31 protein-coding genes and 2 tRNA genes (1 of these 33 running past the window's edge) are annotated in these 57,671 nt (G+C 69.4%); 25 read left to right on the forward strand and 8 right to left on the reverse strand.

The genetic code is table 11. The annotated features are described in order from the left end of the window. From INN71_RS08660 to INN71_RS08685, 6 genes are all read left to right on the forward strand, one after another. Positions 1–499, forward strand: a 499-nt coding sequence (locus tag INN71_RS08660; protein WP_301800074.1) for a DUF721 domain-containing protein, incomplete at its 5' end; no start/stop codon positions are given. A 368-nt stretch (positions 500–867) separates the two neighbouring features. Further along, entirely contained in the window at positions 868–2,937 is a 2,070-nt protein-coding gene (gene gyrB / locus INN71_RS08665) for a DNA topoisomerase (ATP-hydrolyzing) subunit B (protein WP_301800125.1), read from the forward strand. A gap of 109 nt (positions 2,938–3,046) precedes the next feature. Further along, on the forward strand, positions 3,047–5,812 hold the full coding sequence (gyrA, locus tag INN71_RS08670; protein WP_301800075.1) for a DNA gyrase subunit A: 2,766 nt from the start codon (positions 3,047–3,049) through the stop codon (positions 5,810–5,812). After that, positions 5,812–6,300: a DUF3566 domain-containing protein gene (locus INN71_RS08675; protein ID WP_301800076.1), complete on the forward strand. Its 489-nt coding sequence runs from the start codon at positions 5,812–5,814 to the stop codon at positions 6,298–6,300. The genes gyrA and INN71_RS08675 overlap by 1 nt, the downstream gene beginning before the upstream one ends. 255 nt (positions 6,301–6,555) lie before the next feature. After that, positions 6,556–6,632 (forward strand) — tRNA-Ile (locus INN71_RS08680). Positions 6,633–6,693: 61 nt separating this feature from the next. Continuing rightward, positions 6,694–7,032 carry a hypothetical protein gene (locus tag INN71_RS08685; protein ID WP_301800077.1) on the forward strand — a complete coding sequence of 113 codons (339 nt, stop codon included), beginning with the start codon at positions 6,694–6,696 and terminating at the stop codon, positions 7,030–7,032. A gap of 471 nt (positions 7,033–7,503) precedes the next feature. On the opposite strand, the gene INN71_RS08690 is transcribed toward INN71_RS08685, so the two are convergent. Next, positions 7,504–8,433: a triacylglycerol lipase gene (locus INN71_RS08690; RefSeq protein ID WP_301800078.1), complete on the reverse strand. Its 930-nt coding sequence runs from the start codon at positions 8,431–8,433 to the stop codon at positions 7,504–7,506. Between the two features lie 164 nt (positions 8,434–8,597). On the opposite strand from INN71_RS08690, the gene INN71_RS08695 reads away from it, so the two are divergent. The 9 genes from INN71_RS08695 to INN71_RS08735 all read left to right on the forward strand — a co-directional run bounded on the left by INN71_RS08695 (position 8,598) and on the right by INN71_RS08735 (position 23,534). Beyond that, complete coding sequence (locus INN71_RS08695) at positions 8,598–8,720, forward strand: DLW-39 family protein (RefSeq protein ID WP_301800079.1); 123 nt, start codon at positions 8,598–8,600, stop codon at positions 8,718–8,720. Positions 8,721–8,766: 46 nt separating this feature from the next. Further along, positions 8,767–8,842: transfer RNA gene (locus INN71_RS08700), tRNA-Ala, on the forward strand. 497 nt (positions 8,843–9,339) lie between these two features. After that, positions 9,340–9,657, forward strand: a complete 318-nt coding sequence (locus INN71_RS08705) for a hypothetical protein (RefSeq protein ID WP_301800080.1) — start codon at positions 9,340–9,342, stop codon at positions 9,655–9,657. Between the two features lie 116 nt (positions 9,658–9,773). Further along, complete coding sequence (locus tag INN71_RS08710; RefSeq protein WP_301800081.1) at positions 9,774–12,515, forward strand: DUF1156 domain-containing protein; 2,742 nt, start codon at positions 9,774–9,776, stop codon at positions 12,513–12,515. Positions 12,516–12,529: 14 nt separating this feature from the next. Beyond that, entirely contained in the window at positions 12,530–15,931 is a 3,402-nt protein-coding gene (locus tag INN71_RS08715; protein ID WP_301800082.1) for a Swt1 family HEPN domain-containing protein, read from the forward strand. After that, positions 15,925–17,433 (forward strand): ATP-binding protein, encoded by a 1,509-nt coding sequence (locus tag INN71_RS08720; RefSeq protein ID WP_301800083.1) that lies wholly within the window; start codon positions 15,925–15,927, stop codon positions 17,431–17,433. Before INN71_RS08715 ends, INN71_RS08720 begins: the two co-directional genes overlap by 7 nt. Further along, positions 17,426–18,415 (forward strand): PD-(D/E)XK motif protein, encoded by a 990-nt coding sequence (locus tag INN71_RS08725; RefSeq protein ID WP_301800084.1) that lies wholly within the window; start codon positions 17,426–17,428, stop codon positions 18,413–18,415. Before INN71_RS08720 ends, INN71_RS08725 begins: the two co-directional genes overlap by 8 nt. Beyond that, a complete protein-coding gene (locus tag INN71_RS08730) occupies positions 18,412–21,408 on the forward strand; it encodes a Z1 domain-containing protein (RefSeq protein ID WP_301800085.1) in 2,997 nt (998 codons plus the stop codon). The genes INN71_RS08725 and INN71_RS08730 overlap by 4 nt, the downstream gene beginning before the upstream one ends. Next, a complete protein-coding gene (locus INN71_RS08735) occupies positions 21,405–23,534 on the forward strand; it encodes a sigma factor-like helix-turn-helix DNA-binding protein (protein WP_301800086.1) in 2,130 nt (709 codons plus the stop codon). Before INN71_RS08730 ends, INN71_RS08735 begins: the two co-directional genes overlap by 4 nt. Positions 23,535–23,810: 276 nt before the next feature. Here INN71_RS08735 and INN71_RS08740 read toward each other — a convergent pair whose 3' ends face one another. Together INN71_RS08740 and INN71_RS08745 are read right to left on the reverse strand one after the other, a co-directional pair. Then, positions 23,811–27,059, reverse strand: a complete 3,249-nt coding sequence (locus INN71_RS08740) for an exodeoxyribonuclease V subunit beta (protein WP_301800087.1) — start codon at positions 27,057–27,059, stop codon at positions 23,811–23,813. Next, positions 27,052–29,946 carry a PD-(D/E)XK nuclease family protein gene (locus tag INN71_RS08745; protein WP_301800088.1) on the reverse strand — a complete coding sequence of 965 codons (2,895 nt, stop codon included), beginning with the start codon at positions 29,944–29,946 and terminating at the stop codon, positions 27,052–27,054. The genes INN71_RS08740 and INN71_RS08745 overlap by 8 nt, the downstream gene beginning before the upstream one ends. Positions 29,947–30,025: 79 nt before the next feature. On the opposite strand from INN71_RS08745, the gene INN71_RS08750 reads away from it, so the two are divergent. The 6 genes from INN71_RS08750 to INN71_RS08775 all read left to right on the forward strand — a co-directional run bounded on the left by INN71_RS08750 (position 30,026) and on the right by INN71_RS08775 (position 42,551). Next, on the forward strand, positions 30,026–31,357 hold the full coding sequence (locus INN71_RS08750; protein WP_301800089.1) for a hypothetical protein: 1,332 nt from the start codon (positions 30,026–30,028) through the stop codon (positions 31,355–31,357). Positions 31,358–31,594: 237 nt separating this feature from the next. Beyond that, positions 31,595–31,852 carry a hypothetical protein gene (locus tag INN71_RS08755; RefSeq protein WP_301800090.1) on the forward strand — a complete coding sequence of 86 codons (258 nt, stop codon included), beginning with the start codon at positions 31,595–31,597 and terminating at the stop codon, positions 31,850–31,852. A gap of 81 nt (positions 31,853–31,933) precedes the next feature. Beyond that, a complete protein-coding gene (locus tag INN71_RS08760; protein WP_301800091.1) occupies positions 31,934–32,785 on the forward strand; it encodes a DUF6569 family protein in 852 nt (283 codons plus the stop codon). Positions 32,786–32,832: 47 nt separating this feature from the next. Beyond that, a complete protein-coding gene (locus tag INN71_RS08765; protein WP_301800092.1) occupies positions 32,833–33,708 on the forward strand; it encodes an HD domain-containing protein in 876 nt (291 codons plus the stop codon). Between the two features lie 115 nt (positions 33,709–33,823). Further along, on the forward strand, positions 33,824–40,513 hold the full coding sequence (locus INN71_RS08770; RefSeq protein WP_301800093.1) for a DUF4011 domain-containing protein: 6,690 nt from the start codon (positions 33,824–33,826) through the stop codon (positions 40,511–40,513). A 106-nt stretch (positions 40,514–40,619) separates the two neighbouring features. After that, positions 40,620–42,551: a sigma factor-like helix-turn-helix DNA-binding protein gene (locus tag INN71_RS08775; RefSeq protein ID WP_301800094.1), complete on the forward strand. Its 1,932-nt coding sequence runs from the start codon at positions 40,620–40,622 to the stop codon at positions 42,549–42,551. Positions 42,552–42,572: 21 nt separating this feature from the next. Here INN71_RS08775 and INN71_RS08780 read toward each other — a convergent pair whose 3' ends face one another. Beyond that, a complete protein-coding gene (locus tag INN71_RS08780; protein WP_301800095.1) occupies positions 42,573–42,947 on the reverse strand; it encodes a hypothetical protein in 375 nt (124 codons plus the stop codon). Continuing rightward, positions 42,944–45,433 (reverse strand): AAA family ATPase, encoded by a 2,490-nt coding sequence (locus tag INN71_RS08785; protein WP_301800096.1) that lies wholly within the window; start codon positions 45,431–45,433, stop codon positions 42,944–42,946. The genes INN71_RS08780 and INN71_RS08785 overlap by 4 nt, the downstream gene beginning before the upstream one ends. A 157-nt stretch (positions 45,434–45,590) precedes the next feature. On the opposite strand from INN71_RS08785, the gene INN71_RS08790 reads away from it, so the two are divergent. After that, a complete protein-coding gene (locus INN71_RS08790) occupies positions 45,591–46,025 on the forward strand; it encodes a helix-turn-helix domain-containing protein (protein WP_301800097.1) in 435 nt (144 codons plus the stop codon). On the opposite strand, the gene INN71_RS08795 is transcribed toward INN71_RS08790, so the two are convergent. The 3 genes from INN71_RS08795 to INN71_RS08805 are packed head-to-tail and all read right to left on the reverse strand — an operon-like array spanning position 46,026 to position 49,760. Then, positions 46,026–47,537 (reverse strand): SIR2 family protein, encoded by a 1,512-nt coding sequence (locus INN71_RS08795; RefSeq protein ID WP_301800098.1) that lies wholly within the window; start codon positions 47,535–47,537, stop codon positions 46,026–46,028. A gap of 32 nt (positions 47,538–47,569) precedes the next feature. Then, positions 47,570–48,445, reverse strand: coding sequence for a hypothetical protein (locus INN71_RS08800; RefSeq protein WP_301800099.1), 876 nt, complete (start codon positions 48,443–48,445; stop codon positions 47,570–47,572). Between the two features lie 31 nt (positions 48,446–48,476). Next, positions 48,477–49,760, reverse strand: coding sequence for a VWA domain-containing protein (locus INN71_RS08805; RefSeq protein WP_301800100.1), 1,284 nt, complete (start codon positions 49,758–49,760; stop codon positions 48,477–48,479). A gap of 647 nt (positions 49,761–50,407) precedes the next feature. On the opposite strand from INN71_RS08805, the gene INN71_RS08810 reads away from it, so the two are divergent. The 3 genes from INN71_RS08810 to INN71_RS08820 all read left to right on the forward strand — a co-directional run. Next, on the forward strand, positions 50,408–50,956 hold the full coding sequence (locus INN71_RS08810) for a DUF4268 domain-containing protein (RefSeq protein WP_301800126.1): 549 nt from the start codon (positions 50,408–50,410) through the stop codon (positions 50,954–50,956). A gap of 563 nt (positions 50,957–51,519) precedes the next feature. Beyond that, positions 51,520–54,531 carry a hypothetical protein gene (locus INN71_RS08815; RefSeq protein ID WP_301800101.1) on the forward strand — a complete coding sequence of 1,004 codons (3,012 nt, stop codon included), beginning with the start codon at positions 51,520–51,522 and terminating at the stop codon, positions 54,529–54,531. Between the two features lie 36 nt (positions 54,532–54,567). Next, positions 54,568–57,671: the 5' portion of a DEAD/DEAH box helicase gene (locus INN71_RS08820; protein ID WP_301800102.1), read on the forward strand. 2,068 nt of this gene lie beyond the right edge of the window; the window shows 3,104 of its 5,172 coding nt (coding positions 1–3,104); its start codon is at positions 54,568–54,570; the stop codon falls past the right edge of the window.

Here is a 57,671-nt window from a genome sequence, read left to right on the forward strand (position 1 = left end):
CGCGGCCGCCGCGGGCGGGCCCCCCGGGCTGCCGGGCGGTGCGCGCCGCCGTACGACGGGGGGCTCCGGCTGGGTGGGCGCCCCCGACCGACGCCGCGGGCGGAGCGGGGGGCCGACGTTCTCGGGCTCGCGGCCCGACGACCGCGACCCGCAGGGGGTGGAGGGGGAGGTGAGACGCCTCGTCGCCCAGCGCGGGTGGGAGCTCGACCTGCGGGTGCACGGGGTGTTCGGGCGCTGGGCCGAGCTGGTGGGGCCGGACGTGGCGGAGCACTCGACGCCGGAGTCGTTCGTCGACGGCCGCCTCGTGGTGCGCGCCCGGGCGACGGCCTGGGCCACGCAGCTGCGGCTGCTGGCGCCGACGCTGCTGCAGCGGATCAACACCGAGCTCGGCTCCGGCACGGTCACGGCCATCGAGGTGCTCGGGCCCCAGGGGCCGTCGTGGAAGAAGGGCCCGCGCAGCGTGCGCGACGGCCGGGGGCCGCGCGACACCTACGGGTGAGCCGGGCGCGGCCGAGCCCTCCGAGCGGCCGGACCGCCTGGGTGCGCAGGAGACGATCTGCGGGCCTCGCGGTGGTGGGGGGACCCACCCGGCACCCTGTGCGCGCCTCCACGGTGGGTTCCCGAGCCGCCTGAGGCGGTCCGAGCCCGCGACTCGCCCCCCACCCTGGGGACGCCTGCGTGTCTCCGGGCCTCCACGGCGGTAGGATGGGCGTTGGTGACCGTCCTCGGGCGGTCATCGCGTGTGTCGCGGCTCCCGGTCGCGACCCGGGTCGAGGAGAAGAGGGAACGCGCGTGAGCGACGACGAGCAGATCGAGACGCCGGGAGTGCCGGAGACGCCCGAGATGCCCGGGAGCGCCGAGGAGGCGATGGCCCAGCCGGTGTCGGCGTCCATCGTCGACGACGGGGCCTACGACGCGTCCGCGATCCAGGTGCTCGAGGGCCTCGAGGCCGTGCGCAAGCGCCCGGGCATGTACATCGGCTCGACCGGCGCCCGCGGCCTGCACCACCTCATCTGGGAGATCGTCGACAACGCGGTCGACGAGGCGCTCGCCGGCCACTGCGACCGCATCGTCGTGACGCTGACCGACGACGGCGCGATCCGCGTCGAGGACAACGGCCGCGGCATCCCGACCGACACCGCCCCCGGCCAGGAGCTGCCGGCCGTGACGCTGGCGCTCACCGTGCTGCACGCGGGCGGCAAGTTCGGCGGCGGCGGCTACAAGGTCTCCGGTGGTCTGCACGGCGTGGGCGTCTCCGTCGTCAACGCGCTGTCGAGCCGCCTCGTGGTCGAGGTGAAGAACCGCGGCCACCTGTGGCGCCAGACGTTCCAGCTCGGCGCGCCCGACGGGCCGCTCGAGAAGGTCCGCCCGATGGAGGAGGGCGAGTCCACCGGCACGACGGTCTCGTTCTGGGCGAGCGAGGACATCTTCGAGACGACGGAGTACTCGCTCGAGACCATCACCTCGCGCATCCGCGAGATGGCCTTCCTCAACAAGGGCCTCGAGATCGTCGTGCGCGACGACCGCCCGGCGGCCTCCGGCATCGCCGACGCGGTCGAGGACGACACGATCGACGAGACGGTCGACGGCGGGCACGACGCGCTCGGTCGCGGCGCCGGCGGCGGCCTCGAGCAGGTCTTCCGCTACGACCGCGGCCTGGTCGACTACGTCGAGCACCTCAACCGCAGCAAGGCGGTCGCGAACCCGACCGTCATCTCCTTCGAGGCCCAGACGCCCGACAGCGTCGAGAACCACATGAGCCTCGAGGTCGCGATGCAGTGGAACACCTCCTACAACGAGTCGGTCCACACCTTCGCGAACACGATCAACACCCACGAGGGCGGCACGCACGAGGAGGGCTTCCGCGCGGCGCTCACCTCGCTCGTCAACAACTGGGGCGAGACGTGGGGCCTGGTGAAGAAGAAGGAGGACCGGGTCTCGGGCGAGGACATCCGCGAGGGCCTCACCGCGATCATCTCCATCAAGCTGGGCGAGCCGCAGTTCGAGGGCCAGACGAAGACCAAGCTCGGCAACACCGAGGCGAAGGGCTTCACCCAGCGCATCGTCAACGAGCAGCTGGGTGACTGGTTCGAGCGCAACCCGGCCGAGGGCAAGGACATCGTGCGCAAGGCGCAGTCGGCGGCCCACGCGCGCATCGCGGCGCGCAAGGCCCGCGACCTGGCCCGCGACCGCAAGGGCCTGCTGGGCCGCAGCGGCCTGCCGGGCAAGCTGAGCGACTGCCAGTCGACGAACCCCGCCGAGTGCGAGGTGTTCATCGTCGAGGGCGACTCCGCCGGCGGCTCCGCGCGCCAGGGCCGCGACCCGCGCGTGCAGGCGATCCTCCCGATCCGCGGCAAGATCCTCAACGTCGAGAAGGCGCGCATCGACAAGGTCCTGGGCAACCAGGAGGTGCAGTCGATCATCTCCGCGCTGGGCACCGGCATCACCGAGGAGTTCGACCTCGCCAAGCTGCGCTACCACAAGGTCGTGCTGATGGCCGACGCCGACGTCGACGGCCACCACATCAACACGCTGCTCCTGACGCTGCTCTTCCGCTTCATGCGCCCGCTCATCGAGAACGGCCACGTCTACATGGCGCAGCCGCCGCTCTACCGCCTGCGCTGGAACAAGCCGGCCGAGCACGAGTTCGTCTACTCCGACGCCGAGCGCGACGCGCTGCTGAAGGCCGGCCACGACGCCGGCAAGAAGCTGCCGAAGGAGAACCCGGTGCAGCGCTACAAGGGCCTGGGCGAGATGAACGCCAAGGAGCTGTGGGAGACCACGATGGACCCCGACCAGCGCCTGCTCCTCCAGGTGACCCTGGACGACGCCGCCCACGCCGACGAGATCTTCTCGATCCTCATGGGCGAGGACGTCGAGCAGCGCCGCTCGTTCATCCAGCGCAACGCCAAGGACGTCCGCTTCCTCGACATCTAGGGCCTGCCGGTGCGGGTACGGCGGCGCGCGCCGCCGTACTCGTCAGGAGAGTCTGAACCGATCTACAGCTGTTCCTAGATTCATCTAGAACTCCGGAGAGAGAGCAATCGTGACCGAGACCCCCACCGACGGCGGCCTGCCGCTGGGGCCTGGCGGCCGCATCGAGCACGTCGAGCTGCAGACGTCGATGCAGCGCGCCTACATCGACTACGCGATGGCGGTCATCGTCGGGCGCGCGCTGCCCGACGTGCGGGACGGCCTCAAGCCGGTGCACCGCCGCGTGCTCTACGCGATGTACGACGGCGGGTACCGCCCCGACCGCGGCTTCAGCAAGTGCAGCCGCGTCGTCGGTGACGTGATGGGTCAGTACCACCCGCACGGCGACTCGGCGATCTACGACACCCTCGTGCGCCTCGCGCAGCCGTGGGTGATGCGCGCGCCGCTCATCCAGGGCCAGGGCAACTTCGGCTCGCCGGGCAACGACGCGGCGGCCGCGATGCGGTACACCGAGTGCCGCATGGCGCCGCTCGCGCTCGAGATGGTGCGGGACATCGACGAGGACACCGTCGACTTCCAGCCCAACTACGACGGCCGGTCGCAGGAGCCGACGGTGCTGCCGTCGCGCTACCCCAACCTGCTGGTCAACGGGTCGGCCGGCATCGCGGTCGGCATGGCGACCAACATCCCGCCGCACAACCTGCGCGAGGTGGCCGCCGGCGTGCAGTGGGCGATCGAGCACCCGGACGCGTCGCGCGAGGAGCTGCAGGACGCGCTCATCGAGCGGATCAAGGGCCCCGACTTCCCCAACGGCGCGCTCATCGTGGGCACGCAGGGCATCGAGCAGACCTACCGCACCGGCCGCGGCTCGGTCACGCAGCGCGCGGTCATCGACGTGGACGAGGACAGCCGCGGGCGCACGGTGCTCGTCATCACCGAGCTGCCCTACATGGTCAACCCGGACAACCTGGCGCTGAAGATCGCCGAGCTCGCCGACTCCGGCAAGGTGCAGGGCATCGCGGACGTCCGCGACGACACCTCGGACCGCACGGGCCAGCGGCTCGTCGTCGTGCTCAAGCGCGACGCCGTCGCCCGCGTGGTGCTCAACAACCTGCTCAAGCACACCGAGCTGCAGACCAACTTCAGCGCGAACATGCTGGCCCTGGTCGACGGCGTGCCCCGCACGCTGTCGATCGACCAGTTCATCAGCAACTGGCTGACGCACCAGATCGAGGTCATCCAGCGCCGGACGCGCTACCGGCTCCGCAAGGCGGAGGAGGACGCGCACGTGTGGCGCGGGCTCGTGAAGGCGCTCGACGCGCTCGACGAGGTCATCGCCCTCATCCGTCGCTCGCCCGACGTCGACGAGGCCCGGCAGGGGCTCATCCAGCTGCTCGACATCGACGAGGTCCAGGCCGACGCCATCCTCGCGATGCAGCTGCGGCGCCTGGCGGCGCTGGAGCGCCAGAAGATCATCGACCGGCTGGCCGAGCTCGAGCTGATCATCGCGGACCTGAAGGACATCCTCGCCAACGAGTCGCGCCAGCGGCAGATCGTCTCCGACGAGCTGGCGGCGATCGTGGAGAAGTACGGCGACGACCGCCGTACCCAGATCATCGCGGCCGCCGGCGACATGTCGATGGAGGACCTCATCCCCGACGAGGACCTCGTCGTCTCCATCACGCGGGGTGGGTACGCGAAGCGCACCCGCGCCGACCTGTACCGCACGCAGAAGCGCGGCGGGAAGGGCGTGCGCGGCGCCTCGCTGCGTGGCGACGACGTGGTGGAGCACTTCATCGCGACGACGAACCACCACTGGCTGCTGTTCTTCACGACGGCCGGCCGGGTCTACCGCACCAAGGCCTACAACCTGCCCGAGGCGAGCCGGGACGCGAAGGGCGGCCACGTGGCCGGCCTGCTGAGCTTCCAGCCCGACGAGGAGATCGCGCAGGTGCTGGCGATCCGCGACTACGAGCAGGCGCCGTACCTCGTGCTCGCGACGCGCAACGGGCTCGTGAAGAAGACGCGCCTCGGTGACTACAACTCCCCGCGCCAGGCGGGCGTCATCGCGATCAACTTCCGCGAGGACGACGACGAGCTCATCGGCGCCGAGCTGGTGGACGACCGCGACGAGATCCTGCTGGTGTCCCGCAAGGGCCAGGCGATCCGGTTCGCGGCCGACGACACGCAGCTGCGCCCGATGGGCCGCGCGACCTCCGGCGTCACGGGCATGAAGTTCCGCGCCGGCGACGCGCTGCTGTCGATGTCGGTGATCCGCGCCGCGCAGGTCGAGGCGGAGGAGGCGGCCGAGGCCGCGGCCGCCGAGGCGGGGGAGTCGACCGAGGGCGACCTGCCGGGCGTGAAGGAGCAGTACGTCTTCACCATCACCGACGGCGGCTTCGCCAAGCGCACCCGCATCAGCGACTACCGCAGCCAGTCGCGCGGCGGCCTGGGCATCAAGGCCATGGCGCTGGCCAACGAGGACCGCGGCTCGCTCGTGGGCGCGTTCATCGTGGAGGAGGGCGACGAGATCCTCTCGATCACGCAGTCCGGCCAGGTCGTGCGCAGCCCGATCAACGAGGACTTCCGCGCCACCGGGCGGTCCACGATGGGCGTGAAGTTCGTCAGCCCCAAGTCGAACGACGCCGTCGCCGTGGTCGCCCGCTCCGTCGAGGCCCGCGCCGAGGAGATCCTCGACGAGGCCGAGGAGGCCGGCGAGCTGAGCGGTGAGCCCAGCGGTGACGCCGACTCGGTCATCGACGCCGAGGCGGTGGCGGGTTCGCCGGAGGGTGGCACAATCGCCCAGGATGAGTCCGCTGGCGCGACCGAAGGTGCCGACGGCGACAGCGACGACGCAGAAGGCGAGGACGAGGTCTGATGGCCGACGACGCCACCTCCACCCGCACGACGACGGCGCCGCGGCCGCCCCAGCAGCGGCAGCGTCCCCAGGGCGCGGGCAGCACCTCGCCGACCCAGCTGCGCAAGCGGCGGGTACGCCGGGCACAGCTGCGGCTCACCCGCATCGACCCGTGGTCGGTGATGAAGACGTCGTTCCTGCTCTCCATCGCCTTCGCGGTCGTGACCGTCGTGTCGGTCTTCATCGTGTGGAGCGTGCTCGGCGCCGCCGGCGTGTGGGACTCGATCAACTCCACGATCGCCGACGTGCTGGGCTCCGAGGGCAGTGGCGACTTCGACGTGCAGAACTACGTCGGCATGTCCCGCGTGCTCGGCCTGACGATGCTGATCTCCGCGGTGAACGTCATCCTCATCACCGCCATGGCGACCCTCGGCGCGTTCCTCTACAACCTCGCCGCCGCCCTGCTCGGCGGCATCGAGGTCACCCTGGCGGAGGAGAGCGACCGCTGATCGTCAGTGGTCGAGGCGGTCGCTGGTTCGGTGGTTGAGGTGGGCGCTGGTTCCGGTGGTTGAGGTGGGCGCGCTAGCGCCCCTCGAAACCACAGGTGGCCGCGCTGATGAATGGCTGAGGTGGCTGCGCGAGCGCCTGCACCGGTGGTTGAGGTGGCCGCGCCAGCGGCCCTCGAAACCACCACGTCACCCAGTTTTGGCGGGACGAACACGCTCCGGTAGCATTCCGCGCGGCGTACGTCGTTCCGCCACCCCGGGCCTATAGCTCAGACGGTTAGAGCGCTTCCCTGATAAGGAAGAGGTCACAGGTTCAAGTCCTGTTAGGCCCACCACCGCAACGCCCCACGGCACCGTGGGGCGTTGTCGCGTTCCGGGGCCGGTAGCGTCGACGGGGTGAGCAGGCGACCTCCCCGGCGTCGAGGCTGGCCGGTCCGGGCCGACGAGTTCGACCTGCCGGACCTGCCGGAGCCGTACCTCATCCGCTACTACCCCCACTCGCCCGCACGCTCGCCGGACACCGTGTTCCGCTACCGGCTCGAGCTGTGCGAGCGGCGGATGCTGCTCGGGGTCGTGCCGTGGCCACGGATGCTGCTGCGGGAGGAGTTCTCCGGGTGGCAGGTCAGCGACTCAGGCAAACGCCGCTGGGCCGTCGCGTCGTTCCTGCAGCGCGTCGTGGCCGAGGGGTACGTCGACGCCGACGCCCTGCCGGCGCGGATGCTGCGGAAGAAGTGAGGGCGCCACCCGACAGGAGCGCGAGAAGCGGGTGAGGGGTGGCGACGACAGGCTGACGGTGGGTACCGTCGGCGGCACCGACGTGGTTCCACGCCATATGGCACGCGCTATCCGTCGGGCGTCGTATCGGGGCGAGCGCCGTCGTGTCGCGCGGCTATGAGTCGAGCGGACACTCCCTTCCGCCACCTGGCTCCGGAGTCTCCGCATGTCGATGCCGTGCACGAAGATCGCCTACCCCGACCGCTGGACGGCCGCGAGGATATTGAAGCGCCTGCAGGCCGCGGGGCGTGGCGAACGCTCTCTTTATCCCTGCCGCACCTGTCACGGCCAGTGGCACCTGACCTCCGCGGCGCCGAACGACTGGCTCGCGCGCTTCAACCGAGAGCAGCAGACATAGGTGTCGACCCGCGCCGGCCCGGTGCGGGGCGTTGCACCCGCCCACCGGGCCGACTGCCGGCGTACCGGCTCAGGTCAGAGCGCCGGCCCGTACCCACTGCACGTCGGCTGGAAGCCCTCGGGCCCGTCGTCGAGCGCGTTGACCGTCAGCTGCAGCGTGGGCTCGTCGAGGAACAGCCCGACGTGGCCGACGCGGTTGTCGGCGCAGAGGTCCTGGAGCACGACGTTCTCGGCGCCGGGGATCGACTGGGTCGGGGACGGGGTGACGACGGTGTCGTAGCGCGTCTGGATCGTCATGTAGTCGGGCCCGGCCGGCACGCTCGGGTCGGCCTGCAGCGCGTTCATGAACCGGCTGCCGCGTGCCTGGTCGGTCACGCCCGGCGCCTGCAGGAGGCTCGCGAACGCCTCGGCGAAGCCGAGCAGCCGCAGCGACTGCCCGAGGGTGGCGATGCCGTTGAGCGTGGTGCCGTTCTGGCTGCCGCCCCACGAGACGTAGTCGTCGATCTTCGCCGCGCCGCCGGCGGTCTTGATGTAGGCGTACGGCACGAGCCCGCCCTGGCTGTGACCGACGACGTCGACCTTCGCGGCGCCGGTGCGGGCGCGCACCTGGTCGACGAACGTGCCGAACGCGGTCACCGACCGGCTGACCTGCCCGAGCCCGCCGATGCGGCCGAGGGAGGAGAGCGTCATCCCGTAGTTCTGCGCGTAGACGCAGTAGCCCTCGTTGCGCAGCCGCGGCGCCAGCTTCACGAAGTTCGACCCGAAGTTCACGAACGTCGCGTGCTGCAGGATCACCGGGTCCGGGTGCTCCGGGCTCGGCACGCAGCCCCAGTCGTTGACGCCCCGCAGGTACCCCGGGCTCACCACGAAGTTCGTGACCGCCGTGGCGAGGCCCCCCTCGCGGTACGTCGTCGAGCTCGCGGCCTGCGCGGTGCCCGAGCCGGCCGCGACGAGTCCGAGACTGAGGGCAAGGGCGCACGCGGCGGTGCGCAGCAGCTGCTTCATGGGTTCTCCCGAGGTCCGCGGCGCCGTCCCGTTGTGACGCCGGCCACTGAGAGTACGGTGTTCTCGCTCCTCCGCGGAAGGCCCTGCTGGCGTCGGCCGGTGGGGTACGGCGGCGCCCCGTGCGGTAGATTCGCCGCGTTCGAGACGCCTGGAGGGGGCTCGCCATGAAGAAGATCGTGCTCACGCTGCTCGCCGTCAGCGGCGCGGTGCTGGCCAAGAAGAAGATGGACGAGAGCAAGGCCGAGCAGGCCCTGTGGGCCGAGGCCACCGACCCCGTCTCGAAGTGAAGTCCGCGCCGCGCGAGCGGCGCGGCTGCGTCAGTACGACGCGCGAGGGGCCTTGGCGCAATTGGTAGCGCACCTGCTTTGCAAGCAGGGGGTTAGGGGTTCGAGTCCCCTAGGCTCCACCAAAGAAACCGCAGGTCAGCCTGCGGTTCCGTTCACCTCGTGGGTACTTTGGTTTGCTTCGAGGCCGGATACTAGGGGGACTGGCGGGGAGGAAGCTCAACCGGACCATTTGGGCACTTCGTAGGACACGACGCCCCAGGAAGGAATCCCGCCAGTTCCGCAGCGATCCACGAGCGACCCATTGGAGCAAGTGACAACGGTCCGGTGACGCGCAGACCGTCGCGCTTTGGACACCGGCCATGGTCGTGGCGCCCTTGATGGCCGACGTGGCGCTCGCGCCCGACGGTGGCGTCCGGCACCCCTGGCTGGCTCGACCCAGCAGCACCAGATCGCTACGGTCGGCTTCGAGGCCGCCGTTGCCGTCGCGAGGACTTGTTGTTGTGACACCATCACGGTCGGGTCTCCGCCTTCCCGGTCTTCCGCGATGCCTCGCTCACCTTCTGGCGAGCTGCGGGACGCTCGGCTCACGCGACCGCAATGCGCCTCCTACAGTTGAGCCGTGTCCGAAGATCTCTTCCTGTTCGGCGAAGGTTACCCGCCGGCGCCCGTCGAGCTGCCGATGCAGCCCTCGCTCGTTTCGGACTGGCAGGTCGACCTGCTCCGCAAAGCGCTCGACGGTCGCGGACTGACGTCGATGGCTGACCGCCAGCGGGCAGTCGAGGACGCCGTGGGACGACCGGTCCAGTCCCTACGAGCGCTAACTCATGACGAGGCGATGTCCGCGCTGACGGAGCTCGGGCGAGGGCCCGCGTCCGAGCGACGTGTGACCTCGTCCTGGGACGAGCGCGACGAGGACACCTGGATCGACCGGCTGTAGTGCGTCCATCGTTCGTCTGATTCCGCCGTTGTCTCCAAACTGTCGGGCTCTCTCGGTACGTTTACATGCGCACCAGAGATCACACGGGGTGATCCTGCTGCGCCGAGGGAGATGGCGTGTCGTACAAGCGCAAGTTGATCGAGGTCTCGCTTCCCCTGGAGGCGATCAACCGCGAGTCAGCCCGCGAAAAGAACATCCGGCACGGGCACCCCTCGACGCTGCATCTGTGGTGGGCCAGACGCCCTCTTGCAGCGGCACGGGCCGTTCTCTTCGCGCAACTCGTTGATGACCCCTCGAGCCGGCCCGATGAGTTTCCGACTGAGGAAGACCAGAAGCGAGAGCGAGCGCGCCTGCACGCGATCATCGAACGGCTTGTGAGGTGGGACAACGCCCGCGACGAAAAGCTCCTCGACGAGGCGAACGCTGAAATCATGAAGTCGGCGGAGGGCAAGCCCCCCGCGATCATCGATCCGTTCGCCGGCGGCGGAACTATCCCACTTGAAGCTCAGCGGCTCGGGCTCGATGCCCAAGCTTCGGATCTGAATCCAGTCGCCGTCCTGATTAACAAGGCTTTGATAGACATTCCGCAGCGCTTTCAAGGCCAGCCACCCGTCTTTCCCGGACTGGCGTCCTCTCAGATCCGCGATTGGAAGGCCGCCGACGGGCTCGCGGCAGATGTGATCGCCTACGGCGCGTGGATGCGCACGGAGGCCGAGCGTCGAATCGGCCACCTCTACCCTGACGTTGACGGCAGGACCCCGATTGCATGGATCTGGGCTAGGACTGTCCGGTGTCCGAACCCGGCATGCGGCATCGACATGCCCTTGGTTCGTTCCTGGTGGCTGGGGAAGAAGAAGGGCAAGGAATCCTTCATCGTTCCGGAGGTCGTTCCGGATTCGGCGCACCCGTCTGGCCGGCGCGTCAGTTTCCGAGTCTCGCACGATCGGTTGGCTAGCCCGGTGGCCTCAACTGACGGCACTGTGGGTAGGACGGGCGCCGTTTGTGTCGCTTGTAGTACGGCGGTACCGCTCAATTACATTCGCGCGGAAGGCCGGGAGAAGCGGATCTCCCAACAACTGATGGCAGTGGTTACAGAGGGAAATCGCCAGCGTCACTATGCAGAGGCAACGGCCGATCAGGTTCGGTCGGCGGAGATCGAGAGGCCGGCCGGTGTGCCTGCGGGTGTGCTCCCAGAGAATCCTCGCGACTTCAAGACTCCGAACTACGGCATCTCGACCTGGGCGGACTTGTTCACAAATCGCCAGCTTGTCGCGCTCACGACCTTCAGTGACCTGGTGATCGATGCGCGCAGGCGGGTCCTGCGTGACGGCGGCTCGAGCGACTATGCCGATGCTGTGGCAACGTATCTCGGGTTCGCTGTGAGCAAGGCGCTTGCACGCAACAACACGATGTGTGGCTGGGAGCCCGGCATGGATCGACTTCGAGGGTCGTTCCAGCGACAGGCCGTGCCGATGACCTGGGACTACGCCGAGGCAAACCCGCTCTCCACTGCCGGTGGCGGATTGGCGGCAGTTGTGCAGTCAGAGGCGGAGGTGCTGCAAGCGTTGGTACCGCGCCGTCCGGGCTCCGTGTCACAGGCGGATGCTTCGACGCGCGACTACCACGCGGTGATCAGTACGGATCCTCCGTACTACGACAACATCGGGTACTCAGACCTCTCGGACTTCTTCTACGTCTGGCTCCGTCGCTCGCTTCGGGACGTTCATCCGGACCTGCTTTCGACAATGCTGGTTCCGAAGGCCGAAGAGTTGGTTGCGAATCCGTACCGTCACAACGGGAAAGACGGCGCACGGTCGTTCTTCGAGACCGGTTTCCAGTCCGTCTTCGCCAAGGCGCGAGAAACGGCTAGTGAGGAATACCCGATCACCGTCTGGTATGCCTTCAAGCAAAGCGAAACGGATGAGGGCGGAAAGGCTTCAACGGGCTGGGAGACGTTACTAGAGGGCATGATCACCAACGGTTGGGAGATCACGTCGACGTGGCCGAATCGTTCCGAGATGGAAACCCGAATGATTGGGGCCGGCTCGAATGCGTTGGCATCCTCGATCGTGCTGTCGCTCCGCCCTCGGTCCGCCGAAGCGTCGGCGATCGACCGGCGTGGGTACCTGGACCAACTGCGCGAGGAACTGCCGCGCAGCCTTCGCGAGCTGCAGCAGGGGGCGATCGCGCCTGTAGACCTTGCCCAAGCGGCCATCGGGCCTGGGATGGCGGTCTTCAGTCGTTACTCCAAGGTTGTTGAGCCGAACGGACAGAACGTCACGGTTCGTGAGGCCCTTCGACTGATCAACACCGTGCTTGCCGAGGTGCTTTCCGATCAGGAGGGTGATTTCGACACGGACACACGCTGGTGCCTCAAGTGGTTCGAGACGCACGGCTTCGAGAAGGCGGCCTACGGCGCGGCCGAGACCCTTGCGACGGCCTTCGGGACCTCGGTCAAGGGACTCGATCAATCGGGCGCAGTCTCCGCCAAGGGCGGCCAGGTCAAGCTGTTGACGACTGCAGAGCTTCCCGAGAACTACCGACCTGAGCGCGACGACCGGATCTCGCTCTGGGAGGTCGCGCTCCACCTCGTGAAGGCCCTGGACGAGAAGGGGTTGGACGAGGCCGGCCGGATCCTGCACGGTGCGTCCACTCGAGTTGAGCCGGAGATGGTGAAGGAGCTCGCATACCTCGTCTTCTCGTTGGCGGAGAAGCGATCGGCTACCCAAGTGGCGGGCATGTACAACGCACTCGTGACCTCGTGGCCCGAGGTCACGGCTGCGGCACGATCGCAGGCGAACCGCGCCCAGGGCGGCTCAGCTCAGGGAATGCTTGACCTCGACAACTCGGACGACTGAGGGGAGGGCACACCATGGTGAGCAATCGTGAGCGCGTAGCGCGTGGCCTGGACATCACCGCGGAGGGCCTCGAGCCGTTCGTGGCCAAGACACTGGCGCAACATGTTCCAGCGGGCATGACGTGGCCGACCATTCTGAAGGTGCTTGACGAGTCGCGCGGCAACCCGCGCGGGGACATGCAGTACTCGGCTAACGACCTGCAGTGCCAACTGCGCGTCATGACCGAGCGGATTGGCGACCTGGGATTTCCCTTCAGCGACGCTCTTTCGCGCGCCGAGCAGAACCTGGCTGGCGAGCTGCGAGAGATCCGCAACAAGTCCGCGCACCAGAGCCCGTTCAACTTCGACGACACCTACCGCGCCCTCGACACCATGGAGCGACTGCTCCGAGCTGCTGGCCAGCCCATGGCCGCGGACAAGATCAAGGCGGATCGCGTCGACCTGCAGCGCACCCAGATCGAGTCAGAGACTCGTAAGGATGTGCGGGAGAGCCTCGTCATCGGCGGCTTGGGTGACGTTGAGCTCACTCCATGGCGCGAGGTCCTTCAGCCCCACCCCGACGTCCTATCCGGGCGGTTCAAGGAGTCGGAGTTCGCAGCTAACCTCCACTCGGTCGCACACGAGACCGGCACAACGTCACAGGAGTACGCGGATCCGGTCGAGTTCTTCCGTCGTACCTTCCTGACGGACGGGCTCAAGGATCTGCTTACGCAAGCGGCCACGCGCATTGCCGGTGGCTCGGGCTCGCCTGTCATCAACCTTCAGACCACGTTCGGTGGCGGCAAGACCCACTCGATGCTGGCCGTTTGGCATCTGTTCTCCGGCGTGCCGGCCGCGTCCTTGCCGCAGGAGGTCCAGGAGATCCTCCACTCGGCCGGGCTCGCGGACGATGCCCGCTCCATCGGCCGCGTGGCAGTCGTGGGCAACGAGATCGCCGCAGGTCAGGCCCGAGACCGCGGCGAAGGCATGCAGGTCCGGACGCTGTGGGGAGAAATCGCTCGCCAGCTCGGCGGCCGCGAGGCGTACGACATGCTCGCCGACTCCGACGCGAACAGCACGAGCCCTGGAGATCTCCTCCGCGAGCTCCTGGCGAAGTACTCGCCATGCGTCATCCTCATCGACGAGTGGGTGGCCTACGCCCGCCAGTTGAGCGAGGAAGCCCTCCCGGGCGGCACCTTCGAGACCCAGTTCACGTTCGCTCAGGCCCTCACCGAAGCCGTCGCGGCAACACCAGGCGCACTTCTGCTCGTGTCGATCCCCGCTAGCGACGTTCGTCGCGAGGACGGCGACGCGGGTGGCCCGCTCGCCTCCGACCTCGAGACGGGCGGCGAACACGGAAAGGCGGCGCTCAAGCGACTCGAGCACGTGGTTGGCCGTGTCGCACACCAATGGCATCCGGCCTCGGCGCAGGAGTCGTTCGAGATCGTTCGTCGCAGGCTATTTGAACAGCCAGACGCGGCAGCGTTGCGCGCCATCAACGCTACCGCCCGCAAGTTCGTCACGTTCTACCGCGACCACATGGGCGAGTTTCCGCGCGACACCACCGAGGCGTCGTACGAGACTCGCATCAAGTCCGCGTACCCGATCCACCCCGAGCTCTTCGCGCGGCTCTACGAGGACTGGTCGACTCTCGAGCGATTCCAGCGAACCCGCGGCGTCCTGCGGCTCATGAGCGCAGTCGTTCACGACCTCTACGCCTCGGGCGACGACTCCGCGCTGATAATGCCTGGCTCGGTGCCGGTCTCTGCTCCATCCGTTGTCGGTGAGCTCACGCAGTACGTGGACGTTCACTGGAAGTCGGTGATCGATGCGGATGTCGACGGGACCGACAGTCTGCCGTTCCAGATCGACAAGGAACGTCCCCTGTTCGGCGATCGCGGACTGACCCGCCGCATCGCTCGCGCAACGTTCCTCGGCTCAGCCGCGACCTTGCAGAGCGCCCACAAGGGAGTTGAGCGCAAGCACATCTTCCTCGGCGTCGCCATGCCGGGCGATACGGTCGGCAACTTCGGGTCGTCGCTGCAGATGCTCAGCGACCGCGCGTCGTACCTGTTCTCAGAGGGCGACCGCTTCTGGTACGACCTGCAGCCGTCGCTCAACCGCACGGTGAACGAGCGAGCGGCCAACCTGCACGACGAGGACATTTGGGCGGAGGTCGTCACCAGGCTGAAGCAGGCGGGGGGCAACGCCGGCGCAGACATCGCATCGACCATCGTTGCTCCCGACGACTCCTCGGATGTGCCTGAGGCCGAATCGGTCCGCCTCGTACTGACGCACCCCAAGTACCAGCACAAGAACAAGGACACGGACTCCGCCGCGATCAAGTTCGCTCACGAGGTCGTCAAGTCGCGGGGGAGTGGCAATCGCGAGCGACGCAACACGCTCGTGTTTCTCGCCCCCGACGAACAGCGGTATGCGGAGCTCGAGTCGGCGGTCCGGCAGCACCTCGCTTGGCGCAGCGTCGTTCGCGACAAGGACCGGCTTGACCTGACCCAGCAGCGTGTGGCACTCGCGACCTCGAAGGTCGATGAGACCAACAAGATCGTCGACCAGCGAATCGCGACCAGTTGGATCTGGGCGCTGCACCCGCGCAATCGCGCCGACGACGAGCCCTTCGTCATCGGCGTGGTGAAGGCGGACGGCGATGAGTCACGGCTCGCCGTCCGCACCGGCAAGAAGCTCGTGCGTGAAGACATCTTCCGCGTCCAGATTGCCGCGTCGACGGTTCGCTACGACCTCGACTCCAAGCTTCACCGCGTCTGGAACAAGGGCCCCGTCCGTGTCGGCGACCTGTGGGACTACTACACGAAGCACCCATACCTGCCGCGGCTGCGGGACAAGGGAGTCCTCACCGAAGCCATCGCTGACGTGATGACCGACATCTCCTGGGTTCAGACCGGATTCGCCCTGGCGGCCGGCTACGACCCGGACTCCGGCGAGTTCGCAGGGCTGGCAATCCCGAATGAAGATGCCTTCGGGCGGGTCGGTGATGACACCTACCTCGTGGCGCCGCACGCTGCTCAGGCCCAGCGCCAGCGCGAGGAGGCGGCCGCAGAGGCCGTCAAGGCGAAGAAGGCCGCCGACACGGACGGTGACGGAGACGACGAGCCCACCACCAAGCCGCCCAAGACGACGACCACGAGACCGACACTCCAATCCGTCAAGAACGGCCGCTACCGTGCGCGCTTCGAGGTCGACACTGCGAAGCCCGACGCCATGGGCGAGAGCGTCAAGCAGGCGATCGAAGAGGTCCTGCGCCACATCGCGGCAGCTGAAGGCGCCGAGAACGTCGAGATCGTCCTCGATGTCCGTGCGGAAAATTCCAACGGCTTCGGCGAGAACGTTGTACGTACGGTGAAGGAGAACAGTCGCGTTCTCGGCTTCGACGTCAGTGAGTTCGAGGACGTCGAATGGTAGGTCCGAACGATGTCGAGGTCGTCGACACCATCCAGCTCAAGCCTGACGCCGGCCTCGTCAAGAGCCTCGGGTCGCACCACACCTTCGAGTCGGCGATCGCCGATCTCGTCGACAACTGCATCGACGCTGAAGCGACCCGGATCTCGGTCCGGTTGTTGACGCAGGATGAGCGGTTGGTCCAGGTCGAGGTCGTCGACAACGGCAGGGGCATGGATTCGGCAGCTGCCGATCAGGCGATGACGCTGGGACACCAGCGAGAGTACGGCGACACCGACCTCGGTCACTTCGGAGTTGGCCTGAAGTCAGCGTCTTTCGGACACAGCGACGTATTGACCGTCTGGTCGAGCCGATACGGCGCCGTTCCCGTTGGAAGGCGGATCAAGCGCGCCAACTTCTCCAAGGACTTCTCATGCGAGGTCCTGTCCGCAGACGCCGCCACCGAGATCCAGGAACAGCGACAGAAGCAGATCGACGTCGCTTGGGGAACGACAGTCGTCTGGTCAGGACTCCGCAGCACCTACCACGGCCGCAATGCCACCGAGGCACGCGAGTGGCTGTCCAAGACCGAGCTCGCGGTGCGACAGCACCTCGGCGTGACGTTCCATCGTCTGATCGCGAAGAAGTTCATCGTCATCGACGTCCTTGTCGACGAGGTCGAGTTCGCCGATGAGGCCATTGGTACGCCAGTCAAGGCGATCGACCCCTTCGGCTACGCCACATCGGGTCGTCCCGGATACCCCAAGACGATCGTCGCCTCGGCTGGCGGCCACGAAGTGAAGCTCGAATGTCACATCTGGCCCGCGAAGACCGACATCCCGGGTTACCGGATCCAGGGGAAGTCCGGCGAGAAGTTCCAAGGCTTCTACATCTACAGGAACGACCGCCTCCTGCAAGTGGGTGGCTGGTCTGCCGCAGCCAACCACACAGTGCAACGCCAACTAGCTCGCGTCGTCATCGATGACGCGTCTGCCATCGGCAGTCTCCTGACGATGAACCCGGAGAAGTCTGGACTTCGGATCGAGGCCAACTTCAAGGATGCGCTCGCTCGTGCATCGGCAGCGGACGGAACGTCCTTCGACCAGTACCTCCAAGACGCCGAAGACACGTACAAGACCGCCAACAAGCGGACGATGAAGCGTCACCCCGTCATCACACCCGACCGCGGCTTCGCACCCGTAGTCCGGAAGCAGATCGAGGCCGAGCTCGGTCTGATCAAGTCCGACTCGCTGGAGATCCGCTGGACTCGCATGCCGGAAGGCGAGTTCTTCGACATCGACTTCGGCAACAGCACCGTGCTCCTCAACCAGCGCTACCGCTGGCTGTTTGCTCCCCAAGGCAGCAGCCTGAACGACGCACCGTTGCTCAAGGCGTTGATGTTCCTGCTGACGCACAAGATCTTCGAGGGCACCAACCTAGGTCCCAAGGACAAGGACAACATTGCCCTGTGGCGCGCCATCCTCGGTGCAGCCGTCGAGGCCGAAGAGGAGATGCGTTATGAGTGAGACCCTCAACGACGCCCGTCACTACTCGCTTGCGAACGTCGATGCCTTCTGGGCAGCCGGCAACCCGGTCGTGCTTCCCATCAGCGGCACGCCTTCCTGCACCCTCGACATTCACCCGGCGAATGATGCGATCACGCTCACCACACCGTTCACGCCGCCGGAGCCCGATGTGGCCAAGTGGCGCAACATCACCTTCAAGCCGGTGGCCTCCGACGAGGGGGACATGGCTGAACTGACTGTCGCGGTCGATGACAACCTCCACGGCGCCTACGGACTGTTGACGAGCATCGCCGACGAGCTCCAGATCGGCGGCGAGCCGCTCGCGGTTGCGGTGGCTTCGGCAATCCAGAGACACCGAGGGATGTTTGCAGGCAAGGCCGGTTTGAGCCCCGACAAGGAAGTCGGGCTCTTCGGCGAACTCCTCGTCCTTGAGTACCTGATCAACAAGATCGGTGCCGGCCCGGCGGTGGCATCCTGGCAAGGGCCCCTGTCGGAGGAGCACGACTTCGTCTTCGGCGAGGTTCACCTGGAGATCAAGACGACGTCCGGGGAGCAGCGTCGCCACATGATGCACGGCTTCACCCAACTCGTTCCGCTGCGCGGCGTACCGCTCAGCCTGGTCTCGATTCAGCTGACGCGCAGCAACATCGAAGGCGGTCGCACGCTATCGCAGCTGGTGTCCCAGATCCGTGCGAAGTCGGGCGGCCACCGACCGAAGGTTGATGAAGCTCTCGAGGCCGTTGGCTGGCGGGACGACGACGCCGAGCTCTACTCCACGTTCTGGGCCAAGCGCAGCGAATTCAGGGCCTACGACGTCGACGACCGCTTCCCCGCATTGACTCTCGACCGACTCGCTCCAGTCGTCCCGAACATCAGGGTTGTGTCGGACCTCTCCTACAGAGTGGACGTCACCCACTTCCAGAACCACTCGTTGCCCGGCGCGCTTGCCGGTCTTGTCGAAGCCCAGGAGATTGCCGAATGAGCGACGCCGCTCCCAACCTGTCCTTGCCTCTGAAGAACCTGCTTCAGGGCCTCGCGGAGCAGGCGCCTATTCCCGTGCTGCCCATGCTGGGTGGCTTCGCCGGCCAGCCGGTGTCAGAAGACGACTTGGTGGCGTTCGTGCAGGGGGCGCCGCCGAATGACCCCGGCATGATCCAACTCCGCCTCGCCCTCGCGAAGTGGGACGCAAGCAACGATCTCAAGCTGGCGGGCGCCGACGGGCAGGAGACCGGTTCGGGCACCATCGCGCGGCGAATCGCGGTGGTCAAGAACCTCGGTTTGAGCGACGAGGCAGAAGGGGTGCTCCGGGAGAGCATTCCCGTCCACGTCGAGGGTGCCATTGTCATCTCCAGGGAGTTCGAGCCTTGGTACGAGAAGGTTCGTCACCAGCGCAGCACCATGTACTGGGACCACTACGAGAAGTACCTCGCCCAGGAGAAGAAGTGGCCTGCGGGTTCGATCGCGACCATCGACCAGAGCACCGACGCGGTCGTCGAGCGCCTGACTGACCCGACCCGGTCCGACATCAAGCGCACCAAGGGCCTGGTCGTCGGCTACGTACAGAGTGGAAAGACGGCCAACTTCACCGGCGTCATCGCCAAGGCAATAGATGCCGGCTATCGGCTGGTCATCGTCATGACCGGAACCATCGAGATTCTGCGGGCGCAGACACAGCGCCGCATCGACATGGAGCTCATGGGAGTCGAGAACGTCCTCGCAGGTCAGGATCCGAACGACCCCGAAGTTGCCAAGGGGCTCGACTACCAGCAGGACGAGGACTGGCTGGCGGACAAGTTCGTGCGGCATAGCCAGGAGGCCCTCAACCAGCCGGGAGTCGCTCGCATTCGTCGCGTGACCACCCACAAGGGCGACTACAAGAGCCTGCCGCAGGGGATGTCCCAGCTCCGGTATGAGCGCCACGACAAGTCGAAGCCGCTGAACGCTGAGGAGAACCTTTTCCACACAGACGCCTACGTCGTGATCATCAAGAAGAACTCGGCGCCATTGAAGAAGCTCATCAAGGATCTCAAGCCGATGCAGGCCATGCTCAACGAGTTGCCGGCCCTGATCATTGACGACGAGTCCGATGTCGCATCGGTCAACACCAAGGACCCGAAGAAGTCCAAGGACCGCACGATCATTAACAAGCTCATCACCGAGATCATGGAGATCGTTCCGCGGGCCCAGTACGTCGGCTACACGGCTACCCCGTTCGCGAATGTGTTCATTGATCCCGACGAGACCGACAAGGTCGATCTCTTCCCGTCTGACTTCGTGCTCTCCCTTCCGCGGCCTCCGGAGTACATGGGCGTACAGGAGTTCCACGACATCGATCCGGACTGGGAGAGCGCTCCCAAGGATGTCGGGACGTCGAACGAGCTCGCCTATGTGCGCGCAGTGTCTGGCGACCCCGACGTAGATCCGGCACTGCACAAGGACGAGTTGCGCGTGGCGCTCGACGCGTGGGTGCTCAGCGGTGCCATCAAGAAGTACCGCGAGGCGAAGACTGGCAGCACGTTCCGGCACCACACCATGTTGGTCCACGAGGATGTTCGCAACGCCTTGCACGTCGACTCTGCATCCATCGTCCGCGGCTTGTGGAACACCGGCAAGTTCACCTCAGATGAGGGACTCACGAGGCTTCGGAAGCTCTTCGACGACGACTACACAGCCGTGATGGCAGCTCGAGCAGGCGGTGAGCCCGTGCCCGCGTCATTCAACGAGCTGAAGCCCTACATCCCTGAGGCCATCGCCGAAATGACGAGTGGGGGTGCGGACCCTGTGCTGATCGTCAACTCTGACAAGCAAGCCCAAGCCCAGCAGGAGGCACTCGACTTCGACAAGGGCCGCGTATGGCGCATCCTCATCGGTGGCGCGAAGCTCAGCCGTGGCTTCACCGTCGAGGGGCTCACCATCTCCTACTTCCGCCGGAAGGCCGGCCAGGCCGACACGCTCATGCAAGCGGGTCGATGGTTCGGATTCCGTGAGGGCTATCGCGACCTGGTTCGCCTCTACATCCGGCGCGACCACAAGGTCGACCTGTATGAGGCATTCGAAGCGCTACTCCTCGACGAGGAAGCATTCCGAGACGAGCTCGGGAAGTACGCCGGCTTCGACGAGGACGGAAAGCCGCTCGTCGAGCCCCGTCAGATTCCGCCGCTCGTCAGCCAACACCTGCCCTGGCTGAAGCCGACGGCGCGCAACAAGATGTTCAACGCGGTCGTGAAGGCGCGAGCGTCCGTCGGTGCATTCCACCAGTTGTCGTCACTTCCGCCACGTGCATCGGAGGTGCCCGCGAAGGACCGCGCAGTCGTCGCGGCGCAGCACCAGTCGAACCTCGACAACGTGGTCCTCCCGCTGCTTCAGCTCGCCGGCACGCTAGAGAAGCTTGAGTACGACGATTCCGGCACGACCCGATACCAGCACGCTCGCGTCGGCCTGATCGGTGCAGCCGAATTCCTCGACTTGTTGGACAAGCACACCTGGCACCCGAACTTCCTGAGCGTAATCGATCCCATCAGGGCGTTCATCAGAACGGCAACCGACAGGGGCCGTATCAAGGACTGGGCAATCATCTGGCCGCAACGGGCGACGCCCGGCCGTGAGTTGGAGTTCGATGAGTTGCCCGTGCCCGCCCCTGTCTTCAAGCGCGGTCGTCGGAAGGATCCTCGAATCGACTTCACCGGTGAGAACAAGCGCAACATCCTCGCCGCGGGCGCGGTGCCGTCAGGCGAGTCGCTGCCCGGCCTCGGCAAGAGCGACACTCGCGGCGTGCTGGTGGTTTCCCTCGTAGCCGACCGCGACGAGACGTCCGAGGCCGAGCCCGTGACTCGTGACGAAGTCGTCGGGCTCATCTCGCTCCGCGTGCCTGACAAGTCGGTGCAGAGCAAGCGCGACCACATCCAGTACGGGGTTGTGATCCCAGCTAAGGCGGACGAGGTCGCCGTCGAGGTTGCTGCCCAGAAGGCAGGGTGAGCGGCCGCATGACGGATGCCGACTCCGAACTCCATACACGCACGTGGGCGGAGGCCTTCCCGTGGATTCCCAGTGAGGCAGCAGATCAAGTCTGGGCGCAGGGCACCTGGTGGGATTGGGCGATCGACGACAGCGATGCTGCGTCCCGCACGTCAGTCGTCGAGAACATCGTCTCGCTCGCGATCGACAAACTTGGGCATTGGCCGATCGGTGACGTCTTCCCGGGCCTTGCCAGCGATGTGGAGCTGGCGAGACTTGATCTGCCCGTACGGGCGAAGAATGTGCTGCAGCGAGCCCATATGCACAGGGGTGTTGACCTGGCGGAGTTGTCTGTGGAGGCGCTGTTCGAGTTCCGCAACGCAGGTGTGGGTACCGTGACGGCCGTCCTGCGGGAACTGGTCAGAGTCGCCTCTTCGCAGCCCCAGGCCGCAGTTCGCAATGAGGAACCCTCTGCTACCAGGCTCGATCCGGTCGAACCCCCGAGCCAATGGCTCGGCAACCTGATGCTGGATCTGGAGACGCTCGCGGAGTGGAACCATAGCCTCGGGCTCCACGATCGAGGCGTTCTATCCGAGCTGCCGATTGGCGCGCCCCAAGCGGTTATTCGAGCCCGCAAACGACTCCTGAGCTTGAGTGCAGACGACGTTCTTCCTAGTAAGGCGGCCAATGTGGCTGACGAGCTCGACGGCGCTCTGTATGGGCTTGACGACCGGTATCTAGCAATACTTGCGAAGCGCCTGTTCGCCTGGCAGCCGATGACGCTCGGGGAGCTGGGCCAAGAGTTCGGCGTTACCCGCGAGCGTGTGCGACAGCTCGAAGTCAAGGCTCGAGCCAAGCTCAACGACTTGGTCACTGGCGACACATCGGCAGGGCGGGTCGCCAGCATGGTTCGAACGCAGATCCGGGGCGTTCGTCCGCTCCATGAGTTGCTCGCTGAGGTGCCGGCGTTAGCAGTGGAAGTCGTGACGGTCGGCCAGCCGGCTTGGCGAGTCATCGACGTTCTGGACGACGCGTACGAGATCGCTGACGGGTGGTGTGCCGAGCCGAGCTTCGAGGCGGCGCGCCGAGACACGAGCGTCTTCCTGGACGAACTGGCGGATGCCTACGGCGTCGTCAGGCTCGCTGACGTCACTCTCTCCGGCGATGAGGCTGGCGCATTGCCGTGGCTCAAGGATTGGCTCACCTACTTGAGTTACGAGGTGCGGGGCGAGTTCGTTCTTCTCAAAACGGCATCGCTCAACGACATGGCGGCCGCCATCCTCTCGATCGAAGGCGCGCCGCTCACCTTTGAGGAGCTGCACAAGCGGATCGGCCGGGGCGCTCCCGGGAGCCTTAGAAACCAACTCAGCACCGATCAGACCTTCACCAAGGTGGACCGCGAGCACTTCGCTCTCGCTGAATGGGGCATGGAGGGCTACACGAACATCCGTGGTGAGATCGCGAAGCTGCTCGAACAAGCCGAAGGTGAGTTGCCGCTCGCCTCGGTGGTCCAATCCCTGGTGGAGCGGTTCGGGGTGTCGGCGGACTCGGTTTCGGTCTATGCCGGCAGCCCACCGTTCCAGGTCACGAACGGCGTCGTCCGCCATGACACGGGCCAGCTGGCTGGAGCTGGCAAGAATCCAGCCAAGGTTCAGCGGTACTACCGGCGGGGCGACGACTGGCTCTATCGCACCACAGTGACTTTCGACCACCTTCGCGGGAGCGGCTGGCCCGCGTCGACTGCATTGTCAACCATCCTTCGAATGGCGCCAGGGGAGTACGCCGAGTTGCCGTCCCGGCTTGGCCCGCAGAGGTTCTCGTACAGGACTCACCAGCCATCGTTCGGCAGCATCAAGCGCTTCCTGGAGGACATGGGTCTCGGGATCGGTGACGAGATCTTCCTCGTCTTCCGGGCCGATGGTTCGTTCGACATCGAGAGGCTCCCTGACGCGCCAGTCGACGAGATGGCTCAGGCGCTGAGGCTCGTTGGCGCTGACATGTCGCTCGGCGTTTCGGCGGCGATCACAGCGTTGGGTTCGGCCATCAAATTTGCGCCCGATGCGGACATCGTTTCCATTGCGCGGGGTTATGAGTCGCGCAGGGAGCAGCAGATTCACGATCTGATTTTGGACATCAGCCCCGGATGATGTCTATCAGGCCGAGCCGCTGACCTGCGGTCATGGACGCCAGGAGCCGATATCGAGGCGAGGCGAGCGGCGCCATCGGTACTCGAACGGGGCCCGCCTCGCGTAGTTTGCTAGTCAAAATTTGTCGGCGCTGGGCAAGCGCTGCCCGCAGTCGTTTCATAGTGGCGTCCGTCTAATGATCGCGCCAACTGCGGGACTTATCGCTCCTGAGCCGGTCCCCTGACACCGTCAGGGGACACCCACTTCACCCCCGCTGCGCCGTGTTGCGCTCCGTTCTCACAAGGACGCTTCCACGGACCCCGTCAGGTGCAGGAACAGCAACCGCGTCTCGATCGCTCCGCCCACGCTCGCCGAAAGCATCTCCCGGTAGGCCAGAAGCTGCGAGCGGTAGAAAACGGTTTTCGCATCCAGCGTCGCGCTCGTGACGACGTCGGTCTTGTAGTCGACCACCACGAGCGACCCGTCGTCCTCGCGGTAGAGCAGGTCGATGATGCCCTCAACCAGCGTGCCGTCCGCCCGCGGAGCGCCGACGTACACCTCCCGCCAGTGCTCCCGGCCCGCAGCCCGCCTCACCAGGTCGCTTGCCAGTGCCGCCTTGACGAGCCGGGTCACGACGTCCGCGTGGTCGACGATGGCCTCGGCGACGACCTGTGCCCGTACGGCGTCACGGAGCCCGGCGCCCGTCGCCAGGTCGACCACCTGCAACACCCCGTGGACGGCGCGCCCGACAGCGGAGCCGTAGCGCCCCTTCGTCCACGGCGGTAGCTCGAGGTCACGAGGACCCTTGGCGGCGCCCGCCTCGCCGGCCTCGGCCATCACGACCTCGGGCTCGGTGCCTTCCAGACCCGAGGCCGTCAGAGCGCCAGCCCGCCGGCTGTTCGCCTGAGCGGTCCTGATGCCGCTGAGCCACTCGTCCCGAGCGGGAGGAGGGGCCGCCGACTCGGCGGCCGGCGTCCGCGGGCGGGCGTCCGCGTCCACCGTGAACAGCAAGGGGTCGCCGACGGTGGAGCCGCCCACGCTGTCGATCAGCTCCGCCGGAGTGAGTTGCTCGGGGTTGTTGCGCGGGATGCGGTGCAGCGACACGACGAGGTGGTCGCGTGCGCGGGTGGCGGCGACGTACAGCAGCCGGGTGCGCTCGAGGTCGCTCATCTGCTCGTCGATGGCGGCCATCCCCTCGAAGCTGGGGTCTCGTAGGTCCTTGCGGAGGCTGACCGCGTAGCCGGTCTCGTCCCACAGCAGGCGAACGCCGTACTCGCGCCGCGGCTGCGTCGACATGCCACTGAGGATCACGATGGGGAACTCCAGGCCCTTGGCGGCGTGGACCGTCATCACCCGCACCGCGTCGATGTCCTGCTCCGGGAGGACGGCTTCGGACACGCGGGCCTTGTCCTGCGCCTGGTGGGCCACCCAGCTCAAGTACGAGCGGAGCCCTCCGTGGGAAACCTCCGTCCAGGCCCGGGCCTGGTCGACGACGAAGCGCAGCCGGCGCCACGAGTCGCGGGTGCGCGGGAGGTGGACGCCGATCTCGAGCGCCCGCCGGTCGTCGACGATCCGGCTCAGGACCTCGCTGGGAGTGAGCCACCGGGCGGCTCGGTGCAGCGCGGTCAGGTACGCGAGGGCCCGGCCGACAGGACCGTCGGCCAGGGCATCGTCCGTCGTCCTCGCGAACAGGTCGATGCGGGCGCCGGAGTGCTTCCAGCGCCACAGGTCGTCGTCGCCGCACGCGAAGAGGGGAGACCGAAGCGCCGCAACGAGCGCGAGCGCGTCTGACGGGTCGGCGATCGCGCGGGCGGTGATGAGCAGGTCGCGCACCTCGGGCGCCTCGTAGACCAGCGACATCGACTCCGCCCGGAAGTGGACGCCGGCGTCGTCGAGCGCGTCCTCCAGCATCGGCATCGAGGTGCGCGACGGGATGAGGATGGCGATGTCGGCAGGCCGCGCCGGGCGCCACGCCTCCGTGGTGTCGTCGAAGACGGTCCAGCCCTCGTCGAGGATGGTCGTGATCATCCCGGCGACGTCCGCGGCTTCGAAGCGCCGGAGGGCTTCCGCGTCGACCTTCGGGTTCGGCTCCGCGCCGAGGATCGCGACGGGCGGCCCGTGCAGGCTGGGATCGACGGGCCGGTGGGCGACCAGGGGCTCGTACGGCGGCTGTCCGTCCTTCTCGTACGTGATCAGCTGGCCGAAGACAGCGTTGACCCACTCGATGACGGCCGGGTCCGAGCGAAAGTTGGTCGACAGGGTCGTGCTGGTGCCGATCGCGGCCTGCGCGTCGAGGTAGGTCTTGATGCTGGCGCGACGGAACCGGTAGATCGACTGCTTCGCGTCGCCGACGACGAAAAGACGGCCCTCGGGCACGGCGACGTCCTCCCACCGCTCCTGGCGAGCGTCGCGCCCGCCCGCGATGCGGACGGCGAGTTCGATCTGGATCGGATCGGTGTCCTGGAACTCGTCGAGCAGCAGCCGCCGATAGCGCTCGTGGAGGGCCGCGCGGGTGTCCTCCGACCGGACGAGGAGGTCGCGGGCGAGCACGAGGAGGTCGTGGAACTCCAACTGCCCGCTGCGCCGTCGTTCCTGCGCCTCGGCCAGGACGCGACCGCCCGCCCAGTGAGCGAGGTGGCGCAGGCACTGCCCGACGACGGCGGCGCGCAGGGCGACGACCTTCTCCTGCACGGCCCTCACCTCGGCGCGGATCGCCTTCGGGTCCTCGCCGGACCAGTCGGCCTTGCGACCGGTGTTCCCCATCGTGAACGTCTCGACGGCCGGGATCGCCTCCAGCAGGTGCCGCACCGACGGGGCCGCAGCGACCTCCTCGACCAGTGCCGCGAGCGCGCCGATCTTGCCGCAGAGCTTGTCACCGGGGTTCGTGCACCTGGACTTCAGCGACGCCAGCTGGGTCATCCCGTCGTGGACGAGAGCGAGGTCGGGAACCGACACGGGCGCGGGCGGGTGGGTGAGGACGTGGGTGTCGATCCGGTCCCAGTCCGACCCGAGCAGCCGCACCAGCTGCCGCACCTGCCGCAGGGTGACCCCGGCCGCCATCCCGAGGATGAGCGCCTCGGAGACCGCGTCGTCGTCCAGCAGTTGCTGCTGGATGCGGGACCAACGCTCCTCGAAGGCGATGGAGGACGCCACCTCGTCGAGCACCTCGACCGCCGGGGGCAGCTGCGCCTCGATCGGGTGGGCGGACAGGATCCGCTGCGCGAACGAGTGCAGCGTGCCGATGGCGGCCAGGTCCAGCTCGTCGAGCGCGCGCTGGGCACGCTCCCGTCGTACGACGTCCCCGGCGCCGTGCGCGGCCTTCTCGAACTCGGAGCGCAACCGGTCCCGCAGCTCCGCGGCCGCCTTGATCGTGAACGTCACGGTGGCGATGACCGGCATCGGCACGCCGTCCACGAGCACGAGGTGCGCCACCCGTCCGACGAGCGAGGTGGTCTTCCCCGACCCGGCGCCGGCGCTGACGAACAGCGTCCGGTCGGTCTGCTCGCGGATCCGCCTGCGCGCCGCGATGTCCGCGGGCTCAGTCATGGGGAACCTCGTTGTCGACGATGAGGGACACGAGGGTCGCCAGGTCGGGGTGGGCGGCCTTGGACGTCCACTCGCGGCGGCGACCGGCGTACCCGACGCCGTCGGGGTTGCAGAACGCGCACTGGGTGAAGGCGAAGTCGTCGCCCGTCGGGGGGCGGGCGGGGTACAGGCCGCCCGCGATGCCGGCAGCGAGAACGGCGAGCACCCGGCCGTAGTGGTCCCGGACGTCGTCGTCGAACTCCAGGTCGACCCGGCCGGTGTCCTTGTGGACGAACCAGTACCCGGCCGTCACAGGCAGGTCGAGGTCGAGGACCGCGAGTGCGGCGTAGGCGTACGCCGGCAGCTGGAGCTTGCTCCCGTACGGCGCGGGGTCGGCCTGCTTGATGGAGCTGTACCCGCTCCTGCGGCCGGACTTGATGTCGGTGACGTAGATCCGACCGGCGGCGACGTCGATCTTGTCCGCGCTCCCGCGCATCAGGATGGTCCCGCCCGGCACCGCGATCTCGATCGGTGGCTTGCCGTTCAGTCCGAACTCGAGCTCGGCGGCCGTGACGGCGGAGGCGTTCCCGGCGCGCCACGCGGAGTCCTCGTCCAGCATGGCGGCGAGGGTGATGAGCACCCGCTCCTTCTCGACCGCCCAGAGCCGTTGATGACCGGTGACCCCTCGTTGCTCGAGGGCGGCCGCGTTCCGTTCGGCGATCTCGCGGAGCGCCAGCTGGTGCTCTGCGGTCCACGGCTCCCCAGAGCTGGGCAGCCCGCCCCGCTTGGTGAGCTCGTCCATGCAGGTGTGGATGAAGGTGCCGAGCTCGGCCGCCGGGATCGTGACGACGTCCTCGGGGTTCTCGACGGGACGCACGCCGAGCATGCGCTCGACGAAGTAGGAGTGAGGGCAGGCGGCGTACTTCTCCAGCGCGGTCGGGGAGATCGCCTCCTCGCCCAGCCGGAGGTCGCTGAGCCCGTCGAGCCCAGCCAGGTTGCCGTCGAAGCGGGTGAAGTCGGAGCCGTCGCGCGCCCTCAGGACCTCGCCGGCGCTCTCGACGACGACGTCCGTGAGGACGCCGGCGACCGCCGCGCGAATGCGCCACTCCTGCTCGGTCGCGAGACGCCCGGACGTCAGCAGCTCGCCCGCGAACGACCCGACTGCCCAGACGTGCTCGGCGTACGTCGCGGTCTCCCACTGCGTGGCGGAGAGCTCCGGATCGCCCGCCAGGTGGCGCAAGGTGGGCAGGAGCCACCGGCTCGGCAGCCGCCCCTTGGTCTGGCGCAGGTCGCCGCGGGGGAAGGTGGCGACGACCTCGGGTGCCGTTGAGAAGGCAGCGTCGAGCGCTCGGCGCTTGTCGTCGATGCGGTCGCGCAGGCTCGGGAGCGCGCCGTCCAGGCGGGCCCTGATCCGGTCGGGCAGGAGGACGTCCTCCCGGGGGGTTCCGGGGTAGAGGTCCTCGCTGAGGCCGAGGACGTAGGTGACGTCGGCCGACAGACCCGCGCCGGTCGCGATCGGGCCGACGTACACACCGTCGCCGAACCGCCCCACGCGGGGGATCGACGCCTCGAGGTCCACCGACAGCAGCTCGTGCAGCGCGCCGACGGAGGGTGGCGTCGTCGTGTCGTCGAGCACGACGAGACCGCGGAGAGAGAGCTGCAGCGTCGTGTGCGCGTGCTGCTCCTCGGGGGGCAACCGCCGGAGCCGGTCCTGGTCGACCAGCAGCGCGGCGTACAGGCCAAGGGCCCAGTCGATCATGTCGGCCCAGGTGCCGTGGGTCTGTGAGAGCTGGCGGCGCAGCTCACCGGCGAAGGCGTGGAGCCGGTGACCCGACTCCTTCTCCCACTCGGGGGCCTCGTCGTCGATCCAGGTGCGCAGCCGCTGGTCCCAGTGGTCGCCGCGGACGACGCCGGCCGCGCGCGAGTGGCGCTCCCACCGAGCGGTCGGGACGAGCTCGCCGTCGAGATCACGCACCGCCGCGCCGCCGAGGGCGTCGAACAGTGCGGCCCGCGGGAGGTCGGCACGAGCCAGGTCGAGGAGCCCCAGGAAGGTGCGTACGACGGCTCGCTCGGCCACCGGGCGGGCGCCCGGCCCGTTGTACGCGATGCCGGCGGACGTCAGCTGCTCGGCGAGGAGCCGGGTGTAGGGCCGGGGGTCGGCGTAGAGGACTACGGCCGTCCTGCCCTGCTCGAGGTTCGTCATGAGGTCCCGCACGACCGCGCGCACCTCGTCGTCGGCATCCGACGCGTGGATGACGCGGGTGGCGCGGGGTGCGGGGTGTTCCACGTCGACGGTGACCACCGTGCGGGCCGTCTGGAGCGCCTCGAGGAACCGGTGTTCGCTCGGCGTGAACCGACCCGAGAGGTAGACAATCACGGGCTCGTTCCCCGCGTCCGCAGCGTCGGCCGCGGCCCAGAGCAGGTCGACCTCGTCGTACCAGGACGAGCTCAAGGTGGCCTCGACCTCGCGCTGCAGGCGCACCAGGTCCGGCGCCGGCAGGGCCAGCGTGCTGACGAGGTCGAGCGCCGCGGCGTCCAGGTCGCGCAGGTCCCGGTAGGCCCGGGTGAGGGCCGCGACGGTCGAGGGGTGGTCGGCGACCTCGGCGAAAGGCCCCGGCTCTCGTCCGAGCGCCTGCCGCCACGCCGACGCGACGACGGCTCGCGTGGCGGGGCGCTGCGGGGCGAGCAGCGGCGCGGCCAGGAGGTCGGCGTAACGCGCCAGGGCGGTCACGTTCACGGCCGCCACACCGCCATGAGAGGCCAGGTGTCGACGAGCGGTGACGGCGGCCGGGGTGGACGGGGCGAGGACGGTGACCGGCCTCAGCGGGTCACCGGCCTTCAGGTCGTCCACCGCGTTCGCCAGGCGCTCGAGGGCCGACTGCACCGGTGAGGGGTGGGCTGGCGTCACCAGCTCAACGTAGCGGCGGCCGCAGCACTTCGCGGGCCCTTCGGCTCTCCGTGGAGGGAAAGGCCGTTACGGTGCTCGAGTGCTGCAGGCAGAGCTGCGCGGGAAGACCGCCACGGCGAGCGGCGATGACACGCGGCTCGAAGACACCCTCACGTCGGCCGTCGTCGGTGGTCTTGCCTACCTGCCGCGAGTGGCGCTGGGGGCGGTTCTCGCCACGACGTTCCCGGACGTGGACTGGCGGACCGTGGACCTCGACCGCGCCACGTTCCAGTTCTGGCCGTCCTTCTCCGACGGAACGGAGCCGGACGTCTTGCTCACGGTGGGCCAGCGGCTGATCGTGGTCGAAGCGAAGTACCGCTCTGGTTTCGGCGTGCGCCAGCTGGAACGCGAGTGGGAGGGGGCACATGAACTCGCTGCGGCGCGGGGCGCCGACGAGGTTCTGCTGCTTGCCCTCACGGCCAGCACCTCGGGAGAACCGACGGAGGTGGCCCAGCTTCGGACGAAGGTGGGGGGCGGGAGCCGGGTCGCGCACGTCTCGTGGCACGTCCTCGCGGGCGTCCTCGAAGGTGTGGATCTTGAGACGGCAGGCGCCGAGCGGTTGCGCGACGACATCGTGGCAGTCATGGAAAGACGGGGGGTTCGACACGTGTACACGGGAATCGAGCTGGAAGACTGGTGGCTGGTCAGTGCCGCTCAACGGACCGCGCGCGAACGTGTGTACCCGCAGGTCGCCGCTCTTGCCCGAGAGCTCCAGCAATCCCTCGAGCCTGACGGCGTGCGATGGGGTGTCCGCGAGGACAAGATCGTCCATCACCACTCGACGTCGCTAGGTCTTCCCGCCAGCTGGGCCCGCAGCTACCTGCAGTTGCCGTTCTGGCCGCGCGACTTCCCCGTGAAGGGTCGGGGGACATCGTGGTGGGCTACGTTCCACGTGCTCCTCGACTTCTTGCAGGGGGACATCAGCGTGGGCTACCTGACGCGGCCGCAGACCGTCACGGCGGCGAGAACTGACTGGGCGGCTCTCGTCCCGCAGTTGTTGAGGGCTACCCACTCCCTGGATGCGTCGTGGCGCATCACCACGTCGCACGGCAACCTGGCGGTGCCCGACCAGTCGACGCACCCTGGGGAATGGCGCGAGGAAGAGCTGCGCGCGTCGATCGCCAGGCCGGCCAGCCATATCGTGCTCGAGCGACGCGTCGCCCTCCCGGATCTCACGAGCGGCGAGCTGGGGCGGCGCATGATCCTGGAGACCATCCGGATGGTGCGGGACAACCCGGTGTGGCTGCCCCCCGGGTCCGGCGGACTGCTGCCCGATCCTGCGCCGGAGGACCTGCCGGTCGCCGACGATGAGGCCCTCCAAGCCGCGGAGTCCGAAGCCGTCGAGGACGCAGGTCGTAGCCACGGCGGCTGAGCACCTGCGCCGTTGGGAGGTCTGCGGCGGCGCACGTGCGCCGGTACTGATCAACACAGTCGGCGCCCCGTCGTACGGTCGCCGCACCACGACGGACACCTACTACGAGCGGGAGCGGGCGAGCGCCGAGGCGCGGAAGCTGCGGACGCCGCTGCTGCACGTGGCGGCGCGGCGGCCCGAGCACGCGGTCCGCAACCCGCCGCCTGCGACCCATCGGCGCGAGCGACGTGTCCCCCAGTGGCGCGCCTGCTCGAGATCTTCCTCGACCGGGTGGCGTGGCGTGCGGCGACGCAGCGCGCTGACTCCGCGGCGTACCTCCTCGACGACGCCTACGAGTCGAGCGTCGGCACCGCGGACAGGGCGTTGAAGGCTGCGCTCCGAGCGCTCGGCGACCGGCCGGAAGCCGCCGACAGCCCCGCCTGGCCCCATGTGCGCGAGCTGCTCGAGCGGCTGGGCGAGCCGCCCCACATGCGGCCGACCGGGAGGGTGGACTAGACCGAGCAAATTAAAAGTCGCAGCGACAATAAAACGTGGTACGGTGCTCTTGTCAATCAGACAAGAAACGGAGGTGTGGAGATGCGACTCCACCTCGGCGACGGCACCACGGCCGGCGCGATCACAATCTTCCCGGTCTGGCACGACCAGCCGGTCGCCGCACGCCGCGGCTACGACACGACCAGGGCGACCCTCGCCATCAGCGAGCTGCCGGGCGGGGCGCACGTGCCGCGCCTGCAGGTGGGCAACGCCGGCGACCGCCCCGCGCTCCTGCTCGAGGGGCAGCTGCTGGAGGGCGGGCTGCAGCACCGCATGGCGGTGACGTCGACGCTGGTCGGCGCCCGCACCCAAGTGGGGATCGACGTCATGTGCGTCGAGCAGGGCCGCTGGCACGGCGGCGCGACGCAGACGACGAGCGGCCGCCGCGCCCCGACGTACGTCGCTCGCGCGGCCGCCCTCGGCCAGGACGAGGTCTGGCGTCGGGTCGGCAACCTCGACGCCGGCTCGCCGACCCGGTCGCTCGTCGAGCGGTACGACACGCCCCGCCCGCCGCAGGACGCGGCCGACGCCCTGCTGCGGCGGGTGCGTCCGCTCGCCGGCCAGACCGGTGTGCTCGTCGGTGTCGGGGGCCAGCCGTTGACGCTCGAGGTCTTCGACCACCCGCAGACGCTCGCGGAGCAGCTGGCCCCGATCGTCAGGGGCGCCGCGCTGGACGCGCTGCTGGGACCGGCCGAGCCGACCCCGGGTCGGCGCGCCCGACGGATGCTGGAGCGTCTGCGGCGGGTGGGCGTGGCCCGTCGCCCGGGCGACGCCGTTGACCGAGGGGCGAGCCCCCAGCTCGACGTGATGGTGCTCCGAGCCGGTGCCGGCACGAGGCGCGCCCTGCACCTGCGGACGACGTACCTGCGCCACCCGATGCTGCTGGCAGCCTGACGCGGCTGCCGCCACCGACCCGCGACCGCGGGACGAGAGGAGGCCCCATGTGGGTCGAGGAGATGGACACCGAGCGGTTCGCCGCTGCAGTCGGGCTGGCCGCCCACCTGCACCGTGGCCAGGTGCGCAAGGGCTCGCAGGTGCCCTACGTCAGTCACCTGCTGAGCGTCGCCGCCCTGGTCGCGGAGGACGGCGGCACCGAGGACCAGGTCATTGCCGGCCTGCTGCACGACGCCGCCGAGGACCAGGGCGGGGAGGCGACCCTCACAGTGATCGCCGAGCGATTCGGAGCCGGCGTGGCCGAGCTGGTGCGGGCGTGCTCGGACTCGATCGACGAGGCCGGTGTGGAGAAGGCGCCGTGGAAGGAGCGCAAGGAAGCGGCGATCGCGCACGTGGCCCACGTCCCCGCAGGGGCGCTGCTCGTGCTGGCGGCCGACAAGCTGCACAACACACGCAGCACGGAGGCCGATCGCGCGCTCCACGGATCGGGCGTCTGGACACGCTTCAAGGCCGGTCGTGACGGCTTCCTCTGGTACCACCTGGCCGAGCTGCTGGCGCTCGAGGAGCGGATTCCGGAATCCCGGTCGGTGCGCCTGCTGCGACGGGAGCTGTCAGGCCTGGCGTGCGGCGAGGCCGCAGGCTCCCCGTTGGCAACGGTCGCCAACGTGCCCGAGGAGGTGCGACCGTTCTTCGCCGCCGGACTCCTGCAGGAGCGCTGGCAGGGTTGGGGGTTCGGCGACTGCCCCGAGCAGGACGCATTCGTCGCGGGGCACCAGGTCACGAGCCTGTACGGCCTCGTGCGGTCCGCCGATCTGGCGGACTACGACGGCGACGCGGCGCGGTACGACGCGCACGCCGACACGGTCAACGAGCGGTACGGCGCGTCCGTCGTGAGCGTGACCGAGGAGTGGTCATGGGGCTGACCCACGGCGCGGCCCCGTGCGACCCAGGGGATCGGCGCCCGTCCGCTTGAACTAGCCCACGTGACGGTCTTCACTCGTGCAGACTGGCGCGCGACGATGAGGAAGTGGGTTCATCATGGACGGCGACGGGCTCACGTCGTACGACGCGGTCAAGGCCGGGCGGCCGGACCGGGTGTGGCTCCACCCGACTGCCGATCTGCTGGTGACGGCGCTGGCCGAGCGCGTCGGGAGTGAGACGCTAGCGGTTGTTCGAGGCCCGCAGGACGACTGGCTCACCGTTGCCGACCGCCAGAGTGGCGCGGTCTTCGTCGAGGCCGAGCGGGACAGCCTCCTGATCTTCCCCGTGGGTCCCGCCGCAGCCATGCCGACGGACGCGGTGCACGTCGACCGCGTCGGGGCGGCGGGGGACGACGGCCTCAGTGAGGTCGTCGTCGACCTGACGCGGGTCGCGCGCGGCGACGAGGCGCAGATCGTCGGGCTGATGGCGACGGCGCACCGGCGCTGCCGTGGGCGGAGCGGCGACGAGCCGGGCGAACCGGCGGCGACGGGCACCGTCCCGACCGAACCCCCGGCCACGTCGTCGGAGGAGACGGCCATGACCGACGCGGGCGCCACCGCACGCATGCGTGCCGACGTCAGCAGCCAGTGGTCGTGGGCGTCGTCGGTGGCGCGGATCCCACAGGTCTCCGGCGTCCTGGTCGAGCTGGTCGAGCCGGTCGCGCACGCGCGACTGACGGTGTCGGTGTCGGACGGTGATGTGGTCTTCGGTTCCCGCACGGCGTACGAGGGCCCGGTCGGGGCAGGCCCGTGGGTGCGGGAGTCCGTGCATGTCCCCCTCTCGGCGCGCGTGATGTCGCAGGTCACCGAGCGCCAGGCGGCGTCGTGCGTCATCGAGCTCGTCGATGCGGCCACCGGCAAGGTTCTCTCGCGGCACGAGGAGGCCATCGACATCCAGCCGCGCGACCTGTGGCTGTGGACGGGTGACCCTCGGCGCAACGACGAGACGGAGCGTCTCCGGTCGCGCGTGGAGGCCCTCGGCGTGAGCCTGCAGGCCGCCGCCTCGGCCGAGGAACAGTCGCGGATCCAGGCCGAGATCGACGACCTCGGTCGGCGGTTCGCGTCGATGAACCGGTCGTCGAACAATCTGGCGCGGGCGCTCCTCGCTGCCTTCGTGCGGCCCAACCATCCCGATATCGCTGTGGTCGCCCGCGAGGCCGCTGCCGTTCTCGGCCGGAACGTGGGCGAGGCGGGATTCCACGCCTTCCAGATGACCGACCCTGCCGAGGTCGAGAAGCGCGTGGAGGAGTCGGTCACGGCGACCTACGAAGCACTCGTCGCGCGCGGCATCGCCTACTCCGAGCCGCCGCCGGGCTGGGACTACGAGCGTGAGGGCCAGCGCATCCGGGACCACGGTGATGTCGCCCGTGGCGGGCTCGGCACGTGCATGGACACGACGGTGCTCATGGCGGCGGTGCTCGAGCAGATCGGTCTTCTTCCGGTCCTCGTGCTCGTGCCCGGTCACATCTTCGTCGGCTACTGGCGTCGAGACCCCGCCGCGAACGAGCGGGGAACGTCGGAGTGGTACCCGGGTGCCCCTGTCGTCGACGACCTCGCCACCGTCCGCACCCTCGTCGACGGTGGGTGGCTGGGGGTCATCGAGACGACGACGTTGACGGCCGGCAAGAACGTCAGCGCGGACCAGGCGAGGTCGCACGCAGTCGGCGGCGGTCTGAGCTCGGGGCTGAGCCAGGGCCGGGTCGACCTCATCGACGTCGCCGCCGCCCGCCGCGCCGGCGTCTCTCCGCTGCCCGCGGTCAGCGAGCGTGCCGACGGGGTCACGGAGGTCGTCGAGTACCGGCTCGGCGGCGATCGTGACGTCACCGAGGTCGAGCCCGAGGAGGTCGACCTCGCCGACCGGGACCGGCACGTCGATCACCATCCGCCGCGTTACCGCACGTGGAAGGCGTCGCTCTTCAGCCTCAACGCGACGAATGCTCTCCTGAACCTTCGAGCCAACGCCCGGGTGCAGCCGCTGGTGCTGCCGCCCGAGGGGCTCGGGATGCTCGAGGACAAGCTGAACCAGGACGCGTCGTTCACGGTGCGCAGTGGCTTCGACGTGCCCGAGGTCTGGCGTGCTCGCGACGTCCCCAACGCGGTGCTCGCCCTCCGAGGTGACGACGCGGATCCGCAGGACGTGCTGGTTCAGCTGCGCGACCGCAACCTCTACGTGCAGCGCATGGCGACGGGCAAGGACGGCCCTCGCCCCGTCGGCCCGGACGCGTGGTTCCGCGAGCTCCGCTCGATGGCCAACAACGCGAGGACGGCTCGCGAGGAGCGCGGCATGAACCCGCTCTTCCTGTGCATCGGTCTGCTGCGCTGGGAGCACAAGCCCGGCGCACCGCTGGCCGAGGCTCCTCTCCTCCTGGTCCCGGTCCACCTGCGTCCTGACCGTGGTCGCAAGACCTTCTCGCTCTCGCTCGACACCTCCCAGCGCACGACCGCCAACGCGGCGCTCATCGAGTGGCTGCGCCGGGAGCACGGCTTCGCCGTACCGAGTCTGGACGAGCCGGTGACCGATCGGGCGGGCATCGACGTGGACGGCATCCTCGCCGACGTACGACGTGCGGTCGCCGACCGCGGGTTGCCGTTCGAGGTGGCCCCCGAGGCACGCCTGGCGACCCTCGACCTGACGGCCTTCCGCATGTGGCAGGACCTCGACACCCAGGGCACGCGGTTCCTGGAGCGCCCGCTCGTGCGTCACCTGGTCGAGACCCCGACCGAGCGGTTCCAGGACCCTGTCGGTGTGGCCACCCCGCAGGGTGGTGAGCTCGAGGCCACCCTCGACCAGCTCGAGACCCCGATCCCTGCGGACGCCACCCAGAAGCGTGCGGTGCTCTGGGCCCGCGAGGGTCACACCTTCGTGCTCCAGGGGCCGCCGGGCACGGGCAAGTCGCAGACCATCACGAACATCGTCGCCGAGTGCGTGCTGTCGGGGATGCGCGTGCTGTTCGTGGCCGAGAAGGGCACCGCGCTCGCCGTCGTCCAGCGCCGCCTCGATGCGATCGGGCTCGGCCCCTTCACCCTGAACCTGCACCACGAAGGATCCAACGCCGCGGCGGTGCGGACGCACCTACGGACCTCGCTCGAGTCCACCGTCCAACCGGACCCGGCGGCGACCGAGAGCGCCCGTCGTCGTCTGAGGAACGCACGGTTCGCGCTGGCCGAGTACCCCGCGCAGCTGCACGAGCCCAACGCCGCCGGAATGTCGGCGTACGGCGCGCGCGACGAGCTGCTCGTGCTCGGCGAGGGTCCCGCTCTTCCTGTCACCGCGACCACCGTCGCGCACCACGCCGACCAGCTCGAGGCGTTGCGCGAGCTGTGCCGGGACCTGCCGCGCTGGACCGCCGCCGCAGGCACACGGCCGGACCACCCGTGGCGGTTGGCCGGCAGAGGCGCCGGCGACCCGTTCGCTCCGGAGGAGGTGGCCGAGGTCGTCCGGACGCTGCTCGCCGAGACCCGGTGGGCCCGCTCGACAGGAGGCGCCGTACGTCGCCTGCTCGACGCCGCGACCCACCCGGGCCAGCTGCGCGTGCTCGCCGCCGGGGCGCACGACGAGCTGCCCCACGGCGCCGAGCTGGACGCCGTCCTGGATCCGCGGTGGCGTCGTACGACGGCGGACGCGCTCGCCGCGTGCCGCCAGGTGGTCGACCAGGCCGCACCTCGTCTCCGCGGCTTCCCGCCGGCTGTCGTCGACCGTGATCTACGCTCGGTCCTCGCCCGGCTGGACGCCGCGGACGCGTCGGGCGTCTTCGGCCGGGGGAAGCGCCGCGTGGCCGCGCTCGCGCCGTTGTCCGCGCTGGCGCCCGCCGGACTGGACGTGGCCGCCTCCGATCCTCGCGCGCTCCTGACCGACCTCGTCGCAGCGCAGGACGCAGCGGTCCACGTGCGCAACGTGCTCGGCACCGTGGCCGGGCTCGGGCCGCACCGGACGACCAACCCGTTCGAACCGGGGGCGCTGGAGGGCGTCCGGCAGCGGCTGGACGCGGTGGCCGAGCTCACCGAGCCGCTCCGGGCCTCGGACGACTGGTCGCGGCAGGTGGCGGCCGCGACCCGCGACGGTGTCCTGACAGCCGACCGGGGCCACCTGGCGGCGTACGCCGAGGCTTGGGACCGGCTGTGCGAGCTGCTCGGCGTGCAGGTCGCCGATCTCGACGCCTGGCGCTCGGACGACGGCCTCGTCGCGGCCGTGTCCCGGCACGAGAGCGTGTGGCGCCAGCACGTCGACCACGAGCGGCTCCTACCGCTCCAGCGCTGGTGCGCCCTCGTGCGTGTGCTTGAACCGATGCGGTCCGTGGGCCTCGACGAAGCTCGTGCCCAGCTGCTGGAGGGACGTCTGGCGGCGGACGTCGCTGAGGAGGCGCTCGCCCGAGGCATCGCGCAGGCATCGCTCAGCGAACGGGTGAGGGCGGCCGGCCTCGACCGCTTTGATCCCGTCGCGCACGACCAGCGGGTGACCGGTTACGCGGCTGCGCAGGCCGAGGTGCGGCGTCAGTGGGTGACCGACGGGCCGGCGCGACTGCTCACGCGGCGCGAGACCGGCGGCTCCGGTCACAGCACCGGGGGGCTCGCTCGGGAGCTCGAGAAGACGTCACGCAAGCTCGGCACACGGGCGATCCTGCGCAAGCACGGCGCAGCGGTGCAGGAGGTGACCCCCCTCTTCCTCTGCAGCCCCTCGTCGGTCGTAGACTTGGTCGACCCCGAGCTGCTCGACTTCGACGTCGTCGTCTTCGACGAGGCATCGCAGATCACGGTGCCCGAGGCCGTCGGAGCGCTCGGCCGCGCGAAGTCCGCCGTCGTCGTCGGTGACAGCAAGCAGATGCCACCGACGCGTGTGGTCGCCGCGCAGCACCCCGACGACGCGCTGGAGGAGGACGAGGACGACGTCGTCGAGGACCAGGAGTCGATCCTGAGCGAGTGCGAGCTCGCCCGGGTGCCGACGCTGGCGCTCGACTGGCACTACCGCAGCCAGGACGAGGCGCTGATCGCCTTCAGCAACCGGACCTACTACCGGAGCGGGCTCAGCAGCTTCCCCACCCCGACGCTGATGTCGTCGGAGACCGGCGTCGACTTCCGCCGGGTCGAGGCGGGGCAGTACTTCCGCGCCGGGAGCAACCAGAAGGCCCATCTCGGCGGAGGCGTCGTCGCCGGGAACAACACCAACCCGGCCGAGGCGCTCGAGATCGTCGCGTACGTCGAGCAGATGGTCGAGCGGGCCGGTGAGGACGTCCCGTCGGTCGGCGTCGTCACCTTCAACGAGAGTCAGCGCCAGCTCATCGAGGACCTGCTCGTGACGCGGGCGCACCCCGGCGTGCTGCGAGCCATGGACGAGACCCACACGGGCCGGGGCGAGGCGCTCTTCGTGAAGGCCCTCGAGCAGGTCCAGGGCGACGAGCGTGACGTGGTGCTGTTCTCGGTCGCCTTCTCCAAGCAGCCGAACGGCCGGATCCCTACCAACTTCGGGCCGCTGTCCAACAGCGGTGGCGAGCGCAGGCTGAACGTCGCGATCACTCGCGCGCGGCGGAGGAACGTGGTCTTCTGCAGCTTCGACCCCAGCGAGCTCGAGGTCTCGGCTGCGACCTACAACGGACCGCGCGACCTCAAGGCCTTCCTGGCCTTCGCGAAGGGCCAGGCGACGTCCTCGCCCGCCGACGAGGACGACGCCACGCGGGTCGTCCTGCGTGACCGCCACCGCGACGACGTCGCCGCCGCGCTCCGAGCTGCGGGACTGACGGTCCTCACGGACGTGGGGATGTCCGGCTTCCGCCTGGATCTCGTCGTCTGCCGCAGGGACGACCCCGCCCGCCCGTTGCTGCCCGTCCTGCTCGACGGCGAGGGGTGGCGGACCCGCAGCACGGTGTCGGACCGGGACGTGCTGCCCGTCGAGGTGCTCGAGAACCTGATGGGGTGGCCTAAGGTGCTCCGGATCTGGTGGCCGATGTGGCTCCAGAACCGGCGACAGGTCGTCGACGAGCTCGTGCGGCAGGTCGCCACGGTGGAGGAGTCGGTGCAGCCGGAGCCGGAGCCGGTCGCGGTGTCGCCGGCGGACCTGGCTCCTCCGAGCTCGGAGCTCGGCCCCGAACCGGACGGGACGTGGCGGGTGGCGAGCATCCCCGACGCGGGGGGAGGGTGCGCTCCCGCCACGGCGGACGTGGTCAGCGACGGTCCTGCTGCGCAGGAAGGCCCCGCAGCGCCTCCCGTGCCCCCGGTGTCCGCGTTCGTCGCCGCGCACGTGGGCACCGTCGCCGGCCGCCAGGTGCTCGACGCGCTGCCGGCCGGATGGGCCGCCGAGCTGGTGCGGACCGAGGTGCTGGACGTCATCGCCACCGAGGGTCCCGTCGAGGTGGGCCGGCTCACGCGAACGGTCGCGCGTCGGTTCGACCTGACGAAGGTGCGGGCCGCCCGCGCGGAACTGATCGCCGAGCTGGTTCCGCACGGTTCCGTGAGAAGTGGTCCGCTGGGTTCGTTCGCCTGGCCGTCGCACCTCGACCCCGCCAGCTGGGCGGGCTACCGCACGGGTGCAGGGCGTCCTCTCGAGGAGGTCGCCCCGGAGGAGATCGCGAACGCCATGCGGGGGCTCCTGGTGGGTGACGCCCTGAGCGGAGACGACGTCCTGCGGCGAACGGCGGACCTCTTCGGCGTCACGCGACTGGGGGCTCACGTGCGGGCGCGGTTGGCAGCCGTGCGCGAGAGCCTCGGTCCGGAGGCGGGCACCGAGGCCGTCCCGGATGTCGGTCTGGACCGCTAGCGTCGGGCGAGGAGACGGGTCGGGACGAGGGCGGAGGATCCAGTTGGACGACGTAGCAGGGTGGGACGACTCCGATACGTCGGAGAACGCGCCGACGGACGACGGTGTGACCTCTTCCGCCACGCTGGCCGCGACCTACCCGAGCCTGGTGCCTCTGGGGGCGCTCGGCCTCGGCGACAGGGTGCTGGCGCCGTACCTCGGCACCCACGAAGGGGGGCTGGTCCGCACCTGGTTGGAGCGCGGGGGATGCCGCACGATCGGCGAGACGTTGGAGCTCGAGGTCGGGGCCCTGCTCTCGTGGCCGGGCATCGGCGTCGGCAAGCGAGATCGCATCCTCGCCCTGCTGGGTCTGCTCGCCGGAGCGAGCGCCGACGTGGTCACGCAGCTCGTCGCACGCGTCGCCGCGGCTGAGGACGCCGTCGCAGAGGCCCGCGACCTCGCGCCGCACCTCAGCGTGCTTCGTGAGTGGGGCGCCTTCGCGGCCCGGGCGGGCACCTGGGGCGAGGTCGAGACGGCGCTCGACCGCAGCGAGCTCCCGGCGGACGTTGCCACCGCACGCGACGCCCTGCGGGCGGTGTCGACCGGGCTCGGTGACGCCGGCGACCCTGGCGAGGTGCTGCTCGAGTGGATCGACGGCCTCGACGCCCGGGAACGCGACGTCTTCGAGAGCCGCATCGTCAGGGTGACCCCGAAGACGCTGGAGACGATCGGCAACACGTACGACGTCACGCGCGAGCGCGTGCGGCAGCTCGAGGTGCGCCTGGCGGCCGGCGCCCGGGAGCGCTACGCCGCCGACCCGGCCTGGCGCCAGGTGCGCTGGGCGGGCTTCCTGCTGGAGGAGCAGCTCGGCGCGTTCGCGCCTCGCTCGGAGGTCGACACCCGGTCGTCCGCCGGTGAGGAGCAGTTCGACCGGCACCTGCTGCTGTGGTTCGCGGGCCTGGTCGCCGGCGAGGACGCGATCCGCCGGCACGGTTTCGAGCTGCCACGTGTCGAGCAGGTCCCGTTCGAGGAGAACGGGGTCATCGTCGATGCCGACGCGCTCCGACAGCTGCTGGTCGAGCGAGGGGTTCGCGAGTCCCACCTCGCCTTCGCCACGCGGTCGATCGCCGGCATCACGACCGTGGACGACGTACTGGTGCGTTGGCCCAGGAACGTGGTCGACCGGGCGTGCAGCCTGCTGGCGGTCCGGGGCCAGGCCATGGAGTTCGGCGAGCTGTACGAGGTGCTGGGCGGCAGCGAGCGCAGCGTGCGTCAGCGTCTGTTCGAGGATCCCCGGCTCAGCCGCATGTCGCGGACGACGATCGGCCTCAAGTCCTGGGGCGGCGAGGAGTACGCCGGAGTCGTCGACGCCATGATGCGGCGGCTGGAGGAGAAGGACGAGCTGTTGCTGGATCAGCTGGCGCAGGAGCTGGCGGCGCAGTTCGGTGTGTCGGCCAACTCGGTCCACATGTGTGCGGCGGCTCCGGTATTCGCCGCGTCGAGGGGTCCGATCCGACTGCGTGGTGCCACCGACCCCTTCGTGCCGCGGGCCGAGCCCCACCGGGTGTGGGGGCTGTTCCAGTCGACGCCGGACATGCTGCACTGGAACGTCGGGGTGGATGCCGACATCCTGCGGGGGAGTGGACGCTCCGTCGCCCCGGAGATCGGCACGTTCCTCGGTGTGACCCCCGGTGTTCGGACGCAGCTGCGCAACGAGGTGCGCGACGTGTCCCTCGGCTGGGTCGAGACCAACCACACCGGTCCGGGCATCGGTTCGCTGAAGGCGATCGCTGATGACGTAGGTGCGCAGGTGGGGGACGTGATCCAGCTGCGACTGGATCGGCGCGATCGCTCGCTGCGCGCCGTCCTGCGTTCCAAGGCGCCGGTCGCGTTCTCGGCAGCGAGCGAACGCCTTGCCTGGTTGACGGGCCTGCCGCAGAAGATGACGGCGGGCCGGGCGGCTTTCGCCGACACGCTGCACGTCACGTCGGACGAGGCGGAGCAGGCGCTGCGGAAGCGTTCGGACGACGCCGTGGCGGACGCGTACGCACAGCTCTGATCCCCACCTCGCCGCGGGGCCTCAGGTGGCGGAGGCCCCGGCATGCGGGGGCGCCGCCCTCCACGCCTCAGCGGCCGCCACGAACTGGCGCACAAGGCCGACGAGGTGCTGGGCCTCGATGTACGTCGGCGAGAGAGCGTACGCGTGCTGGTGGCACGCCTCGGACAACCGGCTCCAGGCGTACTCCGCGCGGCTCGCGACCTCGGGGCGGCCGGCGTAGGCGACCTGGAGGCACGAGAGACGGCTGCGCGCACTGGCCAGGTGGCCCGGGTCGTCCGGGAGCAGGACGGTGATCGCGTCCTCGAGGGCCGCCCGCGCCAGCCAGCAGGCACGCACGTTCGCCAGCGGCCCCGGCCGGCCGAGCTGGCCCTCGGCCTCGTCGATGAGCGTCGTCACGACCGGACCGCCACGAGGTCCTCCACGAGCCGCTTCACGTCGTGCACGGTGTCGCGCGGATCGAGGTGGGCCTTCAGCCCGTTGTGCATCCCGCTCCCGACGGTCTGGAGCGAGTGCTTCCGGTACGGCGCACCCGCCCAGGCGACGAGCTCGTGCTCCGCGCACTCCTCGCCGAACACCGCGAGACCGACTCGACGTCGAGTCGTCACCGCCTCGGACCATGTGGCCTCGACCTCGGCGAGGGGATCGCCTCCCCGCAGCCGGCGGACGAAGTAGGTGTCCTTCGCGGCTGCCTCGACGGCGAAGCGGAGGAGGCCGGGCAGCGTGCGTCGCAGCGCTGGTTCCGCCAGTCGGTCGTGCTCCCACTCGATGACGAGAGCCCGTGCGTCGGAGAGGTAGCGCTGCGCCGGGTCGTCGGACTTCTCGATCGTCACCCGGGAGCCCGTCCCGCGGGTGACCTCGAGGACCGTCGCGTCGACCGGTGAGCGGCGGACGGCTGCCGAGAGGCGGTCGTCGTGGGAGAACACGATGACCTGCCGGTGCTCGGAGATCTCGCTCAGCACCTCGACGAGGCCGTCCACCTTTGCGGGGTCCATGGCCTGGACGGGGTCGTCCAGCACCAGGAACCGGAAGGGCGAGGCGGCCATCGTGGCGCGGGGCAGGAAGAGGGCGAGTGCCAGGGCGTGGAGCTCGCCCTGGCTGAGCACGGCGATGGTCGCGTCCACGCCGTCGACGGTCGAGTCGATGCGCACGTGACGAGACGTGTTGGAGCCCGCCAGGCTCAGGGAACCGATGTCGACGTTGCTCTCCTGGCGCAGCTTGGTCCAGGCCCGCTTGGCACCGTCCTCGATCGGAGCCATGCGCTCGTTCTTTAGACGGAGGTCGTTCTCCTTCAGCCACTTCTCGGCGGCCACGAGGATGTCGACGCCGGGTTTCATCCTGAGCCATTCCCGCCAGGAGGAGGTCCAGGCGGCGATGCGGGTGGCGAGCGGCTGCCAGCGGTCGTTGAGCAGCTCGAGGTGGTGGGCCGCCTCCGTACGCACGTCGATGACGGCAGCCAACAAGACCTCGGCGTGGTGGTCGAGATGGTCGGCGATCGGGTGCGCCGCCGCGCCGTCGAAGGACAGCGCCCGGGCCCAGGCGTCCCACGCGTCGCGTGCGCGGGCGACCACGTCCTCGAGCTGAGGAACGGGCGGACGGACGAGCGCCTGCGGGATGGGCGCCACCAGTCGCCGTGCCTCGCGGACGGCGAGCTCGAGAGCCTGACGCGAGGTCTCGAGGTCCGAGAACTCGGCGCGCAACCGGCGCACCGACTGCTCGCTCGCCGCACGCCAGCCCGCGTCGAGGCTGCCCTCCTGGCAGACCGGGCAGGTCATGTCGCCGTGGGCCTCGTGCACGGAGAGCGCCTGCTCGAGCACGTCGAGCCGCGCCCGCGTCCGCGCCGAGGTGTCGGCGGCGCTCGTGACGAGGTCGTCGGCCGCGCCTCGGAGTCGAGCTGTCACCGCTGTGACCTCGTCGGGGCTCCCGAACGGCACCGACAGCTGGGCCAGCACCCGCAACGCGGCCACGGGGCCCTGGTCGGTCCCCGTCGAACCCGTCGCGAGCGCCTCGAGAGTCGCCAGCGTGGCTGCGTCGGGGGACGGCTTCTTGAGGAGAGTCGCGGCCTGACGGGCTCGGTCGTCGTCGAGCTCCCGCGCGGCGAGCAGCAGAGCCTTTCGCTCCGCCGTCACTGCCGCGCCCGGGGCCTTGCGTGCCGTCAACCGGACCTTGATGCGGCCGAGGGCGTCCTTCAGCTGCTCAAGGCCGAGGATGCTGGCGAGCGCGTCGTACAGCTGGCTGCGGCCGCTGTCCAGGATCTTGCCGAGCTCGTCGTAGGACAGCACCGGGCGGTATTGCTCCAAGGGGCCGCTCCAGCCCAGCTGGGCCAGGCCGTCGACCTGCTTCTGACCCTGTCGCTGCACGGTGAGCGAGCGGTCGCCCACGTCGGTCGCGCCCTCGGACCACCGGCACCGGATCTCGAGGGCACCCTGGCCCTCCTCGACGACACCGACCGTCACCCCTGCCGTCGGGTGGTGCAGGTTGCGCCACTGCTCGCGCCACGCGACCCCCGACTTCTGACGCCACCGGTAGGTGTCACCCGTCAGCACCAGCTCGAGGGCCTCGGAGAAGCTCGACTTCCCGGACCCGTTGCGCCCGGCCACGATCGTGAGGCCGGGACGCGGGTCAAGCGGAAGTCGTACTGCCGATCCGATTCCCCGGAACCCCTCCACCTCGATCGAGGTCAGGAACGCGCCGCCGGCCCCCCCGGCCGGTGTGGCGTCAGTCTGTGTGCGCCCGGCGCGGCTCGTCGGCGGCTCCCCGCCATCGAGGAACGCGTCGAGCTCGACGTCACTCCCCAACGCGGCCAGGACCACCAGGCCCACCTCGTCGTCGAGACCCGTCGCCGCGACCTGGTCGTCGATCCATCCGATCAGCTCATCCCCCATGGCCGTGAACGTAGACGAGGCCACCGACAATCGGAGGAACGTCCGGGAATCAGTCGAGGGGGTCTTGGCCCGCACGGACGGCGGACGTGGGGTTCACGGCGCTGTGCGGTGCTCGGAGCATAGGGTGCGGTGAGGCAGGTCGACGATCGGAGGCGGCATGGCGACGGCGTCGCGCAAGACGGGCGACATCGAGCTCGGGCGACGGATCGCCGCGCGTCGCGGCGAGCTCGGCATGAGCCGCAAGGACCTCGCCGAGGTGACGGGCCTGTCCTACCCCCACATCGCCCAGATCGAGACGGGCTACCGGCTCCCGTCGGCCAAGCACCAGCCGATGCTGTCGAAGGTGCTGGGCATGTCACTCGACGAGCTCTTCGGGGTCACCGACGACCTCCCGGTCGAGCCGCTCCGGATGTCGGCACCGCCGACGAGGACCGCACCCCGCCGCCGCGGCGCGACGATGGACGAGGCGGTCGAGCTCGCCACGCAGGAGATCGAGGCGCTGCCCGTGTCGGTGCGGCTCGAGGCCCTCGCCCAGGTGCAGCTGCGGGTCATGCAGGGTGTCACGACGGACCAGGCGCGGCGCCTCACCTGATCAGGGTCGTCCGTCAGGCGGCCGGACGCCCATCTCGATCAGCCGCTCCACCAGGGGATCCCACTTCGTGCCGAGACGCGAGGTGATGCCGGAGGTCACGTCACGCAGCTGCTGGGCGAAGAGCTGCTCGTGCGGGGTGAGCAGACCGGCGAACCGCTCGTCGAGCACCCATGACGAGTCCCGCGAGGCGTGCAGCGCCACGCGGTCGAGGAACAGCTCCACTCCTCGGTAGCCGGAGACCTCGGGCGCGGCGTCGCCCATGAACAGCCACTCCAGCTGCCCCTTCCAGAGCTGGGCCCGGACCTTGTCCCCGTCGGTGTCCAGCACGGTCCCGAAGGTGCCCGACCGCTGCTCGTGGTGCTCCTGGCGGTAGGCCTCGACCTCGTGCAGCAGACGGATCACGTTGTCGTCGGTCATCGACGTCCCGACCACGAGGACCTTGCGGGTCAGCAGCAGCGACTGCAGGAGGGCGCCGGACGGGCGGAAGGCTGCGTCGTACCGCACCATGTGTCGCCTCGTGAGGACGATGGTCTTGGGGTGTGCGACGTCGCCGTGCAGCTTCAGGATCCAGCGGTCCGCGTCGCGGCCGGAGGCCCACGGGAGGATGCTGTCGACCGTGCGACCAGAAGCACGGACCGCCTGCTCGTAGAGGAGGTCGTAGTTGGTGGTGATGACCTCCCCGCAGTCCAGGCCGGCGAGCAGGCCGTGCAGGAGCGACGACCGGCTCCTGGCACTGACGACCTTGGCGACCCGCTCGGGGAAGTCCTCCTTCGCGTACTGCTCGATCAGCTCGGCCTGGTCGGTCGGCGTGAAGTTCTTGTCGTTGAAGTCGACCTCGGTCACCCGTAGGTCCCGAGCGAGCGTCTCGATTAGCTGTGTCCACGACGGGAGACCCGCGGCCGCGCTCACCCCGGCACCGAGGACGAGCGCCAGGCTCCCAGCGCGCGCCGCCGCGCCAAGCTCCTCCGCCGACACCTCGAGCGCGTCGGGCAGGCGGGGCACCAGCTTGCGACGGGCGTACTGCGCCGCGGCGTAGACCGCGGGCTCCGGCGTCACCAGGGCCACGTCGACGCACAGCTCGCGTGCCTCGGTGCCGAGCCGCTCCACCAGCGCGCGGAGCACCTCGCCGCGGTTGTGGTCGTGGCCGCCGCGGCCGATCCCCACGACGGGTACGGCGACGAGGGGGATCGTGGACTTCCCCCGTTGTGGCTCGTGCAGATGCCGGCGCTCGTCCACCCGGCGCAGCACGTTGACGATGCGCTCGACGACGACGTCGTACGGGTCGGCCCGGGAGCCGCCGACGCTCACGGCCCAGACGCGGTCGGGTGCGCTGTGGATGCGGCCCCACTGGCGCCGGCTCCAGTCGTCCGGCAGCACCGGGTGGTCACCGACGAGCGTGCGCCAGTGCTCCTTGAACCGGTACTCGGCGCCGACCGGCACGACCGCCGCGTCGTGGACCAACGTCTCGATCGTGCCGTGGACGACGAACAGGTGCCCCGCGTACCTCGTCATGCCCCCGGAGTGTGCCACTCCGGGGCAGGGCGTCAGTCGAGCGAGCGGCTCGCCTTCTGCACCGCCTCGGTGATGTCGATGGCCGCGGGGTGATTCATCGTCGGACCGTTCATCTGCAGCGCCCAACCGTTGACGCGGGGGCGGTGGCCCCAGCGCTCCTGGACGGCTGCGAGGGGCAGGAGCACGGCGCGCACCACGTCGTACGTCGTCTCGTCCAGCAGCACGAGCGCCGCGTGGTCGAAGCCCTCGCTGCGGAAGATGCCGGACTGCAGCTGGCTGGGTCGCGGTGGGTTCGAGACCGTGCGCGCCTTCACCTGGACGCGCCCCCACTTCTCGTCGGTGACGTCGTACGCCTTCATCGCCGGATCGGCGAGCACGCTGCCCGGGAGCGCGCGATGCACCACGAGCTCGGCCACCTCACCGAGCGGGGAGCCCGCTCCTCGGACGATGCCCCGACGTCGCAGTTCGTGGATCGCGCCGGCCTGCAGCGCCAGGAACTCGCTGACGGCGCGCTGGGCGAGGTCGATGCCAGGTGTCGGCGGTGCTGGCACCGGCAGGGCCGGCGGGCGGGCCCAGCGCTGCTCGTCCGCGGTGAGGTCGGCCGGTACGACGCCGATCGCCGCCAGGTAGGCGACCAGGTCGGGCACGTGCTCGTCGTACCAGTGGTTGGTCACGCGGACGTCGACGCCGAGGACGCGGTGGACGCCGACCCAGTACCGGCGGTGCTCGGCCTCGGTGAGGTCGTCGACGCGCCGCCCGAACGGGTAGACGAGGCCGAAGGTCACGCGGGAGTACCCGGCGTCAAGCAGGCGGTCGAGCTCGGACGGGTCCTGGGTCTCGACCCGCGCGAGCAACGCGCCGAGGTGGGTCTGGACCAGCTCGCCGGGGCGGGTGGGGGTGTCGCTCACCGTTGCTCCTGGTGGTGGGTGCGAGCGTCGCTCATCGGTCCTGCCCGTCGTCGGGGCGGACCGGCGTGCGCCCCCGCTTGCGGTTCATCTGGTGGTAGGAGTCGCGGCTGACCTTTGACATGTGGGCCGCGCCCACGTCGCGCGTCATCTGGTCCATGCGGTCAACGCCGTCGAGCTCGGCGCGGATCTCCGGCTTGCCGGACTCGGGGGAGACGTCGAGGGCCCGGCGAAGACGCGACGTCGTCTCGCGGAGGAGGCGCTGGCCGGCGTCGAGGTCTCCGCGCTCGAAGGCCTCGGACGCCTGGCGCTTCGTGTCCTGCGCATCCTGGAAGAGCACCTCCGACGACACCGTCGGGTGGGCGACCCGGCCGGCGGCCTCGTCGCCCGGCACCACGTTGACGGTGATCGGCAGGGAGGCGACGTGCTCGACGAGGCCGGGCAGCTCGACGTACGCCAGCTCGAGCGTGGCGATCTTCGCCAGACCCAGCTTGGCCATCGCCGGCACTCCCAGCTTGAGCAGGACCTTGCGGCTCTCCTCGGCGAACAGGTCACCGAGCTCGATCATCACCTCGCCGGCGCAGGTCTGCTGGGCGGGCAGGTCGTTGAAGAGGCGCAGGAACCGTACGGCGGGCGCGAACCGCACCGTCAGGGACAGCGCCTGCACGACCTTGTCGAGCAGACCGTCCACCTCCCCGGCGATCGCGGCACCGGCGGCGTCAGGGTCGGCAGCGAACACGTGGTTGCCGGAGCCGGCCCGCGCGATCGCGGCGAGCAGCGTCTCGTCGTACCCGCGGCCGTAGCCGAGCGTCGAGGTCACCACGCCGTCGGCGTAGGCCTTCGCGGTGACGGCCGCGAAGGCATCAGGGGTGCTGACGCCGGCATTGACGTGACCGTCGGAGACGACCAGCACCGTCCCGCCGGTCGTCGTGACGCGTCGGATCTCGCGGAGACCGCGCAGGTAGCCCGCGGACAGGTCGGTGGTGCCGCCCGCGTGGACGGCGCGGATACGCGCGACCACCGCCTCCTTGTCGGACAGAGGGCCGGCCGGCACGACCACCTGGGCGGTGTCGTCGAAGGTGACGAGGCCGAAGTTGTCGGTCGGCTCCAGGCGCCGGAGGAGGGCGACCAGCGCCTGCTTCGCACTCTCCAGCGGCGCGCCGGCCATCGAGCCGCTGCGGTCGAGCACGAGCTGCAGCGAGGCAGGCGCGCGCGTCGTCGTGGGCGCGGCCGGGGCCGCGAGCTCGAGCAGCACGGCAACCTCGTCGGCGGTCTCGTGAGCGACGAGGTTGACGTCGAGCAGTGCGTTGATCTTCATGGCTCCCCCTATCGATCCATCGCGGCACTGGGCCGCGGGCATGAAGAGAACTATGCAATAAGCAAAATTCTATGTCAAACGAATAGCAGAAGAGAAGCGTTGCTGCGAGCATTGTGTCGACCCGTGACGAATGTCGGTGGGGTCTGGTAGACCAGCGCACGACGTTCATCACCAGGGGGATCAATGCACATCACCAAGCTCGTACCCGTCGACATCCGACAGGTCTGGGCCACCGAGCCGTACGACTTCACGCCGTGGCTCTTGCAGAACTCGGGACTTCTGTCCGAGGTGCTCGGGGTACAGGTCGAGCTGGAGGACCGGGAGCACAAGGTCGGCAACTTCGCCCTCGACCTCATCGGACGAGTCGTCGGCAGCGACCAGGTCGTGATCGTGGAGAACCAGTTCGGCTCGACCGACCACACCCACCTCGGTCAGATCATGACGTACGCCGGTGGCATCGACCCCGCGGTGGTCGTGTGGATCGCGGAGATCTTCAGGGAGGAGCACCGCGCGGCTCTCGACTGGCTAAACCTGAACACCCACACCGACCTGAAGTTCTTCGGCGTCTCGCTGGGAGCCGTTCGCATGGACGGCGCTGACCAGAACCTCGTCGCGCCTCGTCTCGAGCTGGTCTGCAAGCCTAACGACTGGGAGAAGCTGGCGCGCCAGGACGCGGTCGCCGGCGGCGCCGGCACGACCCCTCGGAACGAGCTGTACAAGCGCTCTGGACGGAGTTCGCGGAGGAGGCGCGCCAGCGCGGTTGGACGACGGGCACCGCGCCGGCCGCCAACTGGTGGTCGTTGTCGACGACGGCCCCGGGCCTCACCTGGAGCGTCTCCTACATGATCGGCGGCTGCCGGAGCGAGCTGTACATCGACACCGGGGACAAGCTGCGCAACGAGTACCTGCTGTCGGTGCTCGAGGACCGGGCGGCCGAGATGGCAGGACACCTGGGCGAGCACGACCTCCGGTTCGAGTACCTCCCGGCCAAGAAGGCGTGCCGGCTCGAGATGCGTCGGACGGGTCCCGTCATCACGGACGAGAGCACCTGGCCGGACGTGATCGAATGGCTTGTCGACACCCAGGTGCGACTGCGCGCCGCGGTCCGGTCGACGGGTGGACTGCCGACGGGACAGCCGCCGGCGGGCTGGGCTAGCCCCGCCGCGCCCGTCGACTCGGACGATGAGACGGCGTAGTCGTGGTGTCGTCCCTCCGGCGGCGCACGCCGTTGGCGACGGTGGGGGACGTACGCGAGGACGTGCGACCGTTCCTCGCGGCGCGGCTGCCCAAGGAGGGCGCGCGCGGTACCGGGCGTGTGGCGTGGTCGAGGTCGACGAGTGGGCGTGGGCTGAGAACCCCTCCTGGTTCGACGTAACTCAGCCGAGGCGCCCCGCAGTAGCGCCGTCAGCCGTCCTGATCTCCGGTCCCGCCTCGCAACCTGCGTCCACTCCTCGCCCGCTGCGAACTACGTGCGGTTGCCGTTCGCCGAGGGGCTGCGTCACCTTCTGGGGGAGCCCGGAACGATCTTGTGTTCCCGGAGACCGTCCTGCTCCCGCTGGGCGCCGACCGTCGCAGATGGGCGGCCGGGGGCCCCGTTGAGCCCCCGTCGGCGGGCGGCCGGTCGTCACCCGACTGGCGACGCGACCTCAAGTCCGTCGGATTCCTGACGAATGTCGGCGGCGCTGCCTAATGTTTGGTGCCAGGGGGTGGGTCCTTGAACGACTCATGGTCCAGGTACGACGCCTGGAACGAAGCAGTGATGGACGTGGTGTTCCCAGAGTCCGACTCGCCGACGCCGGCGTACCTGGACTTCGAGGACGACGTCGTCGAGGGTCTCGCGGATCGCATGGGTCTGGCCCAGGACGAGGTGACCGGGGCGCTGGCCCAAGCGGTCGCGCAGACGCTGGCTCGCGAGGGAACGCCGAGCACGCTGTTTGCACGGCACATGCGACGCACCAGGGCCTGGGTAGCGGGCGGTCGCGAGGGCTGCCCGCCCTTCCTTGCTCTCCTGGCTGTCTTCTGCCTCGCCGCGGAGCAGATGGCGGCAGGTGACGGGATGAGCCAGGCCAACTATTTCGGTCGGCTGCAGGCCGCGCTCGGGCGTCCCGGCGACGAACGGGTCAACCAGGCCTATCGGCGTGTCGCAGAGCGTCTGTGGTCGGAGCACAACAGGTGGCTGGTCGAGCTCGACGGCGCACGAGGCCTGCCGACGGCGTTCGCGCTCACGCACCGCTACGTCGGCCTGACCGTCTCCCAGGCGCTCGTCCGCAGTGGCGACCGGGAGCGGCTCAAGGAGTTCTTCCGCCAGTACGGCTTCGCCCCCGGCGTCGATGTCGCACCGTCCGAGCTGAAACCAGTGCTGGGGGAGTGGATCACTCAGGCGAGCTCGCCCGTGACCTCGACGCTGAAGAGGCTCTGGGGGATGGGCGCTGCGAAGGAGCGGATCGCCCAGGCTGCCTCGGTGGCCCTGTCGGCCTGGGACGGGAGCGTCCAGGAGCGGCGCGGTCGTGGGGAAGGCGGGCACGTGCAGCGCGGTCACCTGGCCCTGACGTTGGAGCTCGGGGGGTTCCCGCGCAAACGCTTCGCCGTGCAAGCCCTTCTCTACCTGCCTCAGCCTGGTGTGCCGCGCGAGGGCCGGGTGCTCACGGCAGCGGCTCCGACGGCCATCGAGCTCGTGCCCGACCTGCCCGGAAGTCTGGGGCTCGGTCGCGGGTCGTCTCTGCACGCCGGCGACGTCCTGGAGGGGCGTCTGTGTATCGAGGACACGCTGTCCGGGCAGGTCGTGGAGCGTCGACCGCGCCGCCTCGTCCTGTTCCGAGAGGACGAGCTGAGTCGACGTTGGGTGGAGAGCCCCCAGGTCATGCTGGGCGACGACGTCCGCCTGCTGGTGCACCAGGACCTCGTCGGGCGGGTCAGTGCAGTGCTGGAGGCCGTGGCCCGGCCGGGTTGGAAGGTGCTGGATCCCTACCCGGATCAGCCAGCTGGCTGGGTGGTCTTCACCGACGTAGAGGTGTTCGGCCGCCCAGGTGATCTGGTCGCCTCCGGTCGAGTCGACGATCTCTCCCCCCTCGTGCCACTGACGACGAACCAGCTCAAGGTCGCCGGAGGGTTCGCGCTCCCCGGGCAGGTGCGAGGAAAGTGGCACTCGTGGGCACCTCCCGAGATCCGCGCGGCGAGTGACGCCCCGGGCGGGTTCAGGGTGACCGTCACCGACCTGCGCCGCTTCTCCGCCGATGGTGACGGAGATGCCGTGGAGGAGACACTCCTTGAGTCGTGGTCCGACGACGGCGCCGGAGTTCTGGTCCGATCGATGGTCGACCTCGACCTCGAGGACGGTGACTACCGCGTGGAGCTCGTGGCAGGGGGTTCGGCGGAGCCCGTCTCGTCGACCCTGGTCCTCCTCCGCAGCGCGGATACCCCCGACCATCGCCAGTGGGCGGCGCTGAAGCCGGTCTCCTACTCCGACGGCGTCGGAACGCTCGGGGTCGCTCGGACGCGGCCGGGCCCGGTCGACGTCAAGGGGCACGTCGTGACGGGTGGTCGGCCCCTGCGCGCGGAGGGTGATCCCCCACCGGTGGTCCCCGGGTGGGAGCTGGGACGCAGGTCAAGCGCCCGTTCCCAGGAGGCTGTCGTCCGGTTGACGATGCCGGACGCCGATTCGTGTATCCACACGGGCAGGCACCGCGAGCACATCGAGACCGTGCCCACCGACTCGCGAGGTCGACCGCTCCGCGCGTGGAGCGAGGGGCGCTGCGGGGGTTGTGGTCTGGTCAGGCGCTACCCGACGCGGCTCCCGCGCAACGGGGCGGCCGGCAAGGTGCCTGAGCCCGATGTGTCGATGCCGCGTCGGGACGTGACCGTGCTTCCGGGCAGCGTCGAGAGCTCGGGCATGTGGGCGACGGCCTTCGACGCGCTGCTGCACACCGGGGGCGGATCGTGGTCCCACCTCGAGCGGATCGCGCTGCAGATTGAGGCCACGGCGCTCTTCGTCGACCAATTCACACGAACGCTCGAGGTCTTGGGACACATCGACGTGGAGCGCCACCCCGCGACCCTGGAGCCGGTCGCGTGGGAGGTCACCCCCACGTCGCTCGCTGGCACGCGACAAGGCTTCCTCTTCTCCGGCTACTGGCCCGGGAGGATCTACGTCGACGTAGGTAGCCGCCTCGAGGCAGCGGGCCTCCGGCTTGCCGTCGAGGAGGCGGACGACGACATTGCGTCCTACTTCGTCGAGGCGACGGCGGAGCAGGTCGCCTTCCTCGCCGCCGACGACGACGGCGTGCCCGTCGTCGTCGACGCCTGGAGGGAGGTAGCGGGAGTCCTCCCTCCGTTGAGCCAGCTGGTCGAGGCCCTCCCGCGGCAGTCTGCAGCGTCCGTCGTGGGCGACCTGACCTGGTACGACCCGCGGGACAACACATGGGCAAAGGTCGGATCGCTGGACGCTCCCGGGGCCTATCGCGCGCGGCGGTTCGCGACGACCGACGTCGTGCGCACCGAGGGAGACGTGGCGAACGGTCTCGTCGCCAGGTCCAGCGTTCAGCTCGGGAAGCACGTCGCCGCCTTGATGGCTGGGGCTCCCCTCATGGCCTTCGACCCGACGTCCGAGACGCTGTGGGTCCCGATGGGGGCTGACCTGCCGGGACTGTATGGCCGCGCCGCGGTTGCCGCTTCCGGTCGACCGCCAGTGGCTGTGCCGCAACGTCGACTCCTGCGTTACGACGCCGTGCCCCGCGACCTCGCCGCCCACCTCTACGACCTCTTCAAGAAGTAGGAGCAGCACGTGCGTCCAGTCCCGCCGCCAGGAGCGGTGTCCAGCTCGATCCGCGAGGCCGTGCTCTCGTATGTCGACACCGCTTATTGGCTTCGCGACGCCGGCGTCATGGCAGAACGTCGTCGCCTGCTCGCCGCACCCGGAACCCTTTTCCAGGACGTGCAGCTCGAGCCGGTCCTGCCGTACCCCGGAACCGAGCACGGCCTCGAGACCTGCGCCGCCGTCGGGTTGACCCCGGAAGAGTCCGAGCTGCTCCTCAAGAGCGTCTTCGGGCTGGCCGACGTTTCCAGCCTTATGCTGCGCCAGCACCAAGCAGACGCGTTGCGCATCTCGCTCCTGGGCGGTGACGACGTCCGTCACCCCGTCGTCACGTCGGGGACCGGTTCGGGCAAGACGGAGGCGTTCTTGCTGCCCGTGGTGGCTCGGCTGCTGATGGAGGCGCGCGGCTGGGCCCCGGGTGCCCCCACGGACCAGTGGTGGGCGTCCTCTCCCCTGCGATGGACGCCGTCGCGCCGCTCGTCGCGTGAAGCCGCCCTGCGGACGATCGTCCTCTACCCGATGAACGCTCTGGTGGAGGACCAGATCGCCCGGCTCCGCAAGACGTTGCGGAGGCTGCGGGACCTCGGGGGACCCGAGCTGTGGTTCGGGCGCTACACCGGGGCGTCTCCCGGCGGGTCGGTGATGCCAGAACGAGGCCGGCACACCAAGCTCGACGAGGTCGCACGCGAGCTCACCGCGATGGCGAGCGAGGCCGAGCGCCTCGTCGGCGCGGACGAGGACCTGACGGCACAGGTCTCCGACCCCCGCGCCGTGGAGATGGTGGCCCGCTGGGACATGGTGGCTGCGCCGCCCGACATCCTGGTGACGAACTACTCGATGCTCAACGTCATGCTCATGCGCGACCTCGAGCAGCCGGTCTTCGACAGGACTCGAGCCTGGCTGGCGGAGGACCTGGGCCGCCAGCTCACCTTGGTCGTCGACGAGCTGCACCTGTATCGCGGCACCCAGGGCGCCGAGGTGTCGATGATCGTCCGCAACCTCTGCGACCGACTCGGTCTCGGACCCGACAGTGCTCAGCTGAGGGTCATTGCCACCAGCGCATCGCTCGACGAGCACCAGTCGGGCTACTTGGAGCGGTTCTTCGGCCTGCCGCGCAGCCGGTTCACGACGGTAGCGGGCTTGCAGAGGCAGCCCCGTGCTCTGCTCCCGGTGACGCCCGGTGACGTAGCCGACCAGGTCGCCCACGGAGAGCTGCAGGGGCTCGACGACGCAGTCGCCGCTGCCTGCCACCACAGTGGCTCGCCGCTGACGCTGCGCGCCACTCCCGTGCCGGTGGTGGCCTCGAACCTCTTCGGGGGACCCGGCTACGAGGCCCTCCTCGACGACGTCCTCACTGCGCTCGGCGGGACGCCCTCACCCGGCCAGATCCCCTTCCGTGCACACGTGCTGTTGCGGTCCATGCGTGGGATCTGGGCGTGTTGCGACCCCCTGTGCAGCGCAGTCAGTCGTTCGTCCTCGTCGCAGGTCGGCAAGCTGTTCTCCAGGCCGCGTCACTTCTGCGACTGCGGGGCCAGGGTCCTCGAGCTGTTGTACTGCGACCACTGCGGCGATCTCGGACTGGGCGGCCACGTCGTGGCGAGGAACGGCGCGGACGGGGTCTACCTGGCGTCGACCCCGACCCAGGCCACCGACGCGAGCGGCAGGCTGGTGTTCAGGCGCAGCGTCGACACCTATGTCTGGTATCGGCCTGGCGCCGTCCACAGCGCCAAGACCTGGGAGCATCCCGGGCCGGGGGACGCCAAGATCAAGCTGACCTTCAACAAGGTCGAGCTGCACCCCCGCCTCGGGTACGTCGACCTCGGCGCCGGAAGCAGCGCCACGGGGCTGACGCTGGGCTACAGCGGGTGCCCGAGCGGCTGGTCCCCGCCTTCGCTCCCGTCGCTGTGTCCCTCGTGCGGCCACAAGGACGTGCAGCAGCGCTTCCGGTACGGCGTCGTGCGCTCCCCCATTCGTGCCCACACCCAAGGCATCGATCAAGCGACGCAGTTGCTGGTCTCGGAGGTCGTCCGGTCGGTGTCGGCCACCACGATGCCGGAGAAGACCATCGTGTTCACGGACAGCAGGGACGACGCGGCCACGACGGCGATGGGTCTTGCCGAGAACAGTTTCGCCGATCTCGTGCGTCAGCTGGTGCGCCGGTCGTTGGAGCGTGAAGACGACACGGTCCGCCTCCTCCGCGACGGGGCTTTCCCTGGGGGGTTACCTCCCAGCGACATGGCCCGGTACGACCAGCTTCGTCAGCAGCACCCGGAGGTCGCCTTCGCGTACCTCTACCGGGCAGGAGGCCTCGCCCGTGCGGAGCACGACGAGGTGGTCCGCCAGTTCGAGGCGTCGCGCGTGGGGAACCGGTCCACCCCGTGGCCCGACCTCGTCGAGCAGCTGACCCAAGACCTCGTCCGCCTCGGAGTCCCGCCCGGTGGGCAGCGTGCAGCCCTCACGGAGCTCGAGGACGGCAAGCCGTGGAACCGCGCGTTCGATCCCCCCGAGGCTGGCGAGTGGGACCCGTTGCCGCCCGGACCGGTCAAGCAGAAGTACTTGGCGCTCTACAGGCGGTACCTCGTCATGGCGCTGGGCGACGCCCTGCTCGGGGGCAGGGGGCGGGACCTCGAGGCCACGCTCGTGGCCCATCTCGACCTCGTGGGTGGTGACGATATCGGCGAAGACTTGCGCCCCGTCGTCAGGTCCGTGCTGCGCATCCTCGGCCTCAGCGACCGATGGATTCCGGGCCATGCGCCGCGGAAGAAGGACTTGCCTAGCCGTGCGACGGACTTCATCGCCCGGGTCGCGACCAGGAGGGGCATGGACGAAGGGCAGCTGGCCACGGCCGTCTGGTCGGCGCTGCAGCCGCTGCTCGCGGAGCGGTCGTTGGAGCTCGACCGCCTCGACCTGCCGCTTGCCCTGACGGCTCACGGGGGCAAGGTCTGGGTGTGCTCCCGCTGCGCCACCCGCCACCTCCATGATTCGTGCGGAGTGTGCGTACGCGCAAAGTGCACGGGCGAGCTCCTGGTGCACGACCTGGCTCCGCTCGCGGCCGGGGACTACTACGCGCGGCTCAGCGCGCACGAGCCCGCGAGGTTGGC

Origin of the sequence: Nocardioides sp. ChNu-153, assembly GCF_030466625.1 — a bacterium.
Lineage (GTDB): Bacteria > Actinomycetota > Actinomycetes > Propionibacteriales > Nocardioidaceae > Nocardioides.

Coding starts and splice junctions, on each gene's coding strand:
- gyrB (WP_301800125.1), top strand. CDS start 868: ATGGCCCAGCCGGTGTCGGCGTCCATCGTCGACGACGGGGCCTACGAC.
- INN71_RS08675 (WP_301800076.1), top strand. CDS start 5,812: ATGGCCGACGACGCCACCTCCACCCGCACGACGACGGCGCCGCGGCCG.
- INN71_RS08690 (WP_301800078.1), bottom strand. CDS start 8,433: ATGAAGCAGCTGCTGCGCACCGCCGCGTGCGCCCTTGCCCTCAGTCTC.
- INN71_RS08695 (WP_301800079.1), top strand. CDS start 8,598: ATGAAGAAGATCGTGCTCACGCTGCTCGCCGTCAGCGGCGCGGTGCTG.
- INN71_RS08715 (WP_301800082.1), top strand. CDS start 12,530: ATGGTGAGCAATCGTGAGCGCGTAGCGCGTGGCCTGGACATCACCGCG.
- INN71_RS08720 (WP_301800083.1), top strand. CDS start 15,925: ATGGTAGGTCCGAACGATGTCGAGGTCGTCGACACCATCCAGCTCAAG.
- INN71_RS08725 (WP_301800084.1), top strand. CDS start 17,426: ATGAGTGAGACCCTCAACGACGCCCGTCACTACTCGCTTGCGAACGTC.
- INN71_RS08730 (WP_301800085.1), top strand. CDS start 18,412: ATGAGCGACGCCGCTCCCAACCTGTCCTTGCCTCTGAAGAACCTGCTT.
- INN71_RS08740 (WP_301800087.1), bottom strand. CDS start 27,059: ATGACTGAGCCCGCGGACATCGCGGCGCGCAGGCGGATCCGCGAGCAG.
- INN71_RS08760 (WP_301800091.1), top strand. CDS start 31,934: ATGCGACTCCACCTCGGCGACGGCACCACGGCCGGCGCGATCACAATC.
- INN71_RS08765 (WP_301800092.1), top strand. CDS start 32,833: ATGTGGGTCGAGGAGATGGACACCGAGCGGTTCGCCGCTGCAGTCGGG.
- INN71_RS08770 (WP_301800093.1), top strand. CDS start 33,824: ATGGACGGCGACGGGCTCACGTCGTACGACGCGGTCAAGGCCGGGCGG.
- INN71_RS08785 (WP_301800096.1), bottom strand. CDS start 45,433: ATGGGGGATGAGCTGATCGGATGGATCGACGACCAGGTCGCGGCGACG.
- INN71_RS08790 (WP_301800097.1), top strand. CDS start 45,591: ATGGCGACGGCGTCGCGCAAGACGGGCGACATCGAGCTCGGGCGACGG.
- INN71_RS08795 (WP_301800098.1), bottom strand. CDS start 47,537: ATGACGAGGTACGCGGGGCACCTGTTCGTCGTCCACGGCACGATCGAG.
- INN71_RS08805 (WP_301800100.1), bottom strand. CDS start 49,760: ATGAAGATCAACGCACTGCTCGACGTCAACCTCGTCGCTCACGAGACC.
- INN71_RS08815 (WP_301800101.1), top strand. CDS start 51,520: ATGGACGTGGTGTTCCCAGAGTCCGACTCGCCGACGCCGGCGTACCTG.